Here is a 57,671-nt window from a genome sequence, read left to right on the forward strand (position 1 = left end):
TTGCCCGCTCCTCATCTGACCAGTGCACCAGCAGATTGCCGATGATTTCGTGCCGGACCTGCCTGTTACTCTCCAGTATCTCCCCGCCCGTCTCCGTAATCTGCAGCGAATAGGCCCGTCCGTCCACGGGGTCCGGCACACGGGTGATGTAGCCTTTATGCTCCAGTGCGGCCGCCTGCCGGCTGACCGTGGAGATATCGAGCTGGAATTCATCGGCTAAGGCCTTTACACCGGCAGTGCCGTTATGAAAAGCAATCTGATGCAGCAAAAGATAAGCCGCACGGTCCAGATTGCCGATTTTCTTGTACGTAGTAAGCGATGTCAGACGGCGGACAAGAACCGCCATTTCCAGCTCTATCGTTTCAATCGAACGTTTCTCCATAGGGTTCCCATCCTCTTCTCTTTCTTTGATTGACACAAATCGCTTCACTTGTATAATACAAGTATATACTTTCATTATGCAACTTATTATACGGTTTATTTTTGCTAGAGTTATTTTTTTCAGGGGGAGCTTACTATGAAAGCCCATGAATTTATGATCCGTCAGGTCTATAAGGTCAAGCAGGATGATACTGTCCGGACTTTTATCGAGAAATGCATTGCCCACCGGATCAGCGGCATGCCGGTTGTCAATGACCGTAACGAGATTGTCGCCTATTTAAGTGACGGGGACATTATGCGCTATATCGGCAGGCATGAGGACCTGATTGTCGATTCTTTTTTCCAGATTAATGTGTTCGTCGGTGATAATGATGAATTCGAGGAGCGGACGCGCAGGCTGCTGGGTCTGAATGTCATGGCCATCGCCAAGAAGAAGGTGGTAACCGTGCACTATGAGGAGGAGATTGAAGTGATCGCCACGATTCTCGGCAAAAAGCAGATCAAAAAAGTCCCCGTGGAACGGAACCGTGTGCTGGTCGGCATCATCAGCCGCGGCGATGTCATCCGCCACTCCTTCAAAGCGCTGCTCTAGCCTGCTCCGGGAAGCGGCTGTCCTGCCGTTCTCCCGGGCTTATTCTCTCAGATATGCAGTTGCGGCCCCCTGCTTTTTGTGTCATTGTAAAAGCAAGGTCAGTATATTCATAAGGAGAGAACCGTCTTTGCAGCTTATCCAAGAGATTATAGCAAATCCCAGAGCCAAGGAAATCTATTTCACCGTAAGAAAATACGGCACCGTCTCCAAACAAACCCTGCTGGATGAAAGCGGGCTGACGATAAGCACCTTAACCCGTATCCTGGACGAGCTGCTGTCCGCCGGACTGCTGCTCGAAGTCGGCTTCGGTGAATCTACCGGAGGACGCCGCCCCACCCTCTATGAAACGAACCCGGCCTACGCCTATCTGCTGGGGCTGGAAATATCCCGTACCCGCGCAAGGCTTGTCCTGACGGACTTTCATCTGCGCCTGCTGGATGAATATACATGGAATATGGACGCTGCGCTTACCCCGGAGCGGCTGATTGAATCCCTCCACCAGCAGGTGCTGCGCATGCTGGAGTCAGCCTCCACCGGGCTGGACCGCGTGGCCGGGCTTGGCATCGGCGCAGTCGGGCCGCTCGACCGCAAGGCCGGCGTCATCCTGAACCCGGCCCGCTTCCCTGCACCGGGCTGGTCGCAGGTGCAGATCAAGGCACAGCTGGAGCAGCGGCTCAGCGTGCCGGTATATCTGGATAATGGTGCAAATACTGCGCTGCTCGGCGAGTACTGGGCCGGCAGCAGCCGTATGCAGCATCATCTGCTCTACCTTCATGCCGGCATCGGCCTGCGTTCAGCCATCATGAACGACGGCCGGCTGCTCTATGGCATGATTGATACGGAGGGAGCCGCCGGGCAGATGATTATCGAAGGCTCCGGCCTTCCACCGCAGCTTCCCGGCGGCAACGCAGGGGCGTGGGAGAGCTACGTCTCGGTCCACACGCTGGAGCGGCAGGCCCGTGAAGCATGGGAGCAAGGCAGCAGCACCATGCTCCGTGACCTGGCGGAAAGCGCCGCCGAGCTGGAATTCCCGCATCTGGTTGAGGCGCTGCAGGCCCGCGATCCTGTAGCCGTCCGGCTGTTCAGCGAAATGGCCGTCTACTGCGGAATCGGGCTGGCGAATCTGATCAATATCCTTCATCCCGAGGAAGTCATCCTCGGCGGCCCGCTGTTCCTCGCGGCAGATGACTTCTATCAGGAGGCGACGAGAATTGCTCTTGAGCGTACCTACTACCGCGGGCAATATGACGTCCGCTTCACCCGCAGCAGCCTGGGTGAGCGCTCGGTCGCAGCCGGAGCCTGCGCTATGGTGCTGCTTCAGCTGACGAGCTGACGGATTGACAGGTTGTGTGATGCTGGGATGCCGGGCTCACGGACGGACAGTGCCGGCCTGCTAAGCCCACGAACTGAAGGAACCGACCTACGGATAACTGTATTCTGTACAATTAAAGAAATAGTTGGGCCGGATATTAATGGTTTAGTTGTACTTCGTACAATTAAAAGTAGCCGCCAGCCCTTTTTTCTTATTATTAGCGCAATTTAAGTGTACGGTATACAATTAAAACTGATTCCAATGGAAAACCATCCCATTTAGTTGTACGAAGTACAGTTAAATGTATCACCGCACAACTAAGCACATCTCCTGTCTTCCGGAGATGTGCTTAGTTGTTTATGAGGACAGGCCGAACCGGACAAAGGCATGCCTGTCCTGATATACCCGGGTATCCGGCGGCAGGTCCTTGTCGGTCCAGCCAGGCTTATCTTTGAAGCTGTCCGGGCGATCCTATAGACCTCACCCTTGATATGGTGATGAGGGCCCAGCAGGCTGCGGCAGCAGCCAGCCAGCCCAATCAAGATGCTGTTTCCCCGGCATGCATCAGCCCGGCCCCGGAGATGTCAGCTGTATACGGCTACCACAGAAAGGTGCGGACTTCTGTCCCGTTGATGAACAGCCGGGTTACAATAGCATCCGGGCGTGCCGGGAAGGACCAGTACTATTCTATTTGAACTGGAACCAGGTTAAATTGGCAACTGTGGTTGAATCTGACTTAACGAAAGTAACATATACCGTATGGGTTCCTACCGCTGTCCCGGCATTAAGCGGGATATTCTTGACGGACCATGTCTGCCATCCGCCTGTGCTTTCTGCCGTCCAATAACCCAGCATAGTGCCTGTAGGACTGTCCAGGTGGAATTCTATCCTCCCGCCGGAATTAGCGGATGCAACCTTCAAATCAAGACTTGTTTTAGCTGTACTGCCAAAGTCTACATTTTTAAATGCGATATAGTCGCCATTACTCCCGCCGCCAACATCCAGCCCGCCGTCAGTGCTTGCCTCATAGGATATAACACCTGAACTAAGGTTATAGCCTTCCGCTTCAAATTTCAATGTGTTGAATTTTGGCTCCGCAGCATAGCTGTTCGTATCTGTTATTTTCAAATCTGTCAAATTATTCACCGCAACTCCGCCGACGCGGACATTGTTTAATGTAACTCCGGAGACCGTAGAGGTGTCACTCCAGCCCTTCATTATGGAAACTTCACCTAAAGCGCGTAAATTGATATTATTATAGACCACATTTTTGATCGGGCCGGTTTTTGCAGAAAGATCAAACCATCTGGAGTGAACACCGGATCTTGGCCAGAAGCCTTCTACATCTATATTGTCAAATATGATGTTTTGTGCTGCCGGAGTTCCATACAGATGACCTACTGCTAAAGCACGCCAGCACCGGTATACATAAGAGTTTTTAACAACGATGCCATCCTGAAGCTGTTTCACTCCATCTCCAACCTTGAATGCCCCACATCTGCTCCAGGCCAAAGCATCATCCACCACTACATTTGACTGGCTTTCAGGACTTCCCGGCCAGTTTGCAGCTATATCCGTAGTGGCTACATCCCATGTCTTAAAGGAGTAGGTGTCATCCTCCGATACGGCTACAGTGTGCTTTATGAGCACATTCTGGCTCTCTTGAATGTCGATTGCATCATTTTCATAATCAAGTTCATTGTTGTTGAAGTGCTTTGTATTCTGGAAGGTTACGTTATTCGATCTTGTAACGATTGTAGCCCAGCCACCGCTGTCTCTTATGGTTATGCCGTCAACCGTGAAGTTGCTGCACTGCAAGGGTACAAGAATATTGTTCAAATAATTGTTTGTATTCCTCATATAATGGCCATTGCCGTCAATCGTTCCCCTGCCGTAGATCTTAATATTGTTTGCATTGGTTTCCGTATAAATAAACCAGGTTCCATCCTTACCCAGAGAATTCTTGTGAAAATGGGTCGTGTAATCGCTTGGATTTCCTGAGCCCCTTATAACAGAACCACCCTCCAGATAAACCGAAACATTGCTTTTGAGAACAAGGTTTCCGCTCTTGTAAACTCCGGCTGGAACGTATACGATACCGCCGCCTGCTGCGTTAGCCGCATTAATGGCGTTTTGTATGGCAGTTGTAGCCAGAGCGGCACCGGTGCTGTCGGCGCCGTACCCGGTTTTAACATTGTATATCCCTGAACCGGATGAAGCCGGAACATTGGTTTCAAGCGCATCTGCCGCAATAACCAGATCCTTCAGGTTATTGATTTTAACGATAAGATAGGTTGGGGATGAAAGTGTAAAGGTAAGTGTATTTCCGCTCTTGGTTGCATTGATTCCCAAAGCTTTGGGAGAAATATTATAGGTATTGATTGGCTCGCTTGCTGTTATTGTGATTGTAGTCGAACCTGAAAAAGAGAAATTACAATAATTATAGTTTACAAATACCTCCGACGTGTCGATTACCGGTATATTGGTAGAGTCTGCTGTTACCGTGTACTGACTGGTCGTGGTATAGACCGACGGTAATGGATAGCTTACAATGGTCCCCGCCGCTCTTGCTGTCAAAGGAACGACAGCTGACAGACTGGCGAGCATACACACAATTAAGCTTAATAATTTTAACTTTTTCAGCATAAATGAACACCTCTTTCCTATTTTCTGAAGTTACTCGGCATTTCCGCCCTCAGCCTGCTTCCAATCTTATCTATGCTCCGGCTCCAGACAGAGCCGGAGCAGATCGTCCACATGGGCCGTTGCCAGACATTCCACCGTATCCGCAGAGCCGTAATAGATCTTGACCTCGCCGTCATCCTCCAGAACCATCCCGCCCGGAAAAATCACATGATTGCGGAAGCCACCGTCAATCTCATAATCCGTCTCAGGTGCCATGAGCGGCTGCTTAGCCATGCCGATCACCTTGCGGGGGTCTTCCAGATCCAGCAGCATGATGCCGGCGGTATACCGTTTCTTCCAGGCAGGCTCCCAGCCGTTTTTGCCTCTCGCCGGGTCCACATCCACCGCATGGAAGGTGGTGAGCCAGCCTTTATCCGTTCTGACCGGAGGCGCGGCCGGGCCGACCTTGTCATTGGCAAACGGCACATGCTCGACCGCGAGCAGCAGGCTGGAGTTACCCCAGTACTTCAGATCCGGAGACTCGGAGATCCAGGCATCGAACCGGTCCTGCCCTCCGCGGCTGTATACCGTGAACGGGCGCTCCAGACGGACATAATTGCCGCCGATCTTCTCGGGGAACAGCACCATATTGCGCAGATCCGGCGTGGACAGGCTAAGCACCTCGAAATGCTCCAGATCATCGGTAACGGCAATGCCGCCGCGGATGCCATGCTTGGTATCGACGGCAAAACACATATAGCAGCGTCTGCCAATCACCGTCAGGCGCGGGTCATAGGCGCGGATAATCTCTTCGTCATGCATTTTGAATACCGGCTTTGGCCCTGCTGTCCAGCTCAGTCCGTCATCGCTGTAAGCAATGCCGAGATCCGTTGTATGATGCGGTTCAATCGTCTGATCCGCCAGCGAGCCGTAATCATTGCGGAAGATCATCACATATTTGCCGTTAAACTTCGTTACCCCGGCATTGAACACCAGTGCGGTAGGGTAAGGAACCTTCGAGGCATCCAGCACCGGATTTCCCGGATAACGCCGGATGAACGGGGCGGATTGCAGTATTGCGGGAACCTGTAGAGTCATGGGGTGTACCTCCTGAAAATTGAATATGAATAGGGATAAGTCCATAGAGATAAGGTAAGCCGGTGGTCTACCCCTTAAGGGAACCGGCCGTCATCTGCATGAAGGATTTGTTGGCAAACAGATAAGCGACGAGAATCGGCAGGATGGATAAGCAGGCACCCGCCATCATGTAATGGGTCTGGGAAGCCGCAGATATCCCGTATTTCAGATTCGCCAGGCCGACAGTCAGCGTCTGCAGCTCCGGCTTCGTCATCGTGAACACGAGTGGCAGCAGATATTCATTCCACGCGCCGCGGAAGGTGAACAGGGCACCTACGCCAAGTCCCGGTCCAAGCAGCGGCAGAATAATCCGCCAGAAGGTCCGGCCAAGGGAGCTGCCGTCAATCAGCGCCGCCTCATCCAGCTCACGGGGAATCCCCTTCATGAAGCTGAACAGAATGAAGAAGATCGAAGCATGTGCGGAGATCAGAATCAATATGACGCCCCAGAGGCTGCTGTGCAGATGAAGCTTGACCATCAGATCGAATTGCGGACGCAGCACGACCGCCCCCACAGCGACGAACATCGTGAAGGACTGCAGGCCGATATATATTTTTTTGCCGATAAAATCCATACGGTCCACCACATAAGCCGCCATCGAGGAAACCAGCAGCGTACCCACGACCGCCGTCAGGGATACAATCAGGCTGTTCATTGTGTACCGGGAGAAATTCGCCTGTGCCCAGGCTTCAGCATAGTTCGAGAATTGCCAGCTGTCCGGCAGAAAGGTCGCGCCCGCAGTCAGCTCGGCATTCGTCTTGAAGGAGCCCAGGATGGTGATGACAACCGGGATCAATGTGATAAAAGCAAAAGCCAGCAAAAATATCCATAAAATTGTATTGCCCAGTATGGTTCTTATTCTCATCTCGCGTCTCTCCTCAATCGGTCTGATTCATCCGTCTGGATGCGTAGAAATAAATGAGTGATATGATCCCTACGATGACCGCGGACACGAAGGCGACTGCACTGCCGTATCCGAACTCCTGTACCTGAACCGCAGCACTGCCCCCGCCGACAGGGAAGAATAATTTGTACAAATACAGGAACATCACCTCTGTCTTGCCTACCGGGCCGCCTTCGGTCAGTACCATAATGCTCTCGTAGCCCTTCAGGGCTGTAATGATCGCCAGCATGATAACCATCTGCATGACCGGCCCGAGCATCGGCAGGGTGATATAGCGGAACTGCTGTATTCTGCCGGCCCCGTCCAGGGAAGAAGCCTCATACACATCCTCCGGGATATTCTGCAGCCCGGCGAGGAAGAGCAGCATGTAGTTCCCGACCGCCCCCCAGGCCGCAACCAGAATGACAGTGAGCATCGCATATTTCGGGCCCAGCCAGTCAATGCCAGAAGCCGAGAGACCCGTTTTGATCAGGAACTGATTGAGAATCCCGTTGTACGAGTTGAAAATAGTGAAGAACACTACGGCCATAACGGCTGTACTGATGACGGTCGGCATGAAAAAAATCCCCCGCAGCAGCTGCCTGCCCTTCAGCCCGCGGTTCAAAATTGCTGCCAGCAGCAATGCCAGCGGTATTGTTATCAGCAGTTTTCCGCCAGCATAGACAAACGTATTCACAACCGAGTCCCAGAACTGGGTATCCTTCAGGATGCGGCTGAAGTTGTCCAGACCGGTAAATCTTGCCGTGCCGTATCCTTTGTAGTCATAGAACATATAGCGGAACGCCCAGGCAATCGGGTAGATTCCGAGCACAATCGTCAGCAGGGCACTTGGAAAAATAAAGCTGTATGAAAATAAGGCATTTCTCGTTTTGTTCATTTGATCTCTTCCGGCTCCTTTCCTGTACGGCCAGTGCAGAGGGATGGAGAAAAGCTGCTCCCCCATCCCTGCTATTCTGACCTGTATCTCTATCTTTTCAGCATTGGTTACTTTACTTGGCGAACTTGCCGCCCAGGCCGGCCGGGTCAAAGCCTGCATCCGGCTCTGCCTTCACACCGTCATTGGCAATTACACTGTCCAGTGCGGCGTTATAGCGTTTGTTCAGATCAGATATCACTGCCTTCAGATCTCCGCCGTTCAGCATATATTTAAAGAAGGCATCATCTGATTTCATGCCTTCCGGGGCAACGGCCGGATAGACTGGCCATACACCGTCATATTTGTTCGGCAGGAAGCCTTCAATGCCGTTTACATCCGGTGTTGCGGCGACTGCGCTGACCGCTGGAACCATGGAGATGCCGAAGCCTTTCTCCTGATAATCCGTCAGCACCTGATCCCCGTACATGAACTCCATGAACTTCCAGGCTGCTTCCTTATGCTCCGATTTCGAACTCAGGGCCAGCCATTGGCCCCCGAGGAAACCGGAAGCTCCCTTCACTGTACCGTCGATAGTAGGCACCGGGGCAGCCGCCCAGTCAATCTTGGCCGGGAACTGGTTCTTATAGACACCCGGCTCAGAGGAGTAGGACATATACATTCCGATCTTGCCTTCCGCGAACTGTGCCCGCAGCGGATCAATGTCCAGCGATTCTACGCCGGGCAGCATACTGCCGTCGTCCTTGATTTGCTTGAACGCATTGATAACCGGCTCGAAGCCGCTGAAGTCGTAACGGGCGGTTTTGAAGTCATACCCGAAGCCGCCGTACCCGCTCATTTCCGCAATGACCCGTGCCGAACGTGCGAAGGCGCTGGCGGGATTCTTGAAATTCAGTGCGAAGCCGTAAGCCCCGTCCGCCTTGCCGGCTTCCGTCAATTTCTTGGCTGTATCCACCAGCTCCTGCAGCGTGGTTGGCGGATTCTCGACGCCCGCTTTGGCGAACAGATCCTTGTTATACACCAGGCGCATCGTTGTGCCAAAGTTCGGCAGGCTGTAACGCTTGCCGTCGAATTCGTTCAGATCCGGCATGGCCGGAAATTCCGCCTTCAGCTCATCGGTGAGGAATTCATCAATAGGCGCGAGAAAACCTTTTTTATAGAACGTCTGGATGGTGTTCTCCTTCACCCGGATCACATCCGGGGCATCCGAGGTCTGGAAGGACAGATCCAGTGCAGTATCGAAGTCATCGCCCTTGACGACCAGTTCCACCTCAATGCCGTCCTTATTGTTAGTGTTGAACTCGGCAACCTTCTCCTTTATAAAATCAGCGTCATGGCGGTCGCCCGTCCAGTAGCTGATTTTGGTTTTTTCCGCTGAACCGCTTGTCGCTGCATCCCCTTTGCCTTCTGCTGCATTGCCGCTGTTGCCGTTACTGTTACTGTTACCGCAGGCTGCCAGGCCAAGTGCCAGAACCAGGCTCATAGATGTCATTAGCGTACGCTTCATCATTGGTAGTGCCCCCTTGTTTATCGCTGCTGAATTAACTTACAACCTGATTATAGATTGGATAGCGCTTACACATAAGGCGGGTAAGCCCACATTGAGGGCAGGTTTCTGCTGGAGTTACGGATACTGCCGAAGCTGCCCTATGCAAAAGGGAGCAGATCTCCGCTGCGGCGGAATCCCCTCCCCTGTCCTTTATTATTCTTTTCCGAGATAATGCAGTTTGAACTCCGACGGGGTCATGCCCGTATATTTCTTGAATACCTCGCTGAAATAACGCCTGTGCTCATAGCCGAGATCCTGGGCAATCTCCTGTACCTGCAGGCCGCCGATCAGCATCGCCTTGGCCTTCTCCATCTTCTCGTGCATTACATATTGCTGAAAAGAAATTCCCTGCACCTTCTTAAACAGGTTGGAGAAATAACCCTGGCTGAGGTTGATCTGCTTCGCGACCTGCTCCAGCGACAGACCCGTATCCAGATGACTGCGGATATACGCAATGGCTTGATGGATAATCCGCGTGGATTCCAGGGAACGGGCTTCCTCCACCAGCGCGCAGGCCTCCCGGCACAGCTCAGCCAGCAGGCTCCGGATATCCTGCAGGGAAGGATGCACCCGGTTCTTCATGGCTTCAATTCTGTGTTCCAGCGGCCCCATCTGCTCATAAGGGAACTGCTCCAGCATGACCCGGCAGATCTTGGAGCTCAGCTCATAGCCGACACTTTCAACATAACGCGGCTCTGGCCACAGCCCGCTGTCCAGCAGCTCCGCGAACAGCTGGTCCAGCACCTGCAGGCTTTTGGCGGCATTGCCGGAACGCAGGGCGAACAGCAGCTCCTGCTCGGCGGCGGCAGAATAGCTGTACAGCGAGAGAGGCTTATTCTCAATAGCACTGTAATGATATACGCCGTTGCCTCCGGTATAGAAATGATACCCCAGCGCGCTCAGCGCCTGCCTGTATGCCGTAGCCAGCTCATGAATCGCTGATACGCCGGTCCCCACTCCAATAGATAGGGTGCTGCGGGAGAACCTGCTTACATTACTGCAGCAGGTCTCCGTAATCTGCGCAGCCATATCCGGGTCCGAACCGTTCATGATGCAGACATACCGGTCTGTTGCCTCCCGGATAATGACCCCGCGGGTCCAGGCGGAAATCGTCTCTTCCAGAATATTATGCAGGCTGAACCGCAGCAGCTCGACCTCCTGCACAGACTGGCCGCTCAGCTTCTCCGCGAAATCATCAATCTCAGCCACGAACACGAAGAAATGATGCTGCGTTAGCGGGATATCAAGATACTCCCACCGGGAACGGGCATCATCTTCTGTTGTCTGGTGATGCAGCAGGAAGGTTAGATATTCCTGGCGGAGGATGGGCAGACTTTCTCTGATTTTGGACTCCATTACCGCAAGTCTTGCGGTCTCCTGCCGTTCCTCCCGGCACAGCTCCTTCGCCTTCAGCACCACATTCACAATCTCCTCCAGCGAAAACGGCTTCTTCACGAAATCCAGCGCCCCGAGCCGGATGGCTTCCTGGGCATACGAGAATTCGGAATACGCGCTAAGGATAATAATCTTGCAGTCCGGCAGAACCTCCAGAATCGCCCGGGTCATCTGCAGCCCGTCCATTCTCGGCATCCGGATATCGGTCAGCACAATGTCGGGCCGGGTCCCGCGGATGATCCGCAGCCCCTCTTCACCGTCGAGCGCCGTACCGGCGACCTCTATACCATGCTCCTGCCACGCCGGCTTGCGCGAGATCATCTCCACCACACTTTTGATATCGTCGATGATACATAACTTGAACCTTCCCGGCTCCAGCCTCTGGTCCATCCTTCATCTCTCCTCCCCTAACGGAATCCACAGATCGGTCCGTGACCCCTTACCCGGCGCTCCGTCCACATCCATCCGGGCTTCCGCCCCGTAATACAGCGCCAGGCGATGCCGGATGTTGAACAGGGCGTAGCCCTTCTTGGACTGCGGAGCCCTGCTCATTCCCTGCTTGACTAATTCTGCATCGAGCCCCCGCCCGTTATCGGTAAGGGTAATATGGAGCATCCCCTGCTCCCGGCAGGCCGTAATGTCAATTCTTCCTCCTCCGGTCCGGTCGCTGAACCCGTGCTGGATGCTGTTCTCCACCACCGGCTGCAGAATAATCTTGGGAACCTGGCAGGACAGCAGCTCTTCGTCGTCAACCGTCACGGTGTATTCAAATAGTCCTTCATAGCATTTCTGCTGAATGGCGAAATATTGCCGTACATGGGACAGCTCATCCTCAAGGGTAATCAGATCCTTGCCGCCGCTGAGCCCGATCTGGAACATCTGCGATAACGACAGGATCATCTCATTCACATCGTCATTCTCGCCCATCACCGATTTGCAGTATACGGTATTCAGCGTATTGTACAGGAAGTGCGGCTCCATCTGCGCGGTGAGCGCCCGGATCTCTGCATGCCGCTTGTCCTCCTCCTTGGACTTCACATCCGCAATCAGCGCCTTAATCTCCGACATCATCCGGTTGAACTGAAAGCCGACCTGGGCGACCTCATCCTCATAACGGCTCTCGTACACGACACTGAGCTGGTTCTCTTCGACCCGGCGCATCAGCCGCCGGAGCTTAAAGAGCGGCTTCAGCAGCGCAGATGTCAGCTGATTGGAGATCAGCCAGGTGGTCAGCAGAAAGACACCGATTACATACAGGGTGATGCGCTGCACCCGCTGCAGCTTGCCCAGCAGCTGGTCCCGGGACTGCATGCCGGAGATGATCCAGTCAGGTGAGGCTGCGGAGCTTTTATAATTAACAAGATACTCCTTGCCGCCATAGCTGTAAGAGTGTTCCTGCGGATCGTCTTCTGTCCCGGCTTCCGCAAGCACCGGCTTCCAGGGAAATTTACTGCGGAACGGCCAGCTCGACTCCACTACCGCCTCCCCTTCACCGTTCACCAGGTAATAATTCCGGCCGGGCTGCTGTCCGCCCTGATTCAGCAGCTCACCGATCCGGCTCTCCCGGATATTGACCACAATAAACACATTACTGATCGGTGTGTAAGGGTATTCATAGATTCCCCTGACTACGAAGGAGATGACCCGCTGGCTGCCCGTGAACAACCGGTCATAATGCCCCTTAGCCCAGTAGCCGCCCGGCTGCTCCCTGCTGAGATCATATAATTCCGAGCCGTAGAACGAGTTATCCTGCGCGCGGGTCTGCGTGGTCGAATAGAAATCACCGATCGGTGTAACGATCAGCACATTCTCGATCATCGGCTGGTTGAACATCGCCTGCGAGAGCACATATTGCAGATCCGACAGATGCACATAATAGTTCGACACCTCATGGCTGAACACATCGATCATCATCTTCCGGTACGCATCGCTCAGCATCAGCGACTGCACGGACAGCGCCACGTCATTCAGGCGGGAATCCAGCAGCTGCGTAGTTTTGCTCACCGTCTCCCGGCTGCTGGCGTAAGCATTATCCTCTATCTCCTGCGCGGCAATCCAATAGGAGAAGCTGCCCATCGCACTGATGGACAGTGTGATCAGCACGATGAACGAGAACAGAATCCTCTGCTTGATGGATATCCGGTAATATCTGCCGGCGAGCTGCCGCCAGGCCTTTCCGCAATAGGCTATGAATGTATTCATAGGTCCCCCTCTTTGAGCAAACAGGATTTCCCCGCCCGCGTTAACTTCCAACCCTTGTACCATACGGCGGGTTCCCGCCCGCCGTCAAGAGGGACGGCTCGAGGATCTGGTGGACGGTCTGGTCGAGGACCAGATGAAGGAGGAGTCCGAAGATCTGGTCGTGGACCCGTTAGGGGGGGAGGGTTGGAAGAGTTGGGAGAATTGGGAGAGTTGAGAGAGTTTGGGGGGATATAGGTGAAGGGGGAGTTGGTGGATCAGATTGAGGAATAGTATAGGGACTCTCTTCTCCCCTTTTGTCCGGTCATTCTGGAATCTGGAGCTGCTGGATGAAATGAACTGCGGGCGGGCCATAGGCGGGACATGATTAGGTGCAGGCTGGTGGATTTCTTTAAGTAACTTTTCAATTTTACTGGCGGACAGCCTGCAAGTAATGTACCCGTAGCCACTTGGAAATTACGTGGAAAAAGTACACTTAATTCCCCAAAACTACCCGCTCGCAAAAAAATAGTTGGATAAACAACACTTAATCGGCCCCAATTCACCCAAACCACGCCATACCAAGGAAATTAGTTGTATTTTTTCCAACTAAAAAATATTAATAGCTGTTTTCAAGCAAAATAAATGCTCTTTTTACACTTATTTGTTGCAGGCCGGAGTGAAATACTGAGGTGGAGCTTAGACCATAGATAGATTGGCAGATATACAGTGGCGGGCGGCGATACGGCGTGGTGTTACTAGTTTGTAGTGGACAATTGGCAGAGTGTCAGCGCAATAAATTAACAGTGGCGGGCGGCAAAACAGCGCGGCCGACAGATGGCGATTAGTTAACTCCCCGGGTTGATCCCCCGTTAACCCATTCCCTCATCTGAAATTGAAGCAGCAGGTCCTCGGCTTACAAGAGGGCCTGCTGCTTAACGTTTCTCCAGGACCGGTGCAGGCAGATGCCTGCCCTTGTTCTGCTTAAAGAGCGCTTGGTTCGTCAATGCTCTAATAACGGCCGGACTACAGCCGTCCGGCCTGAAGCGCAGCCTCCAGCCTGGCGCCGAAGCGCCTGCCCAGCAGCTCATACCCTTCGGCACCCGGATGCAGGCCATCCGTGAGCAGCGCTCCGTCCTCCGGGCCGAACCAGTCCAGCCCGTCCATGTAATGCAGATGGCGGTCGCCCCGCGCCTGCAGCAGCTGCACCGTTTCCGCGATCTCCCTGCGCATAAGCGGCAGGGTGAAGCCAAGCGGGTTCTCCTCCGTCTCCCGCTCCGTCCCGTAGATGGGAGAGATTACAACCAGCGGTGTGTCCCGATGCTTCTCGCGGATCGTCTCCAGCAGGCCGAGCAGCAGCGGCTTGAACATCCGCGGGCTGGAAGCAGCAGCGCCGTAAATGTTCACCCCGACACACAGGGTGATCAGGTCAGCCGGCAGGCTGCGGATCAGCCGGCCGATCATCGGCTCCATCAGGCAGTTGCCGGAGAAGCCGAGATTCGTCAGATGATAACCGCCTTCCCCGGCGGCAATGGCCGGCCAGGTGCGCGACGGGCTGGAGGCGGCCACACACTGGGTGATGGAGCTTCCATAGGTTACCCAACGCGGCCGCGTATCCGGCAGCGGCTCAGCCGAAGCTCCATGATCGATCGCAAGGCCGCTTAGCGTAATCCCGGTATTCTGCGGCAGATAGATTTCCAGCTCCTTTCTTCCCGGAGGAAGTTCCGTGAACCGGGCTTCCCTGTCCCCTCCGGCAAGCCGGAGGGTCTGGAACAGCTGCCCGTCCAGAAGACAATCAAGTGCAGCCGCTTCCGGCAGCGGCTCGAATGACAAGGCCACGGCCTTGGAATCCGTAGCCAGCCGCAACCGGACGCCGGAGCAGATTTCCGCCTTGCCGCCAATGCCGTCCGGCGGATACAGGTCATAATCGCGGTAAGGAATCCGCCACGGCTTGATTCCCTCCTCCCGGTGCTCAAGCGATACCGCACCGTGGAACCATTCCTCCGTCAGCGGAAGGTTCTTCACAGCACTTGCCCCGCTGCCGCGTTGTCATCCGCCGCACCAGGGACGAAATTCTCCCCGAGCCATACGTCCTGATCCAGCAGGCGCTGCTGCAGCTCAGGAACCGAGATGCTGCGGGAATCCCCGCCGTCGCGAAGCGCAAGGGAAGCTGCGGTTCCGCAGGCCTGTCCCATCGAGAAGCAGTTCGGCATGACCCGCAGGGAGCCTTGAACTGCCCGGTCCGAGGACACGGAGCGCCCGGCCACCCACAGATTGCGGATGCCGACAGGAAGCATCACCCTGTAGGGCACTCCGTGCGAGACTCCCGGCGGCAGGTGATTGAAGGTCATATCACTCTTGCTCGTCGCCAGGTGAATATCAATATAATAGGCATTGCGGGCGATATCATCCGGGAAGGAACGCGCCGCAATGAAATCGTCCACAGTCAGCGTATAATCGCCCTGGATGCGCCGGGTTTCCCGGATGCCAAGCTGCTCTCCGCTCGCCACCAGATGTGCCGCCTCAAAGCCCGGGACGTATCTGCGGAAAAATTCCAGCTGCCGCAGTACCGTCCGGCGGCCTTCTATCGCCCCGCGTGTCAATGCCTCAGCCCTCGTACCGTCCACACCGAACACATGTCCGAAGTTGACGCCGACCAGATAATCACTGACCCAGGCCAGCCCGGAGATCGATTTGCGGCCTTCCGGCAGCGCTCCTTCGGCAATGGCCTGTTCAACCGTCCGGTGCAGCTGGCCCGTATCGCCCGTTTCTTCCAGGAATCTGTTAAATTTGATCCGGTCCACATTCGTCAGCAGGTAACACATGCTCCCCGGCTGCAGTTCACCTTCTTCGCCGCCCTTCTTGAACGGGACACCTGACAAGGCGGCAATATCCCCGTCACCTGTACAGTCGATAATATAACGGCAGCGGATGAAGGACCGCCCCGATTTGTTGACAATCACAACCCCCTCAACCGTCTGTCCGTCAGGTGACAGGACTACATCATAGACAAAGGTATGGAACAGCGGCGTAACGCCGCTCTCCATAATTGCATCGTCGTATACCCGCTTGAGCACCTCCGGATCAATCGGTACCCAGTCCAGCTGCTCCCTGTACTCCTCCCGGAAGCCGGGATTGCAGGCCTGCTTCATCCGTTCCATCAGCTTCAGGCCGAGACCGCGGATGATCGGCTTCACCTTATCCGTGTAGGGGCAGAAGGCCGGCACCAGTGCTACGGTGCCCATGCCGCCCAGATACCCCCGCTGCTCCACAATCATCGTGCTTGCACCGCCTTCGGCTGCGGCGATGGCGGCAGCCACTCCCGCGGCACCTCCGCCAATAACCAGCACATCAACCTCGCGGGAGACGGGCACAGCTGCGGACGGCAGGTTAATATGTCCGTAATTCATACTCTTCCTCCTTCCAGACACAGCCGGAGCAGGTCATCCACATGCGCAGTCGCCAGGCATTCCACCGTATCCGCCGCACCGTAATAAATCTTGACCTCTCCGCTATCCTCCAGAATCATCCCGCCGGGAAAAATCACATGATTGCGGAAGCCGCCTGAGGTCTCATACAGCGCCTCCGGGGCCAGCAGCGGCGCCTGCGCCCGGCCGATAATCCGGCTTGGATCTTCAAGATCCAGCAGCATAATTCCGGCGGTATAACGCTTCTTCCAGCTCTCCTCCCAGCCGTTCTTGCCCCGGCTGTGGTCAAGATCTACAGCATGGAAGGTAGTCAGCCAGCCCTTGTCCGTCTTCACCGGAGGGGCACCGGGACCCACCTTGTCATTCGCATAAGCCACCTGCTCAACCGCCAGCAGCAGCTTGTGATTGCCCCAATACTTCAGGTCCGGGGAATCGCTCATCCACATGTCGAAGCGGTCCCGGCCGCCCCGGCTGTAGACCGGCAGCGGGCGCTCAAGCCTTACATAACGGCCGCCGATCTGCTCCGGGAAGAGCACCATGTTGCGGTTATCGGGCAGCGACAGACTCAGCACCTCGAACGAGCGGAAATCCTCCGTCACGGCGATGCCGCCGCGCAGGCCGTGAAGCGTATCGACCGCAAAGCACAGATAGCAGCGTTCGCCGATCACCGTCAGCCGCGGATCATACACGCGGACCACTTCCTCGTCATGCCAGGACCAGCACGGCTCCGGCTGTACCTCCCAGGAAATGCCGTCATCGCTGAATGCGAGGCCCAGATTAGTCGTGTGATGAGGGGCGACGATTCCCGCGCTCTCATCCCCGTAGTCATTGCGGAACACCATTACATACCGGCCCTTGAACTTCGCCACACCGGCATTGAAGACCATAGCCGGACCGTAGGGAACATCCGCCGGCTTCAGGATAGGATTCAGCGGATGCCGGACGATTACCGGACTTGAAGTAAGATTGCCTATCGTTAAATCGTTCATTATGGATGAGTCTCCTTTGCACTTATTAAATTAACAGTTAGCCCTTGACCGAACCGGCTGTAACCTGGATGAAGGTCTTGTTCGCCAGAATATAAGCCAGCAGCATCGGCAGAATCGACAGGCAGGCTCCGGCCATCATCAGATGGATCTGCATCGCAGCCGAGGAGCCATAGCGGAGATTCGCCAGCCCGACAGTCAGCGTCTGCAGCTTCGGATTGGTCATTGTGAATACGAGCGGCAGAATATATTCATTCCAGGCATGGCGGAAGGCGAACAGTCCGGCAACGCCCAGCCCCGGGGTCAGCAGCGGGAGAATAATCCGGAAGAAGGTGCGGATAAACCCCGAGCCGTCTACCATAGCGGCTTCATCCAGCTCCCTCGGAATGGCTTTGAAGAAGCCCTGCAGCATGAAGAACGTACTGGAATGGGCACTGACCAGAATCAGAATGACGCCCCAGAGTGTCGTATTCAGATGCAGCGCAACCATCAGGTCGAACTGCGGACGCAGCACAATCGCGCCAACCGAAATGAACATCATGGAAGCCTGCACCGTGACATAAATCCTTTTACCGGGGAAATTCCGCCGGTCCACTACATAAGCGGCCATTGAAGCTACCAGCAGCGTTCCCGCCGTCACCATGAGGCTCATAAAAGCACTGTTCCAGGTATAGCGGGCAAAATTCGCCTGCTTCCAGGCTTCCGCGTAGTTGGCAAATTGCAGCCTGGCCGGAAACAGGCTGCCGCCGGTCATCATCTCCGCCCCGGTCTTCAGTGAGCCGGTCAGCGTCATCAGCAGCGGAAACAGGGTCAGGAGCGCCGTTATCAGCAGGAACAGCCACATGACCGTCCGGACCGCTATTCTTCCGGCATGGCCGGACTGCCGGGGGACCCCCTGTTTCAACCCTGCCGGCTGCTTGGATATCACATGTTCGTTCATTTGGATAAACCTCCTAATACACCTTGTTCATTTTGCGGCTGAAGAAGAAATACAGGCCGGTAACCGCTCCGACAATTACAGCCGAGGCGAAGCCCACGGCACTGCCGTAGCCCAGCTGCTGCGTTACCGGTGAACCTGTGGACACAGGGAACAGCAGCTTATAGAGATAGAGATACATGACTTCGGTTTTGCCGATCGGGCCGCCTTCTGTAATGACCATGATGCTCTCATAGCCCTTCAGGGAAGCGATAATCGCCAGCATAATGACCATCTGGGCAACCGGAGCCAGCATCGGAAGCGTAATATTCCAGAAGCGTCTTCCGGCGTTCGCCCCGTCGATGGACGCGCTCTCGTACAGGTCCTGCGGAATGCTCTGCAGCCCGGCGAGAAAGAGCAGCATATAATTGCCGACCGCCCCCCAGACCGCCACTATGATTACGGTCAGCATGGCATGCTTCGGACCCAGCCAGTCGACCGGCTGGGAGACCAGGTGCAGCTTCATTAGAACCGTGTTAACCATCCCGTTATAGGAATTGAAGATGTTATAAAATACAACCGAGATGACTGCCGTACTGATTACCGTCGGCATGAAATAGATGCCCCGGAGCAGATTCGAGCCGCGCAGCCTGCCGTTGAGGATAACAGCCAGCAGCAGGGAGAGCGGCAGGGTCAGCAGCAGCTTGCCTCCGGCAAAGACGAAGGTGTTGCGTACAGATTCCCAGAACAGGGCATCACGGATCAGCCGGCTGAAATTGTCCAGTCCGATGAACAGCGCTTCGCCGTATCCGGCATAATCATAGAACATATAGCGCAGCATCCAGACCAGAGGATAGATGCCGAGGGTGATCGTCAGAATAATGCTTGGCATAAGGAACAGGGAATTCTCCCCGAGCCTTTTCCATTTGTATATCATATATTGTCCTCCTTCGGGGAAAGCAAAGGGGCTGCGCCGGGAATCCCGTACAAGCCCCTTCCTAACCTGTTATTCTCCCTGCGGCTTCAGCGGATCAAAGGCGGCATCCGGCGTAACTTTAACCTCGCCCTTCTCCACAGCCTTGGACAATGCGGCGTTGTATCTTGTGTTCAGATCTTCTGTAATCGCCTTGGCGTCTCCGCCTGCGAGGATATATTTGAAGAATGCATCCGCATAGGTTGCGCCTTCCGGAGTGACGTTCGGCACCGCAGGCCAGAGGGAGTCATGCTCGCCGACCAGGAACCCTTCCATTCCGGCGATCTCCGGATTTTTGGCCTGTTCCACAATACTTGGCACTACAGCAATGCCAAAGCCTTTTTCATGATAAGTCTTCAGGACGTCATCGCCGTACATGTACTGCATGAATTTCCAGGCTGCTTCCTGATGTGCCGACTTGGCACTGATTCCGAGCCAGGTTCCGGCAGATACGATTTCAGAGGTTCCTTTAATCTGACCATCCAGCGTCGGGGCCAGGGCGCCTGCCCAGTTGATGTCTGTCGGGAACTGGTCTTTGTACACACCCGGCTCGGTCGAGAAGGAGAGGTACATGCCGATTTTGCCTGCCGCAAACTGGGCGCGCAGCGGGTCGATGTCGAGTGTCTCCGCACCCGGCAGAATGCTTTTATCCTCATACATCTGCTTGAAATATTCGATTGTCTGTGAGTATGGCGCGAAATCAAACTGGCCAGTTTTCAGATCAAACCCAAGTCCCTGATAACCGCTCAAGGAGAGAATCTCCCGGATGGAACGGTCAAATGCAGATTTCGGGCTTTTGAAGTTCAGTGCGAAGCCATACACGCCTTCAGCCTTGCCTGCTTCGGTGATCTTCTTGGCATCCTCCACCATTTCCTGCAGCGATGCCGGAGGATTGGCAATGCCGGCTTTGTCAAACAGATCCTTGTTATAGATCAGCCGCAAGGTCAGACCGGTGTTGGCCAGGGAGTACACCTTGCCGTCAAACCGGTTGACATTGTCAATAATGACGCTGCCGAATTTCGTCTTGATGTCATCGGTAAGATAACCGTCGATCGGTGCCAGATATCCTTTTTTGACAAACTCGCCCGTATTGCCGCTCTTCAGCCGCAGCACATCCGGTGCCTGATTGCTGGTAAACGCGATGTCTACGCTCTGGGCGTAATTCTCGGACATCACCGTCAATTCAACCTGGATATTCTCACCGTTGGTTTCATTGAATGTATTGATCAGTTCCTTGATGTATTCCTGGTCATGACGGTCGTCGGTCCAGTATTTCAGCTGTACAGGCTCGCTTGCGGCGCCTTCCGTATCGGCCGCAGCCGTAGCTGCGGGACTTGCCGTGCCTGCTTCAGGCGCTTTAGTCGCCGTACCGCCGTTGCCGTTGTTATTCCCGCCGCACCCTGCAATTCCTGCAGCCAGCATAAAGCTCAGGCTGAGACCCCACCATTTTTTCTGCATACATTCTACCCCTTTGATTAACATTTGTATTGTGAGCTCGTTTTTTATTATAGGACACAGTAGCAGGAATGGGAGTGAGGCAGACTCACTCTCGAGGGACAGAATTCTATGGTCTGCTGTCTCCGGTCAAGTGCCCGTTCTTGTCATATTGTCGTATGTAGCTCAATAACTCTCCATAATTAACCCAGGAAATCCCCACCTTCTGATCCGCCGCGCCATAGGACATAATTAAATCTTCCCCCACAACAATTCCTCCGGTTGTAAAGAGGCAAGGCGTAGGATAATCCTCCGGCATCTCCCAATCCCGCTCGGCAAACATCAGACGCTCGGAGCAACGGTGAATGACGGCCGGGAAATCGTTCTCCTGCTCTTTGAGAATCATGAAGGACTGCGTATAGCCAAAATGAATATCCTTCTTGGCGTGATAAGCTACCAGCCATTCCTGATTTCCGAGCGGCAGCGGCGGCCAGCTTGCCCCGACACGGTTCTCCTCCCAGTGAAAGACCGGGTAAGCCAGCAGCCGGTGTACCGCATTGGGCGAGGCAAAATCTTCTAAGGATTCCGCTGCAGCTAAATAAATGGAAGGTTTATTGATTTTGTCTCCGTCTGCAAAAGGAAGAACGTTCATCGGACGGTGCAGCATCAGATATTGCCTGGTGCCGCCAATCCTCATCTGCTCAGGGAATAGGAATACGTCGCGGTTATCGCTGACATGCCCTTCAGTTAACGGTCCCACATAGCAGAAAGCGTTCTCATAGTTCCCTTGCTTCAGCTCTGCCAAGTTCAGCCTATAGAGTACACTTACCGTATCATTGGCCCGGGCCGCCTGAATAAAAGGATCTGTATCATGGCCTGTAAATATCCAATCCGGAACATATTCAAACCGCGTCTGCACCGGAGGCTGCTGGCTGCTCAGCCAGTAGGGGCCCGGAGGAAACGGCCGGCAGGCAACCGTTAAGTATAACTCCTCCCCGATATAAAAGATCCGCGGGTCTTCCACACAGCCGTTGGCATAGTTCCGCACTTTATTTCCGTTGATATCCGTAATGTACAACTCGTGCTCCTCATAGCCCAGTGCAGGCGCCAAGGCCGGTCTTGAGAAATCCGCCTCCCATGTTTCTCCCTTATCTCTGCTAATGGCATAGCCTAAAAAAATCGGATAAGGATCATGACAGCCTTCCCTTCTTTTTTGCGGCCATGGACCCGTTGCCCGGAACAGCATATGAATCTCTTCCGACTCCGGATCTTTAATTATCGCCGGATTCAGCACCATTTTGTCCGCCCAGTCACAGCCTGGTACAGGTTCAAGCGCCGGTTTGTCTAAATAACGAAATTGTGGTTTCATAGTTCCTCCTGTTTGCACACTAGAGTAAGGGATTGGTTATCCCGTTTTTTTTGACAAAACCCACCTTATCATACGCAACCCCCGATTTCAAAAGCCTTTTCCCGTAAAAACGGCTTAATTCAAAAACAGTAAGATCCGTCAAATAAAAAAGGAAGATCGATCATTCTCGGCGGCAGGGCAGGCAGTTTATACTCATATCTGCAGGCAGAAGCATGCTTAAGGAGGAGTCCTATGAATCAGGATACGAATCAGGAAAAGCTGTATGATATCGTCATTTACGGGGGCACGGCCGCAGGGATTGCAGCAGCAGTCCAAGCAGCAATATTGGGTAAAAGCGCAGTGGTGATTGAGCCGGGCACGCGGATCGGCGGACTGACCACTGGAGGCCTGGGGGATACAGATGTGGGAATGAAGGAGGCGGTTGGCGGCTTATCCCTGGAGTTCTACCGGCGGGTAGCGCGGAAATATGGCCAGGACGGCGCCTGCTGGCTGTTCGAGCCTCATATTGCGCTTGAAGCGATGCAGGACTTAGTCCGGGAGTATAAGCTCGAGGTTGTCTGCGGGGAAAGACTTGAACTGAAGGACGGGGTGACCCGGGAAGGCTCAAGAATTACCGCGATCCGCATGGAATCGGGGACCGTCTATAGAGCCAGGATGTTTATCGACGCAACCTATGAAGGCGATCTGTTAGGCAAAGCGGGCGTGTCCTATACGGTCGGCCGGGAGCCGAACTCCATGTACGGGGAGACCTTAAACGGGATTCAGCCCGGCAGCGAGCTGAATGAGCTTCCCGCAGGCATTGACCCGTATGTCATAAAAGGGGACCCTTCGAGCGGCCTGCTCCCGCGCGTCAATCCCGGACGCGGCGGCGGCACCGGCGACGGGGACAACAAGCTTCAGGCGTATAATTTCCGTATGTGCCTGACGGACAATCCGGACAACCGCATGGAGATTGCTAAGCCGGAAGGCTACAACGAAGCCGATTATGAAATCCTGTTCCGGGCGGTTGAGCAGGGGCAGCGCTCACGGTTCTTCAAGCTCAACCGGGTCAGTGCGGATAAGACGGATTCCAATAATAACAGCGGTATTTCCACGGATTACAACGGTATGAACCACAGCTATGCAGAGGCGGATTACCGTACACGGGAACAGATATGGGAAGCCCACCGTATCTATCAGCAAGGCTACGTCTGGACCATCCAGAACCATCCGCGGGTGCCGGAGGACATCCGGGCAATCTACAGGCCGTGGGGGCTGCCGCTTGATGAATTCACTGGCAGCGGCCACTGGACCCCGCAGCTGTATATCCGGGAATCCCGGCGGATGATCAGTGATTACGTGGTGACAGAGCATGATGTCCGGCTGGACAACCCGGTGCCCGACTCTATCGGGATGGGCTCCTTCGCTATGGACTCGCACCATACCCAATACTACGTGAATGAAGACGGGCATGTAAGCACAGAGGGCGGTTTCTATGTGAGATTGGCGGCGCCTTATCCGATAAGCTACCGGGCGATTGTGCCGAAGCGGACGGAATGCACCAATCTGCTCGTCCCGGTCTGCGTATCCGCCAGCCATGCCGCTTACGGCTCCATCCGGATGGAGCCCGTATTCATGATCCTGGGGCAGTCGGCTGCCGCCGCTGCCGCGCTGGCTCTTGATGCGGACGGTATTGTTCAGAATGTGAAGTACGGGCAGCTGCAGACCGTGCTTGTTCAAGCCAAGCAGATTTTATATACAGACAATTAAGAACGGCATCAGCAGAGATTGAACCGGAAGCCGAACAGCCGCCGGTATTCTCCCGGGGGATGCCCGAACCGCTCGCGGAACATCCGGCAGAAGTGAGCGTAGCTCTGGAAGCCCGATTTGTCGGCAATCTGCTCAAGCGTCAGGCTGCTGTAGAGCACCTGCTGCTGCGCAAGCTTAAGCCGGACATCGATACAGTAGGCAAATAACGACTGGCCAAAGGCTGCTTTGAACAGATAGGAGCAGCGGGAGACACTTAATCCGGCCGAGGCCGAGATCTGCTCCAGGCTAAGCGGTTCATGGGCATGCCTGTCTATGAACTGCTTAAGCTTATAGGCAGTTTCCGCACCATTGCTGCGCTGCCCGATCCGGATTACCTGCGCAAGCGTCAGACAAAAGGCTCTCAGGAGATAATCCAGGACTCCCTCCTGGTTCTCCATGATCTTACTCTTCTCGCTGACGATATGCTTCCATAAGGTAAGGACCGTATCATCAAAGCCGATGTTCGTTTTGGCCGGCAGATTGTTGTCCTGCCACCAGGAGTCCAGCCACTCCCCGCTGCCGATCAGGAAATAATCGGAGACCGGCTGAACCTCACCCGTATCCCGGGCGGTCCGCGGCTGCACGTTTAATTCATAAGGCCGACCCTTGGGATAAATGAGCAGATCCCCCGGGATGATGGTCTCGTATTTCCCGTCCACCAGCGCGCGGCAGGTTCCTTCGGCCTGAAGCCGGAACAGGTAGAAATTCAGCCCCTCTTCGTACTTCACGGAGTGGGGCTTCGTGTGTGTATAATAATTGGCATACATGACAGTGGACCCGGGCGGATGTGAGTCTGCCACAGCTAGAATTCCTCCCGGCGGTCCGGGTGGTAGCCCGCCCTGAACTCCGACGGGGTCTGGCCGGTGATCTTCTTGAACATCTCGCTGAAGTATCTGCGTTCCTCATACCCTACTGCAGAAGCCACCTCCTGTACCTGCACCCCTTCCACCAGCAGCAGCTTGGCTTTCTGGATGCGTTCTGCAGTCACGTGCTGCGTGACCGTTACCCCGGTCACCTTCTTGAACAGGCTGGAGAAATAGCTGGCGCTTAAGTGGACATGCGCGGCACATTCACCGACGGTTATATCTTCGGATAAGCGGCCCTTGATATAGTCAATGGCTTCATAGATTACCTTCTGCCCCTCAGACAGGCTGTTCTTGCGCACCAGCCCGGCCCCCTCGGTGCACAGCTCCAGCAGCTGCCGCTGCAGCGAAGCCAGCTGCAGCCCGGCGGTTCCCTGAATGCTGCGGAACCTCTGGATCAGCGGCTGGATATCCTGGTACGGAACCAGTTCATAGAAGGTACGGATAGCGGAGGCAGCTAATTCATCGTACAGACTGAGCAGATAATCCGGGTTCTGCCGGGAGACCAGGCTCTGCAGCGTCTCGGAGATTGCCGACAGAAGGATGCCCGTCCGGCTGACATTGCCGGAGCGCAGCGCCAGCAGCAGCTCATCCTTGTATTCCAGGGACAGCGGATCCTGGCTGCCGGTCTGAATAATGTCGTCATAGCGGATGGCGGCATTGCCTTCCGTGAACAGATGATAGGACAGCGCCCGGTTGGCCTGCCGGTAGGAATCTGGCAGCTCGCTGGTCTCCGCAACCCGCCCGCCTACGCCTACAGAGACGGTGAACTTGGTGTAGCGTTCAATGTTCCGGCAGCAGCGTTCTGCGATCTCGACTGCACTGACCGGGCCGCAGTCATTCATAACCGCCAGGTAGCGGTTATGCCTGGCACGGAAGACAGCGCACCGGGTATGCTCGGCAATCGTCTCCTGCGTAATATTCAGCAGCGAGAAGCGGATCAGCTCCACTTCCCGGATGGACAGCTCGGCAGCCCGCTCCTGAAAATGATCAATCTCAATCAGCATCACCACAAACCCCTGCGGATTCAGATCAATATTCAGGAATTCCCAGCGTGCCGCCGCCTGCTCCCATGCCGTGCGGTGGCTGACCAGCAGTGCGAAGTATTCCTGCCGCAGCACCGGCAGGCTCTCCCGCAGTCTTGTCTCCATCTCCCGCAGCGTAAACAGCTTCGAGCGTTCCTCCATAATCTCCGCTTTGGCCCGCAGTACCGCCTTCATAATATCCTCTTCTGTAAACGGCTTGACGACGAAGTCGAAGGCGCCAAGCTGTACAGCCTGCTGCGCATATTCGAAATCAGCATACCCGCTGATCAGAATCACTTTGCAGCCGCGGTGGCATTCCAGCACGGCGCGCAGCATGCTCAGCCCGTCCATCCGGGGCATCCGGATATCCGTAATAACCAGATCGGGAAGCAGCTCCGAGATCATCTCCAGCCCTTCCTCCCCGTTGGCGGCCGCCCCCGCCACGCGGATGCCCTGCTCCGCCCAATTCATGCTGGTGAGGCCTTCGACAACGCTTTTGATATCGTCAATAATGCACAGGCTGATTACACCATTATCATCCATGCTGATGCTCCTCTCTTTTGGGTAAGGCTATAATTACCGCTGTTCCCCCGCCCGGCCGGCTGTCCACCCGGAATTCCGCACTGTCCCCGTAATACAGCTGCAGCCTCCGGAGCAGATTCGACACGGCGTAGCCGTTCTCTGATTCCCGCCGGAACAGTGTGCGGACCTGCTCCTCCCCCATGCCGGTCCCGTTGTCACGGACAATCAGGCGCCAGCATGCCCCCTCGTCCAGAATCTCAATCTCAATGATTCCCCCGCGCTCCAGATCGCGGAAGCCATGCAGTATACTGTTCTCCACGAGCGGCTGAAGCAGAATCCGCGGAATCGGCAGCCGGTTCAGCCCTTCGTCCTCCACATAAATATCATACCGGAACAGCCCCTCATAGCAGCTGCTCTGCAGCTCCAGATACTGGCGCACATGCTCCAGTTCCTTCGACAGGGTGGTGATTTCCCGGCCCTTATTCAGCCCCAGCTGAAACAGCCGGGACAGCGCCACCACCATCCGCTGCGACTCCTCCACTTTTCCGAGCTTAAGCTTCCAGTAGATTGTATTCAGAGTATTGTACAGAAAATGGGGGTCCATCTGCGCCGACAGCGCCTTAATCTCCGCCGCCCGCTTGTTCGCCTCCGCCTCGGTAACTTCCCCGATCAGCACCACAATCTGCTCCAGCATCCGGTTGAAGCGCATACCGACCTGAGCCAGCTCGTCTCCGCTGCTGCTCTCGAACCTGGCGCTCAGATCATTGCTCTCAACTCTTTTCATTACCTTCATCAGCCCTTGCAGCGGTCTGAGCAGATAGCGGGTAAATGCGCCGGATACCATCATCGTAACGGTAAAAGCGGCAAGAGCCACCGCCACCAGCATCCATTTGACATAGATCATATCCTTCAGCACGCCCGCCTTGGACTGAATCGTGGTCATCGTCCAGTCAGCGATCCCCAGGTGGGCATAATTGAGCAGATAGGATTCCCCGCCCAGCAGAAAGGTGTTGCTGCGGTCCTGGCTGCTGCTGATCATCCCGTTCAGATTACCGCCTTCCACCGCCTGGCGGACCAGCGGGTCCTTGAGCGAATACACCGGCTGGCCGGCAGCGTTCAGCAGGAAGCTGCGCGCCCCGCCGCCGGTATCTCCGCTCACCAGCTTGCGGAAGCCGTCCTCACGGATATTCACAATGATATAGACACCGCTGACCGGCGTATCAAAGATAGGCTCCAGGATAAGCGAGAGGACACGATCCTTTCCGGAGAACAGCATATCCTCATGCCCTTCAACCCACAGGTTCTTCTTCTCCTTGTCAATCCGCTGATATAAAAAAGTATCCTTGAACTCAGTCAGCCGGTTGCGGTTCATCGACGAAGGGTAGAACTCCCCGATCGGCGTGGACACGTAAATACTGTGAATCAGCGGCTCGGCAATACGCGCCTGTGAGAAAACGTTATCAAGATCATTCAGGTGGGTGTAATATTTGCCCGTGTCGCCGGAGACAACGTCCTTCATCATGTCGTGAAAAGGCTGGCTGATCATGAAGGTCATCATAATCAGCATCAGCTTGTTCAGCTTCTCATCGATAATCTGCGCTGATTTGACGACGGTATCCTGGGTAAGCTTCAACGCATTCTTCTCCAGAATCGCCGCCGAGATGGAGTAGGACAGCCCCCCGGTCATCAGTACAGAGAGGACAATCACGGCCATGAATGCGTTTTTTAATTTGCTGCGGAATGACTGCTTGTGGAAATAGTCCAATACCTTCACGCCTTCCATATATACCTGTTCCCCGATTATGTCACCCGGAGCTGCGGCCTCGCAATATGCGGCGCAAGAAATAGTGAACTTACCGTATGCCGGGAATGGTTTTACCGTATGTACATGTACAGGGGGATAACGCACGCAAGCTGGAATCATTGTCAAGAGAATGGACAGCCGCGCAGCGGTTTATTGATTAATGGCCTGGCGTTACGGACCGGAGAGGCGTTAAGCCTGCGGAATGAAGTAGACTAATAGGTGGACACGGCAAACCCAACCCATGGATAATAGAATAAATGCCAGAAGAGGTGAACGCCGTGTCAGAACGGAAGCGATATAACCGAAAGTTTAAAGAAGAAACGGTAAAGTACATCCAAGAACAACGGAAGTCCATGGATGAGATTGCCCTCGAGCTCAATATTCCAAAAGGAACACTGAAAGGTTGGATGAGCACGTACCGTCAGTTCCCCGATGAACCGTTTGTAGGCAGTGGCCGGCTGCGTAGCCAAGAACAACAGATTGTGGACCTCGAGCAAAAGAATAAGGATCTGGAAGAGGAGATCGCCATCTTAAAAAAAGCCATGCACATCTTCAGCAAAGACCGGAGCTAGGGTTTCAGTTTATTGAGGAACACCGTTCCATGTTCCGGATTGAGAAGATGTGCAGCGTACTTGGCGTCTCCCGCAGCGGCTACTATAAATGGCGAAAGACCCCTCCCAGTGACCGAAAGAAACGACAGGAGCAGTTGGTGAAGCGCATTGAGTACCACTTTTACGATAACGATAAAATCTATGGCAGTCCGAAAATCACCAAAAAGCTGCAAGAAGAAGGGTTTACGGTGGGTGAAAAAACCGTAGGCCGACTCATGCGGGCGCATAAGTTCCGTTCCGAAGCCATGAGAAAATTCAATGTCCAGACGACGGATTCCAACCATGATTTCCCGATTGCCCCCAACTGGCTAAACCAGCATTTTGATGTGTGTACCCAACCGAACCAGGTATGGGTAACGGATATTACCTACATCCGAACACGCCAAGGCACGGTCTATTTGGCAAGCGTATTAGACTTATTTACGCGTAAGATTGTAGGCTGGAAGCTAGGGAACCGGATGAAAGTGGAACTGGTATCTGGCGCGCTAGCGAGGGCCTACGAGGCTCAGCAGCCGGGGAAGGGACTGATCCACCATTCAGACCGGGGAAGCCAGTACGCCTCTGCAGACTACCGGAAAAAGCTGAAAGAGTACCATATGATTCGTAGCATGAGCCGCCGTGGAAACTGCTACGACAATGCTTGCATTGAATCGTTCCACAGCATTCTGAAACGGGAACTCATTTACCGCAGAAAGTTTGAGACGCAAAAAGAAGCTGAACACCAACTGTTTCAATACATTGAGTTCTTTTACAACCGGAAGCGAATCCACAGTAAACTGGGATACCTGTCTCCGGATCGCTTCGAATCCCTATACTACCGTAATCTAAAACTTGCAAAATGACCTGTTTTTCCGTGTCCACTCTATTGACAGAAGTACAGAAAAGCGCCTGAGCGCCGGGCTAACGGACCTGAGCGCCGTTATTTCGCTGGAAAAGCGGAGAATACACATGAAAAGTGGCGGATAAGGGCCGTGGTGTCCGTAGCCCCGCTAAGCGGGCCGATAACAGGTGGATAAGGACCGTGAGGTCCGTTAAGGATCATTGCAAACCCTATTACCTTCATGAGCAGCCAAAAAGCCTGTCTGATTCCGGAAACCTCCCGGGTTCAAACAGGCTCTATTGCTTAACCTTCCAGTATCCCGCTCTGCATAACGACGCTCAGCCACTGTGCAGCAATCAGATCATGGCCGGCCGCCGTCGGATGGACACCGTCCCAGACCCAGTAGACATCATCTGTTCTCAGCGCAGCCGCCTCAAATGCGGCCTGAAGCGGCACAAACACCGCATGGAATTCCTCCGCAAGGCTGCGGACGATTCTCTGGTAATGCTCCAGAAGCTTCTGCCATTCCGCCCAGTTCTCCGCCGGTGCCCCCACCTTCATAAGGAAAGGCTCGCACAGCACAAGCTTGGCCTGCGGCAGCCTCTCGCGGGTCTCCTCCAGCACATGGCGGTAAGCGCGTTCGAAACGGTCCGTGATGCCGCCCGGATCGCCCATCATCGTTCTCCAGATATCGTTGGCTCCAACCAGAATACTGAGCACATCCGGCTGCAGATAGAGGACATCCTCATTCCAGCGGGCGTAGAGATCAGAGATTCTGTCCCCGCTTACACCACGGTTGTAGAATACCGGCCGCTGCTCAGCCAGCTCGTTAGCCAGCCTGCTGCCGATGATATAGGCATAGCCATGCCCGAGAATATGGTTAAGATCGTTCCCGCGGTCACGGTTGCCGTCGGTAATGGAATCCCCCTGAAACAGAAATACCTTGTTATTTCCGGATAATGATATGGACATAAGAACTCACCTTCCGCTTTTAAATGGGCTGAATCTATTATAACAAGAATGCCGTTCCGCGATACCCTTACCGCTTCAGGAAGTCACCATTATGCTATAAAGATCAAACCTCCGGTCATACTCTTCCCGGCGCAGACATGCTACTATAGTTTTGAATACTGCAGCTATTGTACATATAACCCGATTCATAATATCACTCTGCGGAAGGATCTGAGATGAAGATGAAATACAGAAGACTGGGGAACACGGGGCTGAAGGTCAGTGAAATCGGCCTCGGCAGCTGGCTTACTTACGGCACGGCAGCAGAACAGAAGGCGGCGGATGCCTGTGTCGCCAAGGCTTTTGAATGCGGTATCAACTTCTTTGATACGGCCAATGCGTATAACCGCGGTGAAGGCGAAAAAGCCATCGGAGCCGCCCTCCGCTCCTATAAGCGTTCGGATTATGTGCTCAGCACCAAGGTGTTCTTCCCGATGGGCGAGGGTGTGAACGACCGCGGACTGTCCCGCAAACACATCATGGAGCAGTGCGAAGCCAGCTTGCGGCGGCTGGGCACGGACTACATCGATGTGTATTTCTGTCACCGCTTTGACCCGGAGACCCCTGTGGAAGAAACGCTGCGCGCGCTGGATGATCTGACCGCACAGGGGAAAATCCTCTATTCGGCGGTCAGTGAATGGTCGGCAGCCCAGATCGCACAGGCGGCCGGAATCAGCCGCAGGCTGAATCTGCGGCCGCTTGCCGCGAACCAGCCGATCTACAACATGTTCGAGCGGTATATCGAGCAGGAAGTGCTTGCGGTCTCGTCACAAGAAGGACTGGGACAGGTAGTCTTCTCCCCGCTGGCGCAAGGCATACTGACAGGCAAATACAAGCCTGGACAACAGCCGCCGGCCGGTACGCGCGGAGCCGATGATTCAGTGAACGGCGTAATCCGCAGCTATCTGCGGGATGATGTGCTGGATGTTGTTGCCCGGCTGGACAGCATCGCCGGAGAGCTCGGGCTGAAGCTGTCCCAGCTGGCGCTGGCCTGGATTCTCCGCCAGCCTGGAGTGAGCTCCGCACTGATCGGGGCCAGCAGACCGGAGCAGGTCGAAGAGAATGCCCTCGCCGTCAACACGGTGCTTCAGCCGGATGTGCTGCAGGCTATCGAAGACATCCTGGTTGAGGTTGCAGATTTCGCGCCGGCCAGATAGCAGGCTTCTGCCTTGCAGCTGTTGCCCCTGCCGGGCGCACCACAACAATAAAGAGCACCCTCCGGATTTTTCGGAGCGGTGCTCTTTGTCGTGATGCGGAAGACAGGGCCAGCTCATAATCATACGGCCTGTGCCTGCTCTGCTTTACAGCCTGCCTGCCGCTCTGGCCTGCCTGCCGGCATAGGAGCGCTGCAATCTGTTGATCAGCTGCTTGTAATATTCCTGATCAGCAGCTGAGGCAGCCCCGCGGTATTCCTCGAACAGGCGCACGGAGCGGAGTACGGAGTCTTCCGTTTCCAGCACTGCCGCTGCCTCCAGGCTGTGAAATAATGAAGCCACTCCCTGCTCCTGCCGGTCAGTAGTGAAGTAATATAAGGCCAGCTCATAGAGCAGGGCCGGATATTTCGCCGTGTCAGCTGCAGCTGACACCGGCTGCTGCTCCTCTCCGGCCAGCCGCAGGCGCTCCAGCTGCGGCTGGAACCGGGTAAGCAGCTCATCGATTCTCCAACGGAACCGGTTAGCCGCTTCAACCAGCCGGAGCATTCCGGTAAGCAGCCCCAATTCGGCTGTTCCGATATATTCCACATAAGCGGGCAGCAGCTCCTGCCCTCCGCACAACAGACGGAGCATACAGGCTTCAATCTCTCCGCGTCTAGCGAACTGCTCCCGGATCTCGCGGACTGCAGCTGAATCTTCCGTAATCCAGCCCATCTCCGAATAACGGGATACATAATACAGCGCCTGCTCATATTCACCTTGTTCTATACAGACCACAGACTGCAGCCAGTGGGCATACAAAATGTAATAGCACAGCGGTCTGAGCGGCTTCTTCCGTTCTTCCTGCCTTCTGGGCACATGCTGCATATTCTCATATTGGATAGCCGCCTTATGGTACAGCTCCTCAGACAGCAGCCGGATTTTATCCCAGTGCTGCAAAGAAAGATAGATCTCCGCCAGCCCCTGCAGGGCATCTAATTGATCACTCTCATCCAGCCGTTCAACGAAATATTCGAACCGGGTGGCCGCCCGGAAATCCGCCTCCGGATCTGAACCCGTTCTGATTGTGAACAGACGGTACTGGCACAAGGCCAGCCGTTCCGAATGCTGATACTTCTCACTGTCGGCCACGCCTTCATATAATAGGGCAGCAGCTTGTAATTTACCTTGCCGGTAGAACTCCTCCGCAGTCTCAAAGAGCACCGGAGCATATGTAATATTGTCCATAATTATCTGTACGACCTGCCGGATGCATTCCAGCTTGTCCAGCTCGGCACACCGTTGCAGGAACGGCCCCAGGCGGCGCCAGTCCGGTGTGGAATGAACAACACATTCATCTATATACAGCTCGTAGAAGGCGCCTTCAGGGAGCCCCATTCCGGAGGTGATCCGGTCAAGCTGCTGCATGGCAATGGGACGGTTGCCGTTAATAATGCTGCTGAGCGTTCCGGAGTTGACGCCGGATATCCCCGCAAATTGATTGATCGTCTTACCCTCTCTTTTCAGGAAGGCAGCCAGTTCGGCCTGAATTGTAGTCTTGTGTTGCAAACCAATACCGCCCCTCAAGATCCATAAATTCTAATAATAATCCAGATATTCCTATATCATAAGTCCCTGAATCTGGGAGGTCAATCAGCTTTGAACGGTTCAAAACAGGTTGACAAAAGCGGAATAAATGTTATATATCCCCAGTTCAGTTCCTGCTGGAGGCGGCCACAAACTTTTTTGCAACATTTCCTGAAAATATTCGTTTATAGGAGTACACACACGTTTGAGAAGTATCCGGCAGGGTATATAGGAGTAAGGGCTTATGCCGTGTCAATTTATGTCAAGGGGGAAATTACACAATGCTGAAGAACAAAAATGTCTATCTGTTTCCTTTACTGGTCCTGTTATTCCTCTCCCTTGTGACAACGGCAAGCACGACTATGAAGACTGCAAATGCAGAGAGCAGCGAAGGCACCACGCATCTCACGGTTTACATACACGCTCTTGAAACGCTGAACGGCCACACCACGCTTACCGGGGATGAGATTGCATGGTATGAGGGCGCTGCTGCCGATGCGGTCTTTGCAGAGCGCGAGCCGGAAGCGGCAGCCGAGATCGGCGGGGCACCGGACGGTTACTATATTGTGAATGACAGCGATTCGCTGGCTGCTTACCCTGTAGCCCCTGATGCCAAAGTCACTATGCAAATCTACGACCACACCGGGAACCTTGAGGAGCTTGATATCCGCTGGAACGAAGCGCTCACCCTGAAGCAGTTCATCCATGAATTTGCCAAGACTGATGTGTTTGACCTGAGCCAGTCTCCCTACCACCTTACCATCCAAAACGGCGAAATCGTATCGATTGTGCAGCAGTATACGCCCTGAGCAGGCACCAGCTCTTAACTTCATACCTTATGTCCTTCATAACCACAGTCCGCTTCTGTAAGAAGCCGCTGTGGTTTTTTTGAGGATTTATATGTTTTGGGGTCCCCGCAAAGTACCTGAGTCATCTTCTGTGCCAAAGCTCCACTTTGTGGGGGTATTTTGCTGACTTTTTCACACATATTCGAACCTATCACTATTTACCCTTGAAGCCTTTAAATATAAGCTTATTCATAGAGAGAACAGCCTGCTTCAACACTATAGAACCCCTAGAAATGGAGATAAAAAAGTGACAATTACACCCCGCCCGCAGCATACTGCACATACTCAGGCTAACCTGCTGTACCAGGAATTCCGCATGGACCAGGTTGCCATGTCCGATCCTTATATCATGAACGGCTTCGCCAAAGAGATTAACTATCTTACCAGCTTTGACCCTGACCGGCTGCTGGCCGGCTTCCGTGAGAACAGAGGACTGCCGAAGAAGGCCGAGAAATATCCGGGCTGGGAGAATACCGAGATCCGCGGGCATACCCTGGGACATTATCTCTCTGCACTGGCTCAGGCTTATACCGGCACACGGGCTGATGAGCTTGCACTCAGGCTGAAATACCTGCTGGGCGAGCTGGCCTTATGCCAGCATGACAGCGGTTACCTGTCCGCCTTTGATGAGCAGCTGTTTGATAATATCGAGAATAAGCAGCCGGCCTGGGTCCCCTGGTACACCATGCACAAGATTATCGCCGGACTTGTTGCTGTCTATACCGCTACCGGCAATGAGACTGCCTTTACAGTGGTGAACAAGCTGGGAGACTGGGTATACAGCCGCACTTCTTCCTGGTCAGCCGAGACTCAGGCAACCGTGCTCGCGGTGGAATACGGCGGAATGAATGACTGCCTCTACGAGCTGTACAAAATCAGCGGTAACGAAAATCACTTAAGCGCCGCCCACAGCTTTGATGAGCTGACACTGTTCACACCGGTTCATGACGGCAGGGATATTCTCAAAGGCAAGCATGCCAACACCACCATTCCTAAGTTCCTCGGGGCGCTGAACCGCTACCGGACACTCGGGGACAGCGAAGTATTCTATCTGGAAGCTGCCCGGCAGTTCTGGGATATGGTTGTCCGCCATCACAGCTACATTACCGGAGGCAACAGCGAATGGGAGCATTTCGGTGATCCGGATATGCTGGACCGGGAACGCTCTAACTTCACGGCGGAAACCTGCAATACCTATAACATGCTGAAGCTGACACGTGAATTGTTCAAAATCACCGGAGACGCCAAATATGCCGACTTCTATGAGAATACGTTCCTGAATGCGATCTTATCCTCACAGCACCCGCATACCGGCATGACCATGTACTTCCAGCCGATGGCAACGGGATATTTCAAAGTGTACAGCTCACCGTTTGAACATTTCTGGTGCTGCACGGGTACTGGCATGGAGAGCTTCACCAAGCTGAACGACAGCATCTACTTCTACGATGCGGCCAGTATTGTGGTTAACCAATACTTCAGCTCCACCCTGCATTCGGCAGATCATGGAGTGAAGCTGAGCCTGTCGGCCAATCTGACGTACAGCGATACCGTTACTATCACCGTATCTGCCCTGCAGCCCCAGTCTGCCCCGCTGGCCCTGAAGCTGCGCCTTCCGGACTGGCTGGCAGCAGAGCCGGCAATTCTCCTGAACGGTGAATCTGTACATGCAGCAGTCCACGGGCAATATGCCGTAATCAGCAGAGTCTGGGCAGACGGCGACACCCTGCAGCTGCAGCTGCCGATGAAGCTGGCTTACTACAATCTGCCGGATGCCCGCCATGTCGTCGCCTTCAAGTACGGGCCTGTCGTACTCAGTGCGGCGCTGGGCCGCAGCGATCTGGCCGAATCAGCAACAGGGGTTGCTGTCAGCGTGCCGACCCGGAATATGCTGGTGAAGGATTTCATCACCATCGCAGAGGGAGATCCGGAAGCATGGCTGGAGCAGCTCGCTGACCGGAGTGTCCGGCTGGAGCAGGATGAGCTGGCCTTCGCCCTGCGGGGTACGGATGAGGACAGACGGCTGGTGTTCACGCCGCATTACAAGCAGCACAGCGAGCGCTATGGCATCTATTGGCGGCTGGTGGAAGCTGATTCGGCCGAGCTGCAGCAGCATATTCTGCAGGGCAAGCAGCAGCAGCGGGTGCAGGACGCCACTCTTGACAGCCTGCCGGTCGGCAATGATCAATATGAGCTGGAGCATGGAATTGAGGGAGAGAATACGTCGGTTGCGACCTGGGACGGCTACAATATCCGCAAAGCGGAGAACGGCGGCTGGTTCAGCTACCGGCTGAAGGTGGCACCGCAGACTGATAATTTCCTCTCGGTTACCTATTTCTCCGGCAGCAACGGCAAAGAAATTGCGATTTATGTGGACGGAGAGCTGCTGGCCAGCGAAATCCTTCATACCGATCAGCCGCGTAGCTTCTACAACCGGAGCTATCTTATTCCGGCAGCAAGCATTGGCAGCAAGACGGAAGCAGAAGTTAAATTCGTCATTCCGGGACAGGAGAACGGGATCTTCGATCTGCTGCGCATGATGACCGGATACGATCAGGATGCAGGACTGCAGGAGCTCAGCTTTAGTGAAGGAACCCTCTCGGCTCCGTTCAAGAGCAGTGCAACTGCCTACTCCCTGACTGTTCCGCAGGCATCCGGCAGTGTGCAGCTGAACGTTGCGCCTGCACACAAAAACGCCCTGGTCTACGTAAACGGAACGCTGATCGAGGATTCACTCCCGCGTGAAATCAAGCTGCCGGAGACAGGCGGCACGGAGCTGACGCTTACCGTCAAGGCGGAGGATCATGTAACGGAACAGGAATACACGGTTACACTAATCAAGGAATAGAGGCTGCGCACATCCGGCTCACGGTAATCCGGCCAGCACAGGCTCAGGCTCCCCATACAGTACAGGCAGTAACACGAAAGCCTGTCACTGCATGGGGAGTTTGTATTTGGACGCCCAGAGCCTTACCTTGCCGCAAGCGGAAAAGGCAGCGCTGCCGTTAAACAGCAAAAACCGCACGGGAATCATCCCGTACGGCTCCGCTGTACTGCCTGTTACAAGCTGCTGAACACGATGTTGCGCAGCTTGCGGGTAACCGGCATTGTGCCGGCATCCTTCTTCTGGACCATGAAGAGAATGGTCAGTCCATCCTGCGGGCTGTTCGTGAAATATGCCCCAAGCCAGCCGTCCCAGCCGTATTCGCCTTGGCCGCCCAAGCATCCGGCCTGGCCGGGATTAGTCATAATCCGCATCTGGTTGCCGTAGCTGTGGCCGCAGAGGGAGTGCCATGAATCGAAGCCCTGCTGCTGCCAGGCTGTTAATCCTGCAGACGTCATATACTGTACGGTTCTAGGCTTAAGCAGCTGTACACCATTCAGGCTGCCCTGATTCATCAGCATCGTCGTGAATTTGGCCGCATCATCAATCGTGGACACAAGGCCCGCTCCGCCCGATTCAAAGACAGCTTCCCGGTCCATCTGACAGTGGACACCCAGATGGCTGTCGGTATACAGCTTCAATCCGGCTTCCTTGTCCTCCTGATAGATATTCGCCAGGCGGCTCCGCTTCTCTTCCGGCAGCGAGAATCCGGTATCCTGCATGCCGAGCGGACCGAATATTTCTTTGGCCAGAAATTCACTGTACCGCATTCCGCTTACAGCTTCCACAATGGCTCCCAGAACGTCTGCCGACGTTCCGTATTGCCAGGAGGAACCCGGTTCAAAGGAAAGAGGGCCTTCGCCCAGCCGGTTAGCGAACTCCAGGGTGCTCATCGGATTGTCCCCGTTCAGCCGGCTGCTGAGCTCCTGGAATAAGGCATCGGCATACTGTCCGGCTTTGTCGGTTCCGCCGTAAGTCAGTCCGGAGGTCATGTTCAGCAGATCATGAATATCTACCTCACGGCTGACCGGCACCAGCTCGCCGTTCTTTTCTGCCTGCTGGTTCTTGAACCCGGGAATATAACGGCTGACCGGATCAAACAGATCAATAGCGCCGCGCTCCAGCAGCATCATCACTGCAGTCGCTGTAACCGGCTTCGTCATCGAATACAGCCGGAATATGGAATCCCTTGTTATCCGGCGGCCTGCTTCGATGTCCGCGAAGCCGTCTTCATGGTAGAACACCTCCCGGCCGTCCTTGATAATCATGAAGTTCGCGCCGGCGATTTCCTTGTTGCTGATGCTTGTCTTAAGTGTTTTTTGAAGCAGTTGAATTGCAGTAGGTTCCAGCATGGGTCTTAAATCTCCTTCTCCGGTTAAATTCAGTTCAATTCTGTAGAATGTAAACGATTGCTATAGAAAATACTAATCATTTTCCGGCAGATTGTATAGAGCCCGGGGCACGAAATCTTTACAGCCGTATGATAACAGATCAGGATGCACGGCTTTACTTCATAGCGTAATTACGAAATAATTAATCTATTAACTGTAGAATTAAGGAGAACTGCCAATGACTGCCTTCGAGCTGAATGTAGATAAGCCGGTAACGCTGGAGATGACAGGCAAGTTCGTCGCCCCCTCTGCAGACTGGATACATCTTAGCCGGATTTTGCATGATTATGAGCTGATTGTCATGACTGAGGGTGTGCTCTATCTGGCCGGTGACAGCCAGCAGTTCGCAGTCTCCAAAGGAGAATATCTGCTCCTCCCGCCGCTGACCAAGCAATACGGATATAAGTCCTCTGAATGCAGCTTCTATTGGCTGCACTTTCAGCCTGTGAGCAGCATCCAAGTTGCAGATTCTGCCGCCTGTACCTATGATAAGGGCGATAACCGCATTCTGCTGCCCCAATCCGGCACACTCCGCAGTCTGGAGAAGATCATTGTCATGATGAAGCAGCTGCAGGATTCGGTCAGGAACTACAACCAGGATACACTGAACAGCTATATGTCTACTGTAATCCTGTGCGAGCTGTACAACCAGTGCTGTGATACGAATGCTGATCAGCTCAAGAAGACGAAGCAGGAGCAGCTCTACAACGATGTTGTAGACTATATCAAATGGAGCCGCAGCGAGCATATCAAAGTGTCGCAAATCGCCGACTACTTCGGCTACAATGCGAAATATCTCTCTCATCTGTTCACGGTCATCTCCGGGATCTCCCTGAAGCAATACATCCTGCAGCAGAAGATGGAGCTGGCTAAGTATTTATTGACCGACACCAACCAGAACATCAGCGAGGTCTCTCTGCAGCTCGGCTACAAGGATTGCCATAATTTCATGAAATCGTTCAAAAAAATCGTCGGCCTCACCCCCACCGACTTCCGCAATGCCTATGCCAAACGCCTGCTGTTCTATAAATAAATGAACGGCTGCAGGAATAATGTCCCGTTACTACTACACTAACTTACTCCGCAACCGTTCAGTGGATGCTTTTCTCCATCTGAAGCCGGCTGTGGAGATTTTTTTGTCCGAAATGAACTTTTGGGACTGCTGTAAGCTCTTATCTAGGAGAGAGGTGAGAATATGAATGTAAGCCGTCTGGTCAGACAGGCCCAGAAAGGCAATAAGGAGGCTCTATTACAGCTGATTTTGGCCGAGCAGGACGCTTATTACCGCCTGGCTTACAGCTACATGAGGAATGAGCAGGATGCAATGGATGTCATGGAGGATATGATCGTGACCTTATACGAGAAGCTGGATCAGCTGAACAAAAGCGAAGCCTTCTACTGCTGGAGCAAAACCATTCTCGTGAACCGCTGTAAAACAGTCCTCCGCAAACAGCAGCAGCATCTTCCTTTGGGTGAAGAGGAAAGCGCGCTTGCGGTGGCTGCCTGGACAGAGGATAATCCCTACCGCCATACCGAGTCGGAGCTGGATCTGTCCGTGCTGCTCGCTCATCTGAACCCGCAGCAGCGGGAAGCAATTGAGCTCCGCTACGTCCATGATCTTCCCTATCAGACAATTGCCGAGATGACCGATGCGCCGGTCGGCACCATTAAATCAAGAATCTCGCTGGGCATACAGAAGCTCAAAACCATGATCGGAGGTGACCGTTATGAAGACAGTGGAGGAGAGAATCCAGGAGTACCAGAAGGTGATGACGCCATCAGAACTTGAAGGCAGGCTGCGGAAGGCCCTGGAGGAGGTTCCTTCCAGACGAAGAAGGCCAGCCCGCACCAAAGCCTGGTTTGCCGCGGCAGCAGCTGCTTGTCTGTTAACATTAGGAGTCTATCAATATCCTGCATTCGCTTATTACGGAGGCAAGCTGTTTAACCGCAGTGAGCTGCACTCCTTAAGCTTTGCTGAATTAGCTGGGCAAGGCTACGGGCAAGCTGTCAACAAAAGCAGAACGCTGAAGGATGGCTCTGTGTTCATGATTAACGGAGTCATTGCAGATGATAATGCCTTGCTGGTGTATTACAGCGTTCAGCGGCCCTCCGGCTATTACTTCGATGACACCGGGATCATCTATTATGGCCTTGACAGTATTGAAGGGTTCCTGACGCATTCCTCCCCGAGCGGAGGAAGCGGCAATTACAGCCAAGACAAAACCCGGTTTGACGGCGTCTATAAGTTTGATCCGGTCAGCCCCTTCTCCAGAAGCTTAACCCTAACCTTAAGTGCACGGCTGACTACGGGCGAGGTGGCACAATATCCGCTCTCCTTCAAGTATGATCCGAATAAAGCCATGCGCAGTATGCTGGCGGAGGATATTTCACAAGCCGTTCCGGTGGATCAGGGAGAGCTCCGCTATGACACGATTACAGCCTCCCCTACCTCAACCGTGGTGAAAGGTCATTATGAGCTGGAGAACGGGGAATTCCCGAGATTTGCCGGTGACACCAGGCTTTACGTGAACGGGAAGGAGCTGAAATTATGGGAGATGCGTTCAAGCCTGGTATCAGGCAAAAAGGCATTTGAAATTGAATTTGATGTGCTGCCGGCCGGCCGGATCAAGACTGTAGAGCTTGTACTCGTAAATTTCAGCGGATATGAGCGGGTAGACCAGCCTATCTCTCTGGCCGCACCATCGGACCGCTCCATACCAGTCGGGCCTGAGAAACTCTGGATCCGCAGCGTCACTCGTACCGCTGCAGGCTACGATGTCGTAATAGCCAGGAAACAGTTCACCTTCCCGGAGACGGAATCGCTGGCAGTTCAGGCCGGCGGCAAGACCGTTCCGGTAGCTGCTATATCCCCGGCCCGGCCGTGGGATCTGAAGAACGGCAACATACTGTGGGAGCAGACCTATTCCTTCAACACGGCAGATGTACCGCAATTCCTGCTGCTGGAGGGTTACAGTTATATCAAATCCTATAATAAGAGCATCACAATTCCAGTAGGGGACAAATAATAACAGTAGATATGGGGATGCGATACAGTTGGTTTGTTGCTGGCTGACAGAGTCGCCGCTGGAAGGAAGAAGATTGCTCAGTTCACGCTGAGCAGGCATGAATTGTTGTACGTTATACAACTCGGATGCCTATATACACGGGTGCTCGGGAGGATTGTTGTACGAAATGCAAGAATTTTGCCGCTGAACCACCCTGGTGGAGGAGAAATACTGCATTTCTTACAACAATCTGCGATTTTGGGCTGATATGATGAGCAAATTGTTGTATTATGTGCAGGATTCAGCGTCAGGGCGGTAATTTGGGGAACACAGGCGGCAGATAACTGCATTTCATACAATTAAAAGCCCGCTAACAACCGGATTTACTCCGTTAAGTGTATTCTGTACAGCTATAAATAGCGTAAGGAGCTTCTATTGGGTGATGAGGCCGAAATAATTGTACAGAATGCAATTATCCTGCTTACCGTGCTACAAATGGTGACTTTAGCTGTATGAAATACAGTTAACACTTCGCCGGCACCAGCAAAGCGCACAAATATCCCGCAACCCCTGGCAGGGGAGCGGGATATTCGCGTGTCCGGCAGGCGGCTTTACTTCCCGCCATCCTTCACCGGCACACCGAAGTCCGGAGTGCCGTCTTCGTTCCAGTGCAGACGCTGGGCCCGGGTATGACGGTTCGGATCATACAGCGGATCACCGGTGATCTCCTTATAGTTGCGGGCATGATAGATCAGGACATCCTCACCGTTCTCATCTACGGTGAAGCTGTTGTGGCCCGGGCCGTACTGCCCGTTCTCTTCGCTGGTCTTGAAGACCGGCTCGGGATGCTTGTGCCAGGAGGCCGCATCCAGCAGATCGCTGTCCTCATCCGCTGTGAGCAGCCCCATACAATAGTTGTAGTCGGTGGCGCTGGCCGAGAAGCTCATGAAGATTTTGCCGCCCCGCTTGATCACGGCAGCCCCTTCATTCACGCGGAAGCCGATAACCTCCCACGGATACTCCGGAGTAGCGATCATTGTCTGCGGTCCGGTCAGTGTCCAGCCGTTGGCCATAGCCGAGATATAGAGATTGGAGTTCCCTTCAATCTCCGGGTCCTTTTGCGCCCATACATAATATTGGACGCCCTTATGCTCGAAGGATGTGGCATCCAGGGCGAAGGATTCCCAGGCAGTTATCATCTGGCCCTTCTCTGCCCATTCTCCTTCGAGCGGATTCGCTGAAGCATTCTCCAGCACAAACATGCGGTGGTCGAACAGCCCTTCCTTAGTCTCTGTTGTCCGGGCAGCAGCGAAATAGATATACCATTTCTCATCGATATAATGAATTTCAGGGGCCCAGATATTGGCGCTGAGCGGGCCACTCTCGTATTTACGCCACGCTACGACAGGCAGCGCCTCTCTTAAGCCTTCGATCGTAGCCGCTCTGCGTACTTCAATCCGGTCATATTCCGGTACGGAGGCTGTGAAATAGTAGTATCCGTCACTGTGCTTGTATACCCAGGGATCAGCCCGCTGCTCCACAAGCGGATTATTGTACTCTCTATTTGTACTCATCATGGTTTCTCCTTTGATCTGAACTTTTCATCTCAGGGTCAAAACAACAACCGATGCCGGCGGCAGCCGGCATTCCAGCACGCCATCCTTGAACGAGGCGCCGCCGAAGGCTACAGGGGCCACCGCTTCCGGCTGCCCGAAGGTATTATGGGCATTCAGGTCGCTGTGCGTGAGCAGCTTCCCGCTTACTTCACCTGCTGCACCGGCAAGCTCAATAGCAAGACCGGCTTCATCCGCATGGCTCATATTGCAGAGGGAGATGTAAATGATCCCTGCCTCATCCCGCGAAGCAGATACACTAACCTGCGGGATCAGCTCTTCGCCGTAAGCATAGCCGGGACTGGTGAAGTCAATCGCAAGCAGCTCATTATCCTGATGCACCTTGTACATTTCAAAGACATGGTACGTAGGGGTCAGCAGCATTTGCTCACCCTCCGTAAGAATCAGCGCCTGGAGTACATTAACCATCTGGGCCAGATTGGCCATGTGCACACGGCTGCTGTGATTCTGGAAGATGTTCAGATGGATTCCGGCTACTAGCGCATCCCTGAGCGTGTTCTGCTGGTACAGGAATCCGGGATTCGTTCCCGGCTCGGTCAGGAACCAGGTCCCCCATTCATCTATGATCAATCCTACCCGCTTCTCCGGATCGTATTTGTCCATAATCGCGGAATGCCGGGTAATGAGCTCATCCATATGGAGTGATTTCTTCATCGTTTCGAACCATTCAGCGGTATCGAACCCAAGCGCATAACGTTTCTCTTCCCAGCTGCCCGGAATGGTATAGGAATGGAGACTTAACCCGTCCATGAACCGTCCGGCTTCGCGCATCAGCACTTCCGTCCAATTGTAATCGTCCACATTGGCCCCTCCGGCAATCCGGTATAGCTTGTTGTCACCGTAGTTACGGGCATAGGTCTGATAACGGCGGTACAGATCTGCATAGTACTCCGGCCGCATATTGCCGCCGCAGCCCCAGTTCTCATTCCCGACGCCAAAGTACTTCAGCTTCCAAGGCTCTTCACGGCCATTCACGGCACGCCAGTTAGCCATCGGCGACTCGCCGTCAAAGGTCATATACTCCACCCATTCCGACATTTCCTGAACCGTACCGCTGCCTACATTGCCGCAAATATACGGCTCGCATTCCAGCAGCTCACACAGGCGGAAAAACTCATGCGTGCCGAAGTGGTTATTCTCGACCACGCCGCCCCAGTGTGTATTGATCATCCGTTTGCGGCTCTCCGGCCGTCCAATGCCGTCTTTCCAGTGATATTCGTCGGCGAAGCAGCCGCCCGGCCAGCGGAGCACGGGAATATCCAGTTTTTTGAGTGCAGCAACCACATCATCGCGGATGCCGTCCGTATTCGGAATCGGTGAATCCTTGCCTACCCAGAGGCCTTCATAGATACATCTGCCAAGATGCTCGGCGAAATGTCCGTACAGGTGGCGGCTGATCCTGCTTGCCCCTTCACCTGTGTTTATCTTTACAGCAGTCATTGTTCGCTTCCCCATCCTTTCCTGCTCCCTGTATAACTTCATGTCAGGAGCTCTGCTTGCCCCAGCTGCAAATGCCGTTATCATTCATACCGGTAAATACGAGCGCCGGCGCATTCTTCTCCCAGTCCCAGGCCGGAAGCAGCCTGACCTGCTCCACATGGCCTTGACCTTCAGACAGAGCATTCCATCTCAGAGTCAGCGTCCGCCCGCCGTCCAGGCTCCAGCTTCCCTGTCCGTGTTCGCCGGTTAATTCCCCGTTCCAGTGCAGCTTCAGCGGTACCGACTGTACCTGGCCGTCTACAGCCGGATCATGAACAAGCCGTTCCCATTCTCCCGGAACCATTGCCGCAGGAATATCCTGCTCAGTCTCACCGGCATAACGCTGCGGCGATACTACCGGCCAGCCGTCCTCCGTCCAGAGAATCGTGCGGATATGCAGGTAAGGCCAATGCTTATCGGCTCCGCCCCGGGCGTGATGTACCATATAATAATTGCCGTTATCGTTCAGGACCGAGTTATGTCCCGGTGCAATCCAGCCCGGATCATCACCGAACCGGTATCCGCCCATTACCTTGACTCCCACCTCATGCTGCGGCATATACGTGCTGTCAGCAACATCGCGGCCGTGCGCATCCAGATACGGGCCGGTAATTGAAGCCGAACGGGCTACACGGACGTTGTAATCCTCGAATAAAGAGTCATAAGACAGGAACAGATAATACTGCTTGAACTGTTCATTATAGATAATGTAGGGTCCTTCTACTGCCCCGTCCTCTGTAGTCTTATCGCGGACAGCAAGCAGCTTGCCGAAGCCTTCCTCCAGCGGTTTGCCGGTTTCCGGGTCCAGTTCAGTGATATGGATCCCCCCGAAAAAGGAGCCGTACACCATCCACATCCGGCCCTCTGCATCCTTCAGCACATTGGCATCAATGGCATTCAGCGGGTCTTCATCACGGGTCCGGATAACCACTCCTTCATCCGTCCACGGGCCTTCGATATGCTCTGCGGTGTGCAGGCCGATCAGCGACTGGCGGCTGCCGAAGGAGGAAGCGGAATAATACATCCGGTATTGCCCGTTCACCTGTACAACATCGGGCGCCCACAAATTGCCTGAGCCCGCCCAGTCCAGTGCAACCTGGGGAATGCCCGGCAGGGCATACTGCACCCATTGCCAGTGAATGAGATCCGGTGATTTGCGGACCATAACCCCCGGTATCAGCTCGCCGCCGACTCTGACATCCGTCGAGAAGACATAGTAGCCGTCATCTGTCTTAATAATTCCGGGATCATGTGCGTTATGTACTCCCCATTCCGGCTCCCGGTCAAGGATGGAGGTATCGTACATGGTGAATTCTCCTGGTGAAGACGGGAACTGTACCCCGGCATTCTCACCATTTGCAGGATGTGGCATCTCGGTTACCCCTTTACACCTGAAATTGCTACAGATTCAATAATCTGCTTCTGGAATACCAGGAAGATAATAAGCATCGGCAGCAGGGCAATAATTGAAGCCGCCATAATCAGCGGATAGTCCGTCTGAATCGCATACGTCGCATTAAAGTTGGCGATAACCAGCTGCAGCGTCTGTTTCTCCGGTGAATTCAGATAGATAATCGGCGACAGGTAGTCATTCCAGATCCCCATGAACCACAGGATCAGCTGTGCAGCTACCGCCGGTTTGATCAGCGGGAAGGTAATTGAGCTATACAGGCGGAAATACGAGCTTCCGTCAATTTTGGCCGCTTCAATGATGGCATTAGGCACACTGCTCAGATATTGCCGCAGGAAGAAGATCATCACGATATTGCCGAACAGGCCAGGAACGATCAGCGGCAGCAGAGTGTCGATCCAGCCCAGCTTCGAGAACATGAAGAACTGCGGAATCATCACTGCCGGATACGGGATCATCAGCGAAGAGAGCATCAGCAGGAAAATTTTATTTTTTGCCGGAAAACGCAATTTGGAGAATGAAAACGCCGCGAGACTGGAGGTGAACGTACCGACCGCAGTTACAGTAACCGCGATGATTACGCTGTTCTTAATCCCGCTCAGCAGCGGACCGGCTTCCCAAATCTCACTGTATTTATTGAAATGGAACGGATTCGGAATCCACACCGGAGGCAAGGCGAATACATCCTGCTTATCCTTAAATGAAGTGGACAGCATCCAGAGCAGCGGACCGATCATGAATACCGCGCCGATTAACAGTAGAACGAATATGATAGAATTGGTAACTCTTCTTCTGCTCGTCATATTTAGGGTCTCCTCTCTCTAAAGAATCAATCGACATCGAACGATTGCTTCTCGTTCATTCGGAATTGGATAAGAGTCACGACAAATATGAACACGCCGAGGAATACCGCCATTGCAGAGGCATAACCCATCTGGAAGTTGCCGAAGGCCTTCTGCCAAATGTAGAACACTACGGAAGCCGAAGCATATTCCGGTCCGCCGGTAGGGGTCATAATGTTCATCTCGGTAAAAATTTGCGATCCTCCGATAATATTGGTAACGATAATGAAGAAGGTTACCGGTCGTACCATAGGCCAGGTAATATGCCGGAATGATTGGAAGCCATTTGCCCCGTCCAGCTCTGCCGCTTCGTAATAGGATCTGGAGACGCTCTGCAGGGCCGCCAAATAGAGCAGCATCGTATAGCCGAGTCCCTTCCAGACCGCCATAATAATCAGCGCCGGCTTGACCGTGAATTTATTGGCCATCCAGTTAGGCCCGCTTATCCCGAACAGATCCAGGAACTGGTTCACTAGCCCGTAGTCACCGTTGTACGCCCAGTTCCACATGATGGACACTGCCGCCAGGGAAGAAATGACCGGAACATAATAGATGACGCGGAACGCCGTAGTCCCGGGAACCCCGCGGTTGAGGCCCAGTGCCAAGAGCAGCGCTAATGTAATGCCGATTGGAATGCCAAGCATCATGAAGAGTGTATTAAATAAAGCCTTATGGAACAGCTCATCCGTTAACAGGTCGGTGAAATTGCTCAGGCCGATCAGATTCATCTGTCCGAGTCCGTCCCAATCGGTAAATGAGCCATAGATTGAATAAATCATCGGATACAGTGTAAAGATTAACAGTCCCAGCAGCGGAGGAAGAATAAACAGAAATCCGTAGATTTTCTCCTTCCGGTAGAGGTTCGACTTAGCGTTCATTACAATCACCTCAAATTCAGATAGTTCAGATAAAAGTGATGCTGGTCCGTTGTTACAGGGAGCCAAGCATCACTTTTATTCTGGTTAAGAACTATTTTGTCAGCTTATATATGTCTTACTTCTTGGATTTGGCTTCCTGCTCAACTGCTTTATCCAGCAGCTTCTGCATCTTCGGCTGTTCCGATTTCACGTATTCCTCAGGGGTAACCTTGCCGTCCAGAACCGGTTGAATATCGGTGTAGAACAGGTTATACCACTCAGCGTTGTAAGTATAATGACCAGGAAGTACTCTGCCGTACTCGTTAACCACCTGCAGGAATTCTTCTTTATTGGCCGGTTTGGTTGTCGTATCCGCAGCCCATTCATTAGCCATATCAATCAGGTTCGGAATCTGTACTTTAGCCTTAACCAGCGCTTCCATACCTTCCTTCGATGCAGTCAGATAGTTGATCAGTTCTACAGCTTCGTCCGGATGCTTTGTTTTGGCGGAGGCACCGATACCAAGTGATCCGGTCCATGTAGCGGATACGCCGGTGGAGCCCGCAGGGTAAGGCATCAGATCATAATCGAAAGGAAGGGTTTCATAAGTGCTCATATCCCATGGTCCTACAGGGAAGAAGGCCATTTCGCCTTTCATCCAGCGCTGGTAGGTATCCAGTGTCTGCGCTTGTTCAGTGGACGGCGTAATACCGTATTTAAGCTGCATGTCCACGAAGAATTGCAGAGCTTCAACGAATTTTGGATCATCAATCGTTACTTTTGTTTTGGTAGCATCGAGCCAGTCCGCACCGTTACTCCATACAAAGGAAGGCAATGCCCACTGTACGTTGAAACCTGCACCGAATTGATCCAGCTTGCCGTCGTTGTCTTTATCGATCGTCAGCTGCTGGGCCACTTTGATGAATTCATCCCAGGTGTAAGGCTTGTCCTTGTCAGGAAGCGGGATTCCCGCTGCTTCAAACATAGTCTTATTGTATCCGAGCGCGAAAGGACCAACGTCTTTAGGCATACCGTACAGGTTACCCTGTCCGGCCATAGTGCCGTCATAACGGTACAGGTCAACGCCGTATTTCCAGATGTTGTTCAAGTCAATATTGGTATTGCCTTCAACATAGCTCGTCAGGTCCAGCAGCACACCGCTGTTCACATAAGCCTTCAGATCACCAGATTCGAAGTAGAATACGTCAGGCACGCTGTTACCGGTAATCGAAGCTTTCAGCTTGGTTGCATATTGGTCAGCCGCAGTCACAACAATCTTAACCTTTACGTTAGGGTGATCGGCTTCAAATTGTTTAACTACGCCTTCATAAGCTTTTTGCTCATCGGTTCCCCCACGGAACATGAACGTAAGGTTTTTAGTTTCTTTTGAATCGTTTTTGCCGGCATTCGCAGTGGCTTCACCGCCGCTGTTGCTCCCGGATGATGCATTGTTGTTCCCGCCGCAGCCTGCAAGTATAACCGATACCATTAGAACCAACGACAGCAGTGTAAACCAGCCCTTTTTCTTTAACACTGTAACCCCTCCTAGGATTTGCTGAACAAGTATAATGCTGATAATACTATATAGAAGAACTAAAGCAGCCCGGTCCGGGCAGGCCAGTTCAAGCTATCCAATCTTATTGCTTGCCAAGTCTGATTACATTCCACGATGCCTTCGGCAGAAGCGTCTCCAAATAACCGTCCCTGCATACCGTACCGTTAGCCAGTTCAGGCTGTACCTTTTGCTCAGCAGGCGTGTTCACAGCCTTCAGATCATCATGCTTCAGGACGATATGTTCAATCAGCTTGTACCCCTCGAAGCCCCGGACATCTGCTCGCAGCTGCAGGCCTTCCTCCAAATGGCGGTTCACCGCAAAAATAGTCAGCTCATCCTGCTCCTCGTTATAGACAATCGCACTGTCGAGATAAGGAACATCGGTATAATCCTGCGCATCATATTTCGGTGAATTCACAATCGGCTGAAGCGAAACCCCGCGGCCGTATTTGGAAGCATGCAGATAAGGATAAAAGATTGTCTGCTTCCACGCGGCGCCGCCTGCTTCGGTCATAATCGGCGCGATCACGTTAACGAGCTGGGCCAGGCAGGCCATCTTCACCCGGTCAGCATGCCGGAGGAAAGTAATCAGCATACTTCCGATCAGAAGGGCATCCTCGAAGTTGTAATGATCCTCAAGCTGCGGCGGGCCAACCGACCACGGCTCAATCTTCGCGTCTGATTCGTTCGAGTGATACCATACATTCCATTCATCGAAGCTGAGATACATCGTCTTCTTGCTGCGCTTCTTCGCCTTGATGTAATCGCAGGTCGCAGTGACAGTCCGGATGAAATGCTCCAGATCCATGCTACGTGCCAGGAAATTCGCTGTATCGTTGTCACGGTTGCCATAGTACTGGTGCAGCGATACATAATCCGCTACGTCATACGTATGATCCAGAGTAACCGCTTCCCATTCCGGGAAGGTCGGCATTGCTGAGCTGGAGCTTCCGCAGGAGACAAGCTCGATATCCGGATCAACCAGACGCATTACTTTGCCGGTCTCATATGCCAGTCTTCCATATTCCGCTGCTGTCTTCTGGCCGATCTGCCACGGGCCGTCCATTTCATTGCCAAGGCACCAGGTCTTGATCTTATGAGGCTGTGCTACACCGTGACTGCGCCGCAGATCACTCCAATAGGTGCCACCCGGATGATTGCAGTATTCCAGAAGATTACGTGCCGCATCCACACCGCGGGTTCCGAGATTGACGGCCATCATGACCTCCGAACCGACTTCTCTGGCCCAGTTCATGAATTCATTGGTGCCTACCTCATTAGGCTCAACGGTCCGCCAGGCCAGTTCAAGGCGTCTTGGACGCTGCGCTGCCGGGCCTACACCATCTTCCCAGTTGTATCCGGATACAAAGTTTCCCCCGGGATAACGGATGATGGGTACATCAAGCTCCTTGACGAGTGACTTCACATCTTCCCTGAAGCCGGAAGCTCCTGCGGTCCGGTGTCCCGGCTCATAAATACCGCCGTATACCGCTCTTCCCAGATGTTCTATGAATGAGCCATAGATCCGCTTATCCACTTCGGCAATTACAAAGGCTTTATCGGCGATAAGCGTTGCTCTTAGTCCACCCGACGACAATATGACCACCACCGATTTCATATTTTTATTAAATAATTAAAAAACATTTGAATGTATTCGCTTACAGATATAAAATAACATATATAAAGAACTATGTAAACATAAAAATATAAATCTATTCATACATATTCAAAACAAAATAGAAAAAAGCCTATTTTCTGAAATAATCACGACTTTTTCACAACTTTATAGCTTTATTCATTCAACATGTTATAAAACAAAAAGCTCTTTTGTTTCATATTTAGCTTAATTTTAATTATAACCTACAAATAAAGGCAGAAAGCTTTCCTTTTAAGCTCAATTAGTTTATAATTTTGTAAAACAGTTGTTTTCAAACGACCTCACCGGAAGAAGGTACCCTAAATATGATTTATATCAAAGATTTAATGAGCGGCATTGATATTTTCAAAGCGCTCAGCTCCGAGATCCGTATCCAGATTCTTGAGCTGCTGGCGACCAATCAGGCACTGAACCTGAATGAAATTGCCAAGAAGCTGAATCTCAGCAACGGGGCAATTACGATGCACATTAAGAAGCTGGAGGAAAGCGGCCTGATCGAGATTAATACCTCGGTGGGCAAGCACGGCATTCAGAAGGTCTGCTATCTGAACAAGGATAAGCTGATGGTTGATCTGCGCAGCAAGGATGTCGATAATCTTTATGAAGTCGAAATTCAGGTAGGCCATTACAGCAACTATCAGGCGGTTCCTACCTGCGGGCTGGCTACCAAGGACAGCATTATCGGTGACTTCGACGAGCCGCGTTATTTCGCTGATCCCCAGCGGATTGATTCAGAGATCATCTGGATGGCGGAAGGCTTCCTTGAATACCGCATCCCGAACTACCTCAAAGCCAACCAGACCTTCCGGGAGATCCAGTTCTCCATGGAGATCGGTTCAGAAGCGCCGGGCTTCAGTGACAACTATCCGTCCGACCTGTACTTTTATGTAAACGGAATCGAAATCGGTTCATGGACCAGTCCCGGTGACTTCGGAGATGCCCGCGGCACCTTCAATCCGGACTGGTGGCCGCCGCATCTTAACCAGTACGGAATGCTCAAGCTGATCCGGATCAATAATGAGGGAAGCTTCATTGACGGCTGCCGCATCTCAGACATCACCCTGGACGACATCAAGCTGGATTATAAAAGCGAGCTGACCTTCCGGATCGCCGTCACCGACAAGCCGTTCAACAAGCGCGGCCTGACCATCTACGGCAAGCATTTCGGCAACTACAGCCAGGATCTCCTGGCGCGTGTACTTTATAACGTGCATGAGGTTAATGACCCTTCCTGCCGCCCGGCAGCAACAGCGCTTGAATAAGTCTTCCCCCCCCACAAAGTGATGCCCATTCTCGGATGTTGACTCAGGTACTTTGCGGGGACCCCGGAAATTATAAAATTCTTATCTTCTTAACAAGACCATCTCCCTGACGGGGGATGGTCTTTGTCATTCTAAAGCCTGTATCTGCTTCCCTCCTACTCCTGCAGGTAAGGAACTTCCAGTATAATCAGGCCCCCCTTAACCCACACTAACGAATGTCTTTTAAACTACCGCGAGGGAGTGTTTCGAATGCGTGAAGGGATGATACCAGCCGTTCTGGGAACCGTTGTAACCGCGTCGAGCGCAGCTTTTCTTGGCAGCAGATACAAGATAGCCGCTACAGGGATTCTCGGATTTGGTCTGGCGCATATTGTACTCGGCACCATTGATTTGTTCGAGCACCGTTGAAAGACCCGAAGGCTGGCTGGCCCGTGCAGAATGTGCGGGCTGGTCTTATAAGTAAACAAAAAGGCCCCTGCCCACCAGCGGGCAAGGACCTAACGGTACATAGGCGTCATTTCACAGCTACATAAAACAGACGCTCCGCGGAATCATCCGCTTCCATCCATTCAAAGTCCGCATACAGCCGTACCTCACTGAATCCGGCCTTCAGCAGTTCCTGCTTCATCCATTCAGGATCATACGCACGCTGGATGTGCGTCTCTTCGAAACGGCGGTACAGATCCGGCCGTCCCTCCTCGCGGGCAAAGATCGACAGATGATGCTCAATCTCCCGGCGCGGCACATCCAGCTCACAGGTCCAGATATACGATACATTAGGCTCATCCTGCACGAAGGGCTGCTCTTCTTCATAGCGGATCAGCGTGTTCGGATGATGGACATCGAACAGGAAGGTCCCGCCCGGCTTGAGTCCGGCATACGTGCAGGCAAATACTTTCTGCACTTCCTGCTCCTCCAGCACATAATTCAGGCAGTCACAGAATGAAATGACAGAATCGACCGGCTCCGGCAATTCCCACTCCGTCATATTCTGCCTGATCCAGAGAATACTGCCTTCCCTGCTCAGACGCAGCCCATGCGGCTGCTGCTCCAGCTTCTGCCGGGCGACGGCCAGCATGTCCGAGGACAGGTCAATTCCCGTCATATGATAACCGGCTGCGGCCAGCGGAAGCGTAAGACTGCCGGTACCGCAGCCGAGCTCAGCTACTGTACGCGGCTTACCGTATTTGCCCCATGCCGTCTCGGCAAAGGCCAGCCAATCCGGATAAGGCATATCCGCCATCAGCTCATCGTAGACATAAGCAAATTTCCCATAGGAGGACACTGCGCACACCGCTTTCTATAAACTATTGATTGCCGGGATCCGGCTCTGGCGCGGCCTCTTCCTTAGCGGCCAGGTAAGTCCAGTTCTCCTTCTGGGTTACCAGCCCTTCCTTCATCAGCTTGCCGAGCGCACGCTTGAAGGCGGACTTGCTGATGCCAAACCGCTGCTTAATAATATCGGGAGGCGTAGCATCCGAATACGGCATTCCGCCGCCAGGACGCGTAGCCAGGAAATCGAGCAGCGCCGCTGAATCGACATCCCGTCCGACTTCCTTGCGGTTGCCCATACTCAGATTGACACGGCCGTCCTCACGGATATGCGAGACCCGTGCTTCAATGACTTCACCCAGACGCAGCAGACGACTGCGCTCGGAGGAGTGCACCATTCCAATGATGCCGAAGCCGAGCACCCCGGCATCTACAAGCACAAAGGTCCCCATCTGGAGCGGCTTGTAGACACGCGCAGTTACTTCCTTGCCCCGCCAGGAATCCGGGGCAGGCAGCGCCAGCGGAGCCAGCTCCTGCTCACCGGCCAGCTTCGCACGGAGTCTTCCCTGCTTGTCATGCTCCATGATGGCGTATACCTTGTCACCGATCTGCGGACGCAGCTCCACCAGCTCCGGCAGCTCGCCAAGCGGCAGCAGCAGCTGGCGGCCCAGTCCCATCTCCAGGAAGCAGCCGAGGCGCGGATGAATATCAGCGACTTCCAGCAGCGCCATCTCGCCCAGTGTCAGATAAGGCTTCTTCATCGTTGCTGCAGGACGGTCCTCGGTATCGAAGAAGATGAATACCTCCACCTTATCGCCGATCTTCGGCTTGCTGCCTACCAGCTCAGTGTAATGAAGCATGATATCCTGGTCGCCGGCACTCAGAAAGTAGCCGTAAGGAGAGACCTCCCTCATCACTTCAAGCGTAACTGTAGTTCCTGCAATCAGACTCATACGGTTTCCACAACCTTGGCATCCGACCACAGACGCTCAATGTTGTAATATTCGCGCTCATCGCGGTGGAAGACATGGACAATCACATCGCCCAGATCCATCAATACCCAGCGGGCTGCGTCCATTCCTTCGATGCCTTTGATCATACCGCCGGCTTCATGGACTACCTTACGCACCTCGGTGGCAATCGCCTGAACCTGGGTATCGGAATTACCGTGGCAGATAATGAAATAATCGCTGATCGGCGACACGCTGCGCAGATCCAGTGCTACCACGTTCATTGCTTTTTTATCCTGAACGGCATTCAGCGCCAGTTCCAGAAGCTTGCTTGATTGTACACTCATTTTGCATCCTCCAATATTCTTACTAAATCATTACGCGCCAGCACCGTAAGCGGAAATACGATCCGGCGCTTCTCCAGCAGCAGGCTGATTGTTGAATCCAGCCCGGCTATGAGCCCTTCCTCCAGGCTGTTCTTAGCCAGCTTACGTATCTCATCGACACCGGGAAAATCGCGTCCAGGCTCGATATAATCAGCCAGACAGACGATTTTCTCCAGCAGGCTCATATTCTCGCGTCCCGAGGTATGGAAGCGGATCGCATTCAGAATCTCAGAATCCGTAATGCCATACTCATGCTCAGCAGCGTACGCTCCTACTTCGGCATGCCACAGCTGCTTGTCATATTTCAAAAGCTCAGTGGAAAGACCGTTCTGCTCAATAATCTCCTTCATGCGCTCTACAGGCCAGTACTTGGCGACATCATGCAGAATCGCAGCCGTTTCGGCCCGTTCAGGATCAGCACCATAACGCTGCGCCAGCTTCACGGAAGACTCCATTACACCGAGCGTATGCTTCCAGCGTTTGTCCGGCATCTGGCCCGAGACCGCTTCAATCAGCGCTTCGCGGCTGTACTCCATACAATCCACTCCTTTGAACATAATCATACACAGCGTCCGGTACCATGTAGCGGATGGATTTGCCTTCAGCAGCTCTGGCTCTGAGCATCGTCGAGGAAATATCCACCTGCGGCATATCCGCCAGCAGTACCCTTCCGGCGATGAAGCCGGGAAGCAGACCGAGATCAAGCGGGGTTCCCGGCCGGCCGACACCAATGAACGTCAGGCGCTGCACCAGTTCCTCAATCCCTTGCCATTTCGGTAAATACTGGACCATATCCGCTCCGACAATGAAATAGAATTCATGCTGCGGATATTCCTCCTGCAGGCTGATTATAGTCTCCAGTGTATAGGATACCCCGCCTCTGACCACTTCATAGTCGAGAATATCAAATGCAGGATGATCCTTAACCGCATCACGGACCATAGCCAGCCTGTCCTCACCAGATGCTCCGGCCTCATGCTTGTGCGGCGGAATATGTGAGGGCATGAACCAGATCTCCTGCAGGCCGTAGCTCTCCCGGGCAGTCTCCGCTGCCATCATATGGCCGATATGCAGAGGATCAAAGGTTCCTCCCATTATGCCTACCTTCAAGAGGCCCACCTCTTCCTAGATTATCCGATGAACTAAATCCGGCTGCAACCCCCGCAGACAGCGGACAGCTGCACCTCAGATCACTTAACGGGGAAGCTCAATCGTTTTGTTATCGCGTGATTCTTTATATAATACAATCGTCTTGCCGATTACCTGAACGAGCTCCGAGCCGGACTGCTGAGCCAGCTCAGCACCGATTTCCTTGGGATCATCAGCATTGTTGTTCAGCACACTGATCTTCATCAGCTCGCGCTTCTCAATGGCTTCTTCAATGTGACGGATCAGATTCTCGTTTACGCCGCCTTTGCCGACCTGGAATACAGCATCCAGATGATGGGCCAAAGAGCGGAGATAGCGTTTTTGTTTACCAGTTAACATAAATGAACAAACTCCTTAATTAACATATATTATTACCTTGCCTGACCAGAATCCGGCTCACCGGCCTGTGCGCCGAGGCAATCTGCAATGGTCTGCCGCATAATATCCGCTGGTGCTGCCCGGCCTGTCCAGTATTCCAGCGCATAAGCGCCCTGATACACGAACATCCCCAGTCCTCCATGAATAATGCAGCCCCGCTGCAGGCTCTCAGTAAGCAGCCGAGTATGCAGCGGATTGTATATCAGATCACTTACAATCATTCCTTCATGAAGCCAGGCCGGATTGACCGGCATATCATTCATAAGAGGGAACATGCCTACCGAGGTGGTATTGATCACGATGTCCATACCGCCGATCATCCCTTGAACCTCGTCCATTCCGATACCGCTGATGACAGCAGCCGTGCCTTTATTCCGGCAGGCCTCTGCCAGCTCCCTGGCCCGCTGCTCATTGCGGTTGGCAATATGGATAGAGGCAGGCTGCTCATGCAGCAGCGCTGACACTATTCCTCTTGCCGCTCCTCCGGCTCCAAGAACCAGAATGCGGGTGCCTGCAAGCTCAGCTGCGGCCTCCGTCTTCAGTGAGCGGACATAGCCGATTCCGTCCGTGTTGAAGCCGGTCAGCACCCCGTTATCATTGACTATGGTATTGACCGCTCCGACTTCCACTGCACTTGCATCCAGCTTGTCCAGATACTCCATCACGGCAACCTTATGCGGTATGGTTACATTGACTCCCCGGAAGCCAAGCGTCCGGATTGCCTGCACAGCCTCTCCCAGCTTATCCGGCACTATATGCAGCGGTACATAAGCGCCGGGGATTCCAAGCGCCTGCAGTGCCGCCCCGTGCATAAGCGGAGATTTGGACTGGGCAACCGGGTCGCCCATTACGCCCAGCAGCAGCTCCTGCTGTCTGCCTTTGCCTGTCTCAGCCATATTGCCGCCCCCTGTAAGTTTTGTCAGCATCCGCTTCATTAATTCTGCTTCGCAAAACCCGCTACGGAAGCATCAACTTCATCAGATCAATGAAGCACGCGTCAGCACCTTAACACCGCGCGGCACATGCACAGCGACTACCGCGCCTGCCGTACCGTTCACCTTGATCCAGCCCAGGCCGGAGACGAACAGGTCCGTCTCACTGTTCCGGGCGATGCGGAATTCATGACGCTGCCACTGCGGCAGCTTATCGAGATCAGCCGTGCCCGGAGGTGACAGCAGCTCGCCGCGGTGGTCCTGATACAGTGAATCAGCACGCTCCAGCTTCGTCCGGTGAATCTTCAGCGTCCCGCTGATGAAGCAGGTGAAGGACTGGCGCTCCCCCTGGATGAAATCGAACCGTCCCAGCCCGCCGAAGAACAGTGACTGGCCTTCATTCAGCTGATATACCGCCGGCTTGAGCGGATTCTCCGGCATAACAGCGCCGAGATCCTTCCGCTCAACGAGCTCGCTGTACCGCCAAGGATATACAATCCCCGGAGTATCAATGATGTAATGGCCGTCATCCAGCGGAATCTTGACCAAATCCAGCGTGGTT

General features: G+C 53.7%; 49 protein-coding genes (2 of these 49 running past the window's edge). 13 read left to right on the forward strand and 36 right to left on the reverse strand.

Going from position 1 to position 57,671, the window contains the following annotated elements:
• Nucleotides 1-418, reverse strand: the 5' portion of a protein-coding gene (locus tag LOS79_RS16175; RefSeq protein ID WP_397386763.1) for a MarR family winged helix-turn-helix transcriptional regulator. The gene continues 53 nt to the left of window position 1, outside the view; only the first 418 of its 471 coding nucleotides appear in the window; it begins with the start codon at nucleotides 416-418; the stop codon falls past the left edge of the window.
• Nucleotides 419-517: 99 nt separating this feature from the next.
• Between LOS79_RS16175 and LOS79_RS16180 the strand changes: the two genes are divergently transcribed.
• Together LOS79_RS16180 and LOS79_RS16185 are read left to right on the forward strand one after the other, a co-directional pair.
• Nucleotides 518-973 carry a CBS domain-containing protein gene (locus LOS79_RS16180; RefSeq protein WP_315421702.1) on the forward strand — a complete coding sequence of 152 codons (456 nt, stop codon included), beginning with the start codon at nucleotides 518-520 and terminating at the stop codon, nucleotides 971-973.
• A 127-nt stretch (nucleotides 974-1,100) separates the two neighbouring features.
• The gene (locus LOS79_RS16185; RefSeq protein ID WP_315421704.1) at nucleotides 1,101-2,306 is read left to right on the forward strand and encodes an ROK family protein; all 1,206 of its coding nucleotides are present in this window, start codon (nucleotides 1,101-1,103) and stop codon (nucleotides 2,304-2,306) included.
• 666 nt (nucleotides 2,307-2,972) lie between these two features.
• Here LOS79_RS16185 and LOS79_RS16190 read toward each other — a convergent pair.
• The 14 genes from LOS79_RS16190 to LOS79_RS16255 all read right to left on the reverse strand — a co-directional run bounded on the left by LOS79_RS16190 (nucleotide 2,973) and on the right by LOS79_RS16255 (nucleotide 22,053).
• Nucleotides 2,973-4,931 (reverse strand): carbohydrate-binding protein, encoded by a 1,959-nt coding sequence (locus LOS79_RS16190; protein ID WP_315421706.1) that lies wholly within the window; start codon nucleotides 4,929-4,931, stop codon nucleotides 2,973-2,975.
• Between the two features lie 66 nt (nucleotides 4,932-4,997).
• The gene (locus tag LOS79_RS16195; protein WP_315421709.1) at nucleotides 4,998-6,008 is read right to left on the reverse strand and encodes a glycoside hydrolase family 130 protein; all 1,011 of its coding nucleotides are present in this window, start codon (nucleotides 6,006-6,008) and stop codon (nucleotides 4,998-5,000) included.
• Nucleotides 6,009-6,075: 67 nt separating this feature from the next.
• Nucleotides 6,076-6,912, reverse strand: coding sequence for a carbohydrate ABC transporter permease (locus LOS79_RS16200; RefSeq protein WP_315421711.1), 837 nt, complete (start codon nucleotides 6,910-6,912; stop codon nucleotides 6,076-6,078).
• A 13-nt stretch (nucleotides 6,913-6,925) separates the two neighbouring features.
• Nucleotides 6,926-7,828, reverse strand: coding sequence for a carbohydrate ABC transporter permease (locus LOS79_RS16205; RefSeq protein ID WP_315421713.1), 903 nt, complete (start codon nucleotides 7,826-7,828; stop codon nucleotides 6,926-6,928).
• A gap of 112 nt (nucleotides 7,829-7,940) precedes the next feature.
• A complete protein-coding gene (locus tag LOS79_RS16210) occupies nucleotides 7,941-9,335 on the reverse strand; it encodes an ABC transporter substrate-binding protein (RefSeq protein WP_315421716.1) in 1,395 nt (464 codons plus the stop codon).
• 192 nt (nucleotides 9,336-9,527) lie between these two features.
• Nucleotides 9,528-11,159, reverse strand: a complete 1,632-nt coding sequence (locus LOS79_RS16215) for a response regulator (protein ID WP_315421719.1) — start codon at nucleotides 11,157-11,159, stop codon at nucleotides 9,528-9,530.
• Nucleotides 11,160-11,162: 3 nt separating this feature from the next.
• Nucleotides 11,163-12,971: a cache domain-containing sensor histidine kinase gene (locus tag LOS79_RS16220; RefSeq protein WP_315421722.1), complete on the reverse strand. Its 1,809-nt coding sequence runs from the start codon at nucleotides 12,969-12,971 to the stop codon at nucleotides 11,163-11,165.
• 1,002 nt (nucleotides 12,972-13,973) lie between these two features.
• The gene (locus LOS79_RS16225) at nucleotides 13,974-14,972 is read right to left on the reverse strand and encodes an SGNH/GDSL hydrolase family protein (RefSeq protein ID WP_315421725.1); all 999 of its coding nucleotides are present in this window, start codon (nucleotides 14,970-14,972) and stop codon (nucleotides 13,974-13,976) included.
• Nucleotides 14,969-16,357 carry an FAD-dependent oxidoreductase gene (locus LOS79_RS16230; RefSeq protein WP_315421728.1) on the reverse strand — a complete coding sequence of 463 codons (1,389 nt, stop codon included), beginning with the start codon at nucleotides 16,355-16,357 and terminating at the stop codon, nucleotides 14,969-14,971. Before LOS79_RS16230 ends, LOS79_RS16225 begins: the two co-directional genes overlap by 4 nt.
• Nucleotides 16,354-17,364 carry a glycoside hydrolase family 130 protein gene (locus tag LOS79_RS16235; RefSeq protein WP_315421730.1) on the reverse strand — a complete coding sequence of 337 codons (1,011 nt, stop codon included), beginning with the start codon at nucleotides 17,362-17,364 and terminating at the stop codon, nucleotides 16,354-16,356. The genes LOS79_RS16230 and LOS79_RS16235 overlap by 4 nt, the downstream gene beginning before the upstream one ends.
• A 37-nt stretch (nucleotides 17,365-17,401) precedes the next feature.
• On the reverse strand, nucleotides 17,402-18,301 hold the full coding sequence (locus tag LOS79_RS16240; protein WP_315421733.1) for a carbohydrate ABC transporter permease: 900 nt from the start codon (nucleotides 18,299-18,301) through the stop codon (nucleotides 17,402-17,404).
• A gap of 13 nt (nucleotides 18,302-18,314) precedes the next feature.
• Nucleotides 18,315-19,214 (reverse strand): carbohydrate ABC transporter permease, encoded by a 900-nt coding sequence (locus LOS79_RS16245; protein WP_315421735.1) that lies wholly within the window; start codon nucleotides 19,212-19,214, stop codon nucleotides 18,315-18,317.
• A 69-nt stretch (nucleotides 19,215-19,283) separates the two neighbouring features.
• On the reverse strand, nucleotides 19,284-20,708 hold the full coding sequence (locus tag LOS79_RS16250; protein ID WP_315421738.1) for an ABC transporter substrate-binding protein: 1,425 nt from the start codon (nucleotides 20,706-20,708) through the stop codon (nucleotides 19,284-19,286).
• A gap of 106 nt (nucleotides 20,709-20,814) precedes the next feature.
• Nucleotides 20,815-22,053, reverse strand: a complete 1,239-nt coding sequence (locus LOS79_RS16255; RefSeq protein WP_315421740.1) for a glycoside hydrolase family 130 protein — start codon at nucleotides 22,051-22,053, stop codon at nucleotides 20,815-20,817.
• 231 nt (nucleotides 22,054-22,284) lie between these two features.
• Here LOS79_RS16255 and LOS79_RS16260 point away from each other — a divergent pair, with 231 nt between their 5' ends.
• Nucleotides 22,285-23,802, forward strand: coding sequence for an FAD-dependent oxidoreductase (locus tag LOS79_RS16260; RefSeq protein WP_315421743.1), 1,518 nt, complete (start codon nucleotides 22,285-22,287; stop codon nucleotides 23,800-23,802).
• Nucleotides 23,803-23,810: 8 nt separating this feature from the next.
• Here LOS79_RS16260 and LOS79_RS16265 read toward each other — a convergent pair whose 3' ends face one another.
• From LOS79_RS16265 to LOS79_RS16275, 3 genes are read right to left on the reverse strand one after another with little or no spacing between them, the layout of a single operon-like run.
• Entirely contained in the window at nucleotides 23,811-24,641 is an 831-nt protein-coding gene (locus LOS79_RS16265; protein WP_315421745.1) for a helix-turn-helix domain-containing protein, read from the reverse strand.
• A 2-nt stretch (nucleotides 24,642-24,643) separates the two neighbouring features.
• On the reverse strand, nucleotides 24,644-26,272 hold the full coding sequence (locus tag LOS79_RS16270) for a response regulator (protein ID WP_315421747.1): 1,629 nt from the start codon (nucleotides 26,270-26,272) through the stop codon (nucleotides 24,644-24,646).
• Complete coding sequence (locus LOS79_RS16275; protein WP_315421750.1) at nucleotides 26,265-28,025, reverse strand: cache domain-containing sensor histidine kinase; 1,761 nt, start codon at nucleotides 28,023-28,025, stop codon at nucleotides 26,265-26,267. The genes LOS79_RS16270 and LOS79_RS16275 overlap by 8 nt, the downstream gene beginning before the upstream one ends.
• Before the next feature lie 287 nt (nucleotides 28,026-28,312).
• Here LOS79_RS16275 and LOS79_RS16280 point away from each other — a divergent pair, with 287 nt between their 5' ends.
• Both LOS79_RS16280 and LOS79_RS16285 read left to right on the forward strand, forming a co-directional pair.
• The gene (locus tag LOS79_RS16280) at nucleotides 28,313-28,627 is read left to right on the forward strand and encodes a transposase (RefSeq protein WP_315414133.1); all 315 of its coding nucleotides are present in this window, start codon (nucleotides 28,313-28,315) and stop codon (nucleotides 28,625-28,627) included.
• 11 nt (nucleotides 28,628-28,638) lie between these two features.
• Complete coding sequence (locus LOS79_RS16285) at nucleotides 28,639-29,508, forward strand: IS3 family transposase (RefSeq protein WP_315422104.1); 870 nt, start codon at nucleotides 28,639-28,641, stop codon at nucleotides 29,506-29,508.
• 281 nt (nucleotides 29,509-29,789) lie between these two features.
• Here the strand turns inward: LOS79_RS16285 and LOS79_RS16290 are convergent, their stop codons facing one another.
• Nucleotides 29,790-30,458 carry an SGNH/GDSL hydrolase family protein gene (locus LOS79_RS16290; RefSeq protein ID WP_315421753.1) on the reverse strand — a complete coding sequence of 223 codons (669 nt, stop codon included), beginning with the start codon at nucleotides 30,456-30,458 and terminating at the stop codon, nucleotides 29,790-29,792.
• A gap of 221 nt (nucleotides 30,459-30,679) precedes the next feature.
• Between LOS79_RS16290 and LOS79_RS16295 the strand changes: the two genes are divergently transcribed.
• Nucleotides 30,680-31,654, forward strand: a complete 975-nt coding sequence (locus tag LOS79_RS16295; RefSeq protein WP_315421756.1) for an aldo/keto reductase family protein — start codon at nucleotides 30,680-30,682, stop codon at nucleotides 31,652-31,654.
• A gap of 144 nt (nucleotides 31,655-31,798) precedes the next feature.
• On the opposite strand, the gene LOS79_RS16300 is transcribed toward LOS79_RS16295, so the two are convergent.
• Entirely contained in the window at nucleotides 31,799-33,199 is a 1,401-nt protein-coding gene (locus LOS79_RS16300) for a helix-turn-helix domain-containing protein (protein WP_315421759.1), read from the reverse strand.
• A 299-nt stretch (nucleotides 33,200-33,498) separates the two neighbouring features.
• On the opposite strand from LOS79_RS16300, the gene LOS79_RS16305 reads away from it, so the two are divergent.
• Nucleotides 33,499-34,026, forward strand: a complete 528-nt coding sequence (locus LOS79_RS16305) for a hypothetical protein (protein WP_315421761.1) — start codon at nucleotides 33,499-33,501, stop codon at nucleotides 34,024-34,026.
• A gap of 286 nt (nucleotides 34,027-34,312) precedes the next feature.
• Nucleotides 34,313-36,913 carry a beta-L-arabinofuranosidase domain-containing protein gene (locus tag LOS79_RS16310; protein WP_315421763.1) on the forward strand — a complete coding sequence of 867 codons (2,601 nt, stop codon included), beginning with the start codon at nucleotides 34,313-34,315 and terminating at the stop codon, nucleotides 36,911-36,913.
• A 212-nt stretch (nucleotides 36,914-37,125) separates the two neighbouring features.
• Here LOS79_RS16310 and LOS79_RS16315 read toward each other — a convergent pair whose 3' ends face one another.
• Entirely contained in the window at nucleotides 37,126-38,301 is a 1,176-nt protein-coding gene (locus tag LOS79_RS16315) for a serine hydrolase domain-containing protein (RefSeq protein ID WP_315421766.1), read from the reverse strand.
• A gap of 217 nt (nucleotides 38,302-38,518) precedes the next feature.
• Here LOS79_RS16315 and LOS79_RS16320 point away from each other — a divergent pair, with 217 nt between their 5' ends.
• The 3 genes from LOS79_RS16320 to LOS79_RS16330 all read left to right on the forward strand — a co-directional run bounded on the left by LOS79_RS16320 (nucleotide 38,519) and on the right by LOS79_RS16330 (nucleotide 41,366).
• On the forward strand, nucleotides 38,519-39,373 hold the full coding sequence (locus tag LOS79_RS16320; protein WP_315421768.1) for an AraC family transcriptional regulator: 855 nt from the start codon (nucleotides 38,519-38,521) through the stop codon (nucleotides 39,371-39,373).
• A gap of 162 nt (nucleotides 39,374-39,535) precedes the next feature.
• Nucleotides 39,536-40,129 carry a sigma-70 family RNA polymerase sigma factor gene (locus tag LOS79_RS16325; protein ID WP_315421771.1) on the forward strand — a complete coding sequence of 198 codons (594 nt, stop codon included), beginning with the start codon at nucleotides 39,536-39,538 and terminating at the stop codon, nucleotides 40,127-40,129.
• Entirely contained in the window at nucleotides 40,068-41,366 is a 1,299-nt protein-coding gene (locus LOS79_RS16330) for a DUF4179 domain-containing protein (protein WP_315421773.1), read from the forward strand. The genes LOS79_RS16325 and LOS79_RS16330 overlap by 62 nt, the downstream gene beginning before the upstream one ends.
• A gap of 590 nt (nucleotides 41,367-41,956) precedes the next feature.
• Here the strand turns inward: LOS79_RS16330 and LOS79_RS16335 are convergent.
• The 7 genes from LOS79_RS16335 to LOS79_RS16365 form a co-directional block, all read right to left on the reverse strand.
• Nucleotides 41,957-42,919 (reverse strand): glycoside hydrolase family 43 protein, encoded by a 963-nt coding sequence (locus tag LOS79_RS16335; RefSeq protein WP_315422276.1) that lies wholly within the window; start codon nucleotides 42,917-42,919, stop codon nucleotides 41,957-41,959.
• Between the two features lie 27 nt (nucleotides 42,920-42,946).
• Nucleotides 42,947-44,419: an alpha-N-arabinofuranosidase gene (locus LOS79_RS16340; RefSeq protein ID WP_397386797.1), complete on the reverse strand. Its 1,473-nt coding sequence runs from the start codon at nucleotides 44,417-44,419 to the stop codon at nucleotides 42,947-42,949.
• Nucleotides 44,420-44,462: 43 nt separating this feature from the next.
• On the reverse strand, nucleotides 44,463-45,830 hold the full coding sequence (locus tag LOS79_RS16345; protein ID WP_397386764.1) for an arabinan endo-1,5-alpha-L-arabinosidase: 1,368 nt from the start codon (nucleotides 45,828-45,830) through the stop codon (nucleotides 44,463-44,465).
• Nucleotides 45,831-45,835: 5 nt separating this feature from the next.
• A complete protein-coding gene (locus LOS79_RS16350) occupies nucleotides 45,836-46,672 on the reverse strand; it encodes a carbohydrate ABC transporter permease (RefSeq protein ID WP_315421779.1) in 837 nt (278 codons plus the stop codon).
• Between the two features lie 26 nt (nucleotides 46,673-46,698).
• Nucleotides 46,699-47,589: a carbohydrate ABC transporter permease gene (locus LOS79_RS16355; protein ID WP_315421782.1), complete on the reverse strand. Its 891-nt coding sequence runs from the start codon at nucleotides 47,587-47,589 to the stop codon at nucleotides 46,699-46,701.
• Between the two features lie 115 nt (nucleotides 47,590-47,704).
• Nucleotides 47,705-49,102: an ABC transporter substrate-binding protein gene (locus tag LOS79_RS16360; protein WP_315421783.1), complete on the reverse strand. Its 1,398-nt coding sequence runs from the start codon at nucleotides 49,100-49,102 to the stop codon at nucleotides 47,705-47,707.
• Nucleotides 49,103-49,205: 103 nt separating this feature from the next.
• Nucleotides 49,206-50,741, reverse strand: coding sequence for an arabinosylfuranosidase ArfA (locus LOS79_RS16365; RefSeq protein ID WP_315421785.1), 1,536 nt, complete (start codon nucleotides 50,739-50,741; stop codon nucleotides 49,206-49,208).
• A 344-nt stretch (nucleotides 50,742-51,085) separates the two neighbouring features.
• Between LOS79_RS16365 and LOS79_RS16370 the strand changes: the two genes are divergently transcribed.
• Both LOS79_RS16370 and LOS79_RS16375 read left to right on the forward strand, forming a co-directional pair.
• Nucleotides 51,086-52,042: an ArsR/SmtB family transcription factor gene (locus LOS79_RS16370; RefSeq protein ID WP_315421788.1), complete on the forward strand. Its 957-nt coding sequence runs from the start codon at nucleotides 51,086-51,088 to the stop codon at nucleotides 52,040-52,042.
• Between the two features lie 249 nt (nucleotides 52,043-52,291).
• Nucleotides 52,292-52,450 carry a hypothetical protein gene (locus tag LOS79_RS16375; RefSeq protein ID WP_036725695.1) on the forward strand — a complete coding sequence of 53 codons (159 nt, stop codon included), beginning with the start codon at nucleotides 52,292-52,294 and terminating at the stop codon, nucleotides 52,448-52,450.
• 106 nt (nucleotides 52,451-52,556) lie between these two features.
• Here LOS79_RS16375 and LOS79_RS16380 read toward each other — a convergent pair whose 3' ends face one another.
• The 8 genes from LOS79_RS16380 to yqeH all read right to left on the reverse strand — a co-directional run.
• On the reverse strand, nucleotides 52,557-53,327 hold the full coding sequence (locus tag LOS79_RS16380) for a class I SAM-dependent DNA methyltransferase (RefSeq protein WP_315422280.1): 771 nt from the start codon (nucleotides 53,325-53,327) through the stop codon (nucleotides 52,557-52,559).
• 22 nt (nucleotides 53,328-53,349) lie between these two features.
• Complete coding sequence (locus LOS79_RS16385) at nucleotides 53,350-54,267, reverse strand: CvfB family protein (protein ID WP_315421797.1); 918 nt, start codon at nucleotides 54,265-54,267, stop codon at nucleotides 53,350-53,352.
• Nucleotides 54,264-54,611, reverse strand: coding sequence for a ribosome silencing factor (rsfS, locus tag LOS79_RS16390; protein ID WP_315421799.1), 348 nt, complete (start codon nucleotides 54,609-54,611; stop codon nucleotides 54,264-54,266). The genes LOS79_RS16385 and rsfS overlap by 4 nt, the downstream gene beginning before the upstream one ends.
• The gene (gene yqeK / locus LOS79_RS16395) at nucleotides 54,608-55,186 is read right to left on the reverse strand and encodes a bis(5'-nucleosyl)-tetraphosphatase (symmetrical) YqeK (RefSeq protein ID WP_315421801.1); all 579 of its coding nucleotides are present in this window, start codon (nucleotides 55,184-55,186) and stop codon (nucleotides 54,608-54,610) included. Before yqeK ends, rsfS begins: the two co-directional genes overlap by 4 nt.
• Complete coding sequence (locus tag LOS79_RS16400; protein ID WP_315421804.1) at nucleotides 55,158-55,760, reverse strand: nicotinate-nucleotide adenylyltransferase; 603 nt, start codon at nucleotides 55,758-55,760, stop codon at nucleotides 55,158-55,160. Before LOS79_RS16400 ends, yqeK begins: the two co-directional genes overlap by 29 nt.
• A gap of 84 nt (nucleotides 55,761-55,844) precedes the next feature.
• A complete protein-coding gene (yhbY, locus tag LOS79_RS16405) occupies nucleotides 55,845-56,138 on the reverse strand; it encodes a ribosome assembly RNA-binding protein YhbY (RefSeq protein ID WP_315421807.1) in 294 nt (97 codons plus the stop codon).
• Between the two features lie 32 nt (nucleotides 56,139-56,170).
• Nucleotides 56,171-57,073 carry a shikimate dehydrogenase gene (aroE, locus tag LOS79_RS16410; protein WP_315421809.1) on the reverse strand — a complete coding sequence of 301 codons (903 nt, stop codon included), beginning with the start codon at nucleotides 57,071-57,073 and terminating at the stop codon, nucleotides 56,171-56,173.
• 81 nt (nucleotides 57,074-57,154) lie between these two features.
• Nucleotides 57,155-57,671: the final stretch of a ribosome biogenesis GTPase YqeH gene (gene yqeH / locus LOS79_RS16415; protein WP_315421811.1), read on the reverse strand. It continues 611 nt past the right edge of the window; the window shows 517 of its 1,128 coding nt (coding positions 612-1,128); its start codon lies off the right edge, out of view; the stop codon is at nucleotides 57,155-57,157.

This window comes from Paenibacillus sp. MMS20-IR301 (assembly GCF_032302195.1).
In the GTDB taxonomy this organism is placed as follows: Bacteria; Bacillota; Bacilli; order Paenibacillales; family Paenibacillaceae; genus Paenibacillus_AQ.

Bases quoted from the DNA above. Each gene is read 5' to 3' on its own strand.
- LOS79_RS16180 (WP_315421702.1), top strand. From the start codon at position 518: ATGAAAGCCCATGAATTTATGATCCGTCAGGTCTATAAGGTCAAGCAG.
- LOS79_RS16190 (WP_315421706.1), bottom strand. From the start codon at position 4,931: ATGCTGAAAAAGTTAAAATTATTAAGCTTAATTGTGTGTATGCTCGCC.
- LOS79_RS16195 (WP_315421709.1), bottom strand. From the start codon at position 6,008: ATGACTCTACAGGTTCCCGCAATACTGCAATCCGCCCCGTTCATCCGG.
- LOS79_RS16200 (WP_315421711.1), bottom strand. From the start codon at position 6,912: ATGAGAATAAGAACCATACTGGGCAATACAATTTTATGGATATTTTTG.
- LOS79_RS16205 (WP_315421713.1), bottom strand. From the start codon at position 7,828: ATGAACAAAACGAGAAATGCCTTATTTTCATACAGCTTTATTTTTCCA.
- LOS79_RS16210 (WP_315421716.1), bottom strand. From the start codon at position 9,335: ATGATGAAGCGTACGCTAATGACATCTATGAGCCTGGTTCTGGCACTT.
- LOS79_RS16215 (WP_315421719.1), bottom strand. From the start codon at position 11,159: ATGGACCAGAGGCTGGAGCCGGGAAGGTTCAAGTTATGTATCATCGAC.
- LOS79_RS16220 (WP_315421722.1), bottom strand. From the start codon at position 12,971: ATGAATACATTCATAGCCTATTGCGGAAAGGCCTGGCGGCAGCTCGCC.
- LOS79_RS16230 (WP_315421728.1), bottom strand. From the start codon at position 16,357: ATGAATTACGGACATATTAACCTGCCGTCCGCAGCTGTGCCCGTCTCC.
- LOS79_RS16235 (WP_315421730.1), bottom strand. From the start codon at position 17,364: ATGAACGATTTAACGATAGGCAATCTTACTTCAAGTCCGGTAATCGTC.
- LOS79_RS16240 (WP_315421733.1), bottom strand. From the start codon at position 18,301: ATGAACGAACATGTGATATCCAAGCAGCCGGCAGGGTTGAAACAGGGG.
- LOS79_RS16245 (WP_315421735.1), bottom strand. From the start codon at position 19,214: ATGATATACAAATGGAAAAGGCTCGGGGAGAATTCCCTGTTCCTTATG.
- LOS79_RS16250 (WP_315421738.1), bottom strand. From the start codon at position 20,708: ATGCAGAAAAAATGGTGGGGTCTCAGCCTGAGCTTTATGCTGGCTGCA.
- LOS79_RS16255 (WP_315421740.1), bottom strand. From the start codon at position 22,053: ATGAAACCACAATTTCGTTATTTAGACAAACCGGCGCTTGAACCTGTA.
- LOS79_RS16260 (WP_315421743.1), top strand. From the start codon at position 22,285: ATGAATCAGGATACGAATCAGGAAAAGCTGTATGATATCGTCATTTAC.
- LOS79_RS16270 (WP_315421747.1), bottom strand. From the start codon at position 26,272: ATGGATGATAATGGTGTAATCAGCCTGTGCATTATTGACGATATCAAA.
- LOS79_RS16280 (WP_315414133.1), top strand. From the start codon at position 28,313: ATGCCAGAAGAGGTGAACGCCGTGTCAGAACGGAAGCGATATAACCGA.
- LOS79_RS16290 (WP_315421753.1), bottom strand. From the start codon at position 30,458: ATGTCCATATCATTATCCGGAAATAACAAGGTATTTCTGTTTCAGGGG.
- LOS79_RS16295 (WP_315421756.1), top strand. From the start codon at position 30,680: ATGAAATACAGAAGACTGGGGAACACGGGGCTGAAGGTCAGTGAAATC.
- LOS79_RS16305 (WP_315421761.1), top strand. From the start codon at position 33,499: ATGCTGAAGAACAAAAATGTCTATCTGTTTCCTTTACTGGTCCTGTTA.
- LOS79_RS16315 (WP_315421766.1), bottom strand. From the start codon at position 38,301: ATGCTGGAACCTACTGCAATTCAACTGCTTCAAAAAACACTTAAGACA.
- LOS79_RS16320 (WP_315421768.1), top strand. From the start codon at position 38,519: ATGACTGCCTTCGAGCTGAATGTAGATAAGCCGGTAACGCTGGAGATG.
- LOS79_RS16325 (WP_315421771.1), top strand. From the start codon at position 39,536: ATGAATGTAAGCCGTCTGGTCAGACAGGCCCAGAAAGGCAATAAGGAG.
- LOS79_RS16330 (WP_315421773.1), top strand. From the start codon at position 40,068: ATGAAGACAGTGGAGGAGAGAATCCAGGAGTACCAGAAGGTGATGACG.
- LOS79_RS16335 (WP_315422276.1), bottom strand. From the start codon at position 42,919: ATGAGTACAAATAGAGAGTACAATAATCCGCTTGTGGAGCAGCGGGCT.
- LOS79_RS16340 (WP_397386797.1), bottom strand. From the start codon at position 44,419: ATGACTGCTGTAAAGATAAACACAGGTGAAGGGGCAAGCAGGATCAGC.
- LOS79_RS16345 (WP_397386764.1), bottom strand. From the start codon at position 45,830: ATGCCACATCCTGCAAATGGTGAGAATGCCGGGGTACAGTTCCCGTCT.
- LOS79_RS16350 (WP_315421779.1), bottom strand. From the start codon at position 46,672: ATGACGAGCAGAAGAAGAGTTACCAATTCTATCATATTCGTTCTACTG.
- LOS79_RS16355 (WP_315421782.1), bottom strand. From the start codon at position 47,589: ATGAACGCTAAGTCGAACCTCTACCGGAAGGAGAAAATCTACGGATTT.
- LOS79_RS16365 (WP_315421785.1), bottom strand. From the start codon at position 50,741: ATGAAATCGGTGGTGGTCATATTGTCGTCGGGTGGACTAAGAGCAACG.
- LOS79_RS16370 (WP_315421788.1), top strand. From the start codon at position 51,086: ATGATTTATATCAAAGATTTAATGAGCGGCATTGATATTTTCAAAGCG.
- LOS79_RS16375 (WP_036725695.1), top strand. From the start codon at position 52,292: ATGCGTGAAGGGATGATACCAGCCGTTCTGGGAACCGTTGTAACCGCG.
- LOS79_RS16385 (WP_315421797.1), bottom strand. From the start codon at position 54,267: ATGAGTCTGATTGCAGGAACTACAGTTACGCTTGAAGTGATGAGGGAG.
- rsfS (WP_315421799.1), bottom strand. From the start codon at position 54,611: ATGAGTGTACAATCAAGCAAGCTTCTGGAACTGGCGCTGAATGCCGTT.
- yqeK (WP_315421801.1), bottom strand. From the start codon at position 55,186: ATGGAGTACAGCCGCGAAGCGCTGATTGAAGCGGTCTCGGGCCAGATG.
- yhbY (WP_315421807.1), bottom strand. From the start codon at position 56,138: ATGTTAACTGGTAAACAAAAACGCTATCTCCGCTCTTTGGCCCATCAT.
- aroE (WP_315421809.1), bottom strand. From the start codon at position 57,073: ATGGCTGAGACAGGCAAAGGCAGACAGCAGGAGCTGCTGCTGGGCGTA.